Origin of the sequence: Paraglaciecola sp. (assembly GCF_039943935.1) — a bacterium.
Taxonomy (GTDB): Bacteria; Pseudomonadota; Gammaproteobacteria; order Enterobacterales; family Alteromonadaceae; genus Paraglaciecola.
Genome location: NZ_JBDUZQ010000024.1, coordinates 173,015 through 230,685, shown reverse-complemented (window position 1 = coordinate 230,685; position 57,671 = coordinate 173,015). Strand labels below are relative to the sequence as shown.

The 57,671-nt window shown below is 38.8% G+C and carries 52 protein-coding genes and 2 tRNA genes (2 of these 54 running past the window's edge); 27 read left to right on the top strand and 27 right to left on the bottom strand.

The genetic code is table 11. The features are described from left to right. The 6 genes from ABJD71_RS17565 to glpG form a co-directional block, all read left to right on the top strand. Positions 1-1,091, top strand: partial view of a TonB-dependent receptor gene (locus ABJD71_RS17565; RefSeq protein ID WP_348172542.1) — the 3' portion only. It extends 91 nt beyond the left edge of the window; the window shows 1,091 of its 1,182 coding nt (coding positions 92-1,182); its start codon lies beyond the left edge, outside the window; the stop codon is at positions 1,089-1,091. 48 nt (positions 1,092-1,139) lie between these two features. Beyond that, positions 1,140-3,551, top strand: a complete 2,412-nt coding sequence (locus tag ABJD71_RS17560) for a bifunctional diguanylate cyclase/phosphodiesterase (RefSeq protein ID WP_348172539.1) — start codon at positions 1,140-1,142, stop codon at positions 3,549-3,551. 186 nt (positions 3,552-3,737) lie between these two features. Further along, positions 3,738-4,934: a glycine C-acetyltransferase gene (locus ABJD71_RS17555; RefSeq protein WP_348172536.1), complete on the top strand. Its 1,197-nt coding sequence runs from the start codon at positions 3,738-3,740 to the stop codon at positions 4,932-4,934. Then, complete coding sequence (gene tdh, locus ABJD71_RS17550) at positions 4,931-5,959, top strand: L-threonine 3-dehydrogenase (protein WP_348172533.1); 1,029 nt, start codon at positions 4,931-4,933, stop codon at positions 5,957-5,959. The genes ABJD71_RS17555 and tdh overlap by 4 nt, the downstream gene beginning before the upstream one ends. Before the next feature lie 34 nt (positions 5,960-5,993). Continuing rightward, the gene (gene glpE / locus ABJD71_RS17545; RefSeq protein WP_348172530.1) at positions 5,994-6,320 is read left to right on the top strand and encodes a thiosulfate sulfurtransferase GlpE; all 327 of its coding nucleotides are present in this window, start codon (positions 5,994-5,996) and stop codon (positions 6,318-6,320) included. A 6-nt stretch (positions 6,321-6,326) separates the two neighbouring features. Continuing rightward, the gene (gene glpG, locus ABJD71_RS17540; protein WP_348172527.1) at positions 6,327-7,187 is read left to right on the top strand and encodes a rhomboid family intramembrane serine protease GlpG; all 861 of its coding nucleotides are present in this window, start codon (positions 6,327-6,329) and stop codon (positions 7,185-7,187) included. Here glpG and ABJD71_RS17535 read toward each other — a convergent pair. Then, on the bottom strand, positions 7,184-7,564 hold the full coding sequence (locus tag ABJD71_RS17535) for a flagellar basal body-associated protein FliL (protein WP_348172669.1): 381 nt from the start codon (positions 7,562-7,564) through the stop codon (positions 7,184-7,186). The genes glpG and ABJD71_RS17535 overlap by 4 nt on opposite strands. 255 nt (positions 7,565-7,819) lie before the next feature. On the opposite strand from ABJD71_RS17535, the gene ubiA reads away from it, so the two are divergent. Then, positions 7,820-8,671 carry a 4-hydroxybenzoate octaprenyltransferase gene (gene ubiA / locus ABJD71_RS17530; RefSeq protein WP_348172524.1) on the top strand — a complete coding sequence of 284 codons (852 nt, stop codon included), beginning with the start codon at positions 7,820-7,822 and terminating at the stop codon, positions 8,669-8,671. Positions 8,672-8,715: 44 nt separating this feature from the next. Here the strand turns inward: ubiA and ABJD71_RS17525 are convergent, their stop codons facing one another. Next, positions 8,716-8,958: an accessory factor UbiK family protein gene (locus ABJD71_RS17525; protein WP_348113584.1), complete on the bottom strand. Its 243-nt coding sequence runs from the start codon at positions 8,956-8,958 to the stop codon at positions 8,716-8,718. Between the two features lie 168 nt (positions 8,959-9,126). Here ABJD71_RS17525 and rep point away from each other — a divergent pair, with 168 nt between their 5' ends. Beyond that, entirely contained in the window at positions 9,127-11,142 is a 2,016-nt protein-coding gene (gene rep / locus ABJD71_RS17520; RefSeq protein WP_348172521.1) for a DNA helicase Rep, read from the top strand. Between the two features lie 34 nt (positions 11,143-11,176). Here rep and ABJD71_RS17515 read toward each other — a convergent pair whose 3' ends face one another. The 5 genes from ABJD71_RS17515 to mutY all read right to left on the bottom strand — a co-directional run bounded on the left by ABJD71_RS17515 (position 11,177) and on the right by mutY (position 16,217). Next, positions 11,177-13,795 (bottom strand): EAL domain-containing protein, encoded by a 2,619-nt coding sequence (locus ABJD71_RS17515; RefSeq protein WP_348172518.1) that lies wholly within the window; start codon positions 13,793-13,795, stop codon positions 11,177-11,179. 133 nt (positions 13,796-13,928) lie between these two features. Continuing rightward, positions 13,929-14,324 carry a cytochrome c5 family protein gene (locus tag ABJD71_RS17510; protein WP_348172515.1) on the bottom strand — a complete coding sequence of 132 codons (396 nt, stop codon included), beginning with the start codon at positions 14,322-14,324 and terminating at the stop codon, positions 13,929-13,931. 296 nt (positions 14,325-14,620) lie between these two features. Beyond that, positions 14,621-14,696: transfer RNA gene (locus ABJD71_RS17505), tRNA-Phe, on the bottom strand. A 167-nt stretch (positions 14,697-14,863) separates the two neighbouring features. Beyond that, entirely contained in the window at positions 14,864-15,136 is a 273-nt protein-coding gene (locus ABJD71_RS17500) for an oxidative damage protection protein (RefSeq protein WP_348172512.1), read from the bottom strand. Positions 15,137-15,158: 22 nt separating this feature from the next. Further along, entirely contained in the window at positions 15,159-16,217 is a 1,059-nt protein-coding gene (mutY, locus tag ABJD71_RS17495) for an A/G-specific adenine glycosylase (protein WP_348172509.1), read from the bottom strand. Between the two features lie 78 nt (positions 16,218-16,295). On the opposite strand from mutY, the gene ABJD71_RS17490 reads away from it, so the two are divergent. From ABJD71_RS17490 to arcA, 7 genes are all read left to right on the top strand, one after another. After that, positions 16,296-17,021, top strand: coding sequence for an alpha/beta hydrolase (locus ABJD71_RS17490; protein ID WP_348172506.1), 726 nt, complete (start codon positions 16,296-16,298; stop codon positions 17,019-17,021). Between the two features lie 104 nt (positions 17,022-17,125). Further along, positions 17,126-17,845, top strand: coding sequence for a tRNA (guanosine(46)-N7)-methyltransferase TrmB (gene trmB / locus ABJD71_RS17485; RefSeq protein ID WP_348172503.1), 720 nt, complete (start codon positions 17,126-17,128; stop codon positions 17,843-17,845). Next, complete coding sequence (locus ABJD71_RS17480) at positions 17,845-18,870, top strand: class I SAM-dependent methyltransferase (RefSeq protein ID WP_348172666.1); 1,026 nt, start codon at positions 17,845-17,847, stop codon at positions 18,868-18,870. Before trmB ends, ABJD71_RS17480 begins: the two co-directional genes overlap by 1 nt. A 61-nt stretch (positions 18,871-18,931) precedes the next feature. Continuing rightward, positions 18,932-20,356, top strand: coding sequence for a glycogen synthase GlgA (gene glgA / locus ABJD71_RS17475; RefSeq protein ID WP_348172500.1), 1,425 nt, complete (start codon positions 18,932-18,934; stop codon positions 20,354-20,356). Further along, positions 20,356-20,679, top strand: coding sequence for a hypothetical protein (locus tag ABJD71_RS17470; protein ID WP_348172497.1), 324 nt, complete (start codon positions 20,356-20,358; stop codon positions 20,677-20,679). The genes glgA and ABJD71_RS17470 overlap by 1 nt, the downstream gene beginning before the upstream one ends. Positions 20,680-20,783: 104 nt before the next feature. Further along, positions 20,784-22,433: an ATP-binding protein gene (locus ABJD71_RS17465; protein ID WP_348172494.1), complete on the top strand. Its 1,650-nt coding sequence runs from the start codon at positions 20,784-20,786 to the stop codon at positions 22,431-22,433. 124 nt (positions 22,434-22,557) lie between these two features. Beyond that, entirely contained in the window at positions 22,558-23,265 is a 708-nt protein-coding gene (gene arcA, locus ABJD71_RS17460; protein WP_133468176.1) for a two-component system response regulator ArcA, read from the top strand. A gap of 73 nt (positions 23,266-23,338) precedes the next feature. Here the strand turns inward: arcA and ABJD71_RS17455 are convergent, their stop codons facing one another. The 3 genes from ABJD71_RS17455 to ABJD71_RS17445 all read right to left on the bottom strand — a co-directional run bounded on the left by ABJD71_RS17455 (position 23,339) and on the right by ABJD71_RS17445 (position 26,575). Continuing rightward, complete coding sequence (locus ABJD71_RS17455) at positions 23,339-23,614, bottom strand: peptidylprolyl isomerase (protein WP_348172491.1); 276 nt, start codon at positions 23,612-23,614, stop codon at positions 23,339-23,341. A gap of 121 nt (positions 23,615-23,735) precedes the next feature. Further along, a complete protein-coding gene (locus tag ABJD71_RS17450; RefSeq protein WP_348172488.1) occupies positions 23,736-25,910 on the bottom strand; it encodes a glutamine synthetase III in 2,175 nt (724 codons plus the stop codon). A 164-nt stretch (positions 25,911-26,074) separates the two neighbouring features. Then, the gene (locus ABJD71_RS17445) at positions 26,075-26,575 is read right to left on the bottom strand and encodes an FxsA family protein (RefSeq protein ID WP_348172485.1); all 501 of its coding nucleotides are present in this window, start codon (positions 26,573-26,575) and stop codon (positions 26,075-26,077) included. Positions 26,576-26,867: 292 nt separating this feature from the next. Here ABJD71_RS17445 and ABJD71_RS17440 point away from each other — a divergent pair, with 292 nt between their 5' ends. Continuing rightward, positions 26,868-28,685 carry a protein-disulfide reductase DsbD gene (locus ABJD71_RS17440; protein WP_348172482.1) on the top strand — a complete coding sequence of 606 codons (1,818 nt, stop codon included), beginning with the start codon at positions 26,868-26,870 and terminating at the stop codon, positions 28,683-28,685. A 29-nt stretch (positions 28,686-28,714) separates the two neighbouring features. Here ABJD71_RS17440 and upp read toward each other — a convergent pair whose 3' ends face one another. Both upp and ABJD71_RS17430 read right to left on the bottom strand, forming a co-directional pair. Continuing rightward, positions 28,715-29,344, bottom strand: coding sequence for a uracil phosphoribosyltransferase (upp, locus tag ABJD71_RS17435; protein ID WP_348172479.1), 630 nt, complete (start codon positions 29,342-29,344; stop codon positions 28,715-28,717). Positions 29,345-29,355: 11 nt separating this feature from the next. Next, positions 29,356-29,880 carry an ACP phosphodiesterase gene (locus ABJD71_RS17430; RefSeq protein WP_348172476.1) on the bottom strand — a complete coding sequence of 175 codons (525 nt, stop codon included), beginning with the start codon at positions 29,878-29,880 and terminating at the stop codon, positions 29,356-29,358. Between the two features lie 241 nt (positions 29,881-30,121). Between ABJD71_RS17430 and aroQ the strand changes: the two genes are divergently transcribed. Genes aroQ through accC form a run of 3 tightly spaced genes read left to right on the top strand, consistent with a single transcriptional unit; the run spans position 30,122 to position 32,424 of the window. Continuing rightward, positions 30,122-30,556, top strand: a complete 435-nt coding sequence (gene aroQ / locus ABJD71_RS17425; RefSeq protein ID WP_348172473.1) for a type II 3-dehydroquinate dehydratase — start codon at positions 30,122-30,124, stop codon at positions 30,554-30,556. Between the two features lie 46 nt (positions 30,557-30,602). After that, entirely contained in the window at positions 30,603-31,061 is a 459-nt protein-coding gene (accB, locus tag ABJD71_RS17420) for an acetyl-CoA carboxylase biotin carboxyl carrier protein (protein WP_348172470.1), read from the top strand. A 13-nt stretch (positions 31,062-31,074) separates the two neighbouring features. Next, positions 31,075-32,424, top strand: coding sequence for an acetyl-CoA carboxylase biotin carboxylase subunit (gene accC / locus ABJD71_RS17415; protein ID WP_348172467.1), 1,350 nt, complete (start codon positions 31,075-31,077; stop codon positions 32,422-32,424). A gap of 70 nt (positions 32,425-32,494) precedes the next feature. On the opposite strand, the gene ABJD71_RS17410 is transcribed toward accC, so the two are convergent. Further along, complete coding sequence (locus tag ABJD71_RS17410) at positions 32,495-33,805, bottom strand: PAS domain-containing methyl-accepting chemotaxis protein (RefSeq protein ID WP_348172464.1); 1,311 nt, start codon at positions 33,803-33,805, stop codon at positions 32,495-32,497. Between the two features lie 162 nt (positions 33,806-33,967). Here ABJD71_RS17410 and prmA point away from each other — a divergent pair, with 162 nt between their 5' ends. Then, complete coding sequence (gene prmA, locus ABJD71_RS17405; protein ID WP_348172461.1) at positions 33,968-34,849, top strand: 50S ribosomal protein L11 methyltransferase; 882 nt, start codon at positions 33,968-33,970, stop codon at positions 34,847-34,849. 50 nt (positions 34,850-34,899) lie between these two features. Here prmA and ABJD71_RS17400 read toward each other — a convergent pair. From ABJD71_RS17400 to trxA, 5 genes are all read right to left on the bottom strand, one after another. Beyond that, positions 34,900-34,975 (bottom strand) — tRNA-Thr (locus ABJD71_RS17400). A gap of 127 nt (positions 34,976-35,102) precedes the next feature. Further along, positions 35,103-36,251, bottom strand: coding sequence for a 5-(carboxyamino)imidazole ribonucleotide synthase (locus tag ABJD71_RS17395; RefSeq protein WP_348172458.1), 1,149 nt, complete (start codon positions 36,249-36,251; stop codon positions 35,103-35,105). A gap of 18 nt (positions 36,252-36,269) precedes the next feature. Continuing rightward, positions 36,270-36,767, bottom strand: a complete 498-nt coding sequence (gene purE / locus ABJD71_RS17390) for a 5-(carboxyamino)imidazole ribonucleotide mutase (RefSeq protein WP_348172455.1) — start codon at positions 36,765-36,767, stop codon at positions 36,270-36,272. 115 nt (positions 36,768-36,882) lie between these two features. Then, positions 36,883-38,148, bottom strand: a complete 1,266-nt coding sequence (gene rho, locus ABJD71_RS17385) for a transcription termination factor Rho (RefSeq protein ID WP_348172452.1) — start codon at positions 38,146-38,148, stop codon at positions 36,883-36,885. A 307-nt stretch (positions 38,149-38,455) separates the two neighbouring features. Further along, positions 38,456-38,782, bottom strand: a complete 327-nt coding sequence (gene trxA / locus ABJD71_RS17380; RefSeq protein ID WP_348172449.1) for a thioredoxin TrxA — start codon at positions 38,780-38,782, stop codon at positions 38,456-38,458. 105 nt (positions 38,783-38,887) lie between these two features. On the opposite strand from trxA, the gene rhlB reads away from it, so the two are divergent. From rhlB to ABJD71_RS17355, 5 genes are all read left to right on the top strand, one after another. Beyond that, positions 38,888-40,150, top strand: coding sequence for an ATP-dependent RNA helicase RhlB (gene rhlB / locus ABJD71_RS17375; RefSeq protein ID WP_348172446.1), 1,263 nt, complete (start codon positions 38,888-38,890; stop codon positions 40,148-40,150). Beyond that, the gene (locus ABJD71_RS17370; protein WP_348172443.1) at positions 40,147-41,664 is read left to right on the top strand and encodes a guanosine-5'-triphosphate,3'-diphosphate pyrophosphatase; all 1,518 of its coding nucleotides are present in this window, start codon (positions 40,147-40,149) and stop codon (positions 41,662-41,664) included. The genes rhlB and ABJD71_RS17370 overlap by 4 nt, the downstream gene beginning before the upstream one ends. 86 nt (positions 41,665-41,750) lie before the next feature. Next, complete coding sequence (locus ABJD71_RS17365; protein ID WP_348172440.1) at positions 41,751-43,628, top strand: diguanylate cyclase; 1,878 nt, start codon at positions 41,751-41,753, stop codon at positions 43,626-43,628. Between the two features lie 119 nt (positions 43,629-43,747). Beyond that, positions 43,748-44,887 (top strand): FIST C-terminal domain-containing protein, encoded by a 1,140-nt coding sequence (locus ABJD71_RS17360; RefSeq protein WP_348172437.1) that lies wholly within the window; start codon positions 43,748-43,750, stop codon positions 44,885-44,887. A 5-nt stretch (positions 44,888-44,892) separates the two neighbouring features. Further along, positions 44,893-46,719, top strand: a complete 1,827-nt coding sequence (locus ABJD71_RS17355; protein ID WP_348172434.1) for a bifunctional diguanylate cyclase/phosphodiesterase — start codon at positions 44,893-44,895, stop codon at positions 46,717-46,719. Positions 46,720-46,799: 80 nt separating this feature from the next. Here ABJD71_RS17355 and hemB read toward each other — a convergent pair whose 3' ends face one another. The 6 genes from hemB to tatA form a co-directional block, all read right to left on the bottom strand. Then, entirely contained in the window at positions 46,800-47,795 is a 996-nt protein-coding gene (hemB, locus tag ABJD71_RS17350; protein ID WP_348172431.1) for a porphobilinogen synthase, read from the bottom strand. Between the two features lie 21 nt (positions 47,796-47,816). After that, complete coding sequence (locus ABJD71_RS17345; RefSeq protein WP_348172428.1) at positions 47,817-49,700, bottom strand: diguanylate cyclase; 1,884 nt, start codon at positions 49,698-49,700, stop codon at positions 47,817-47,819. Further along, positions 49,690-50,502 carry a TatD family hydrolase gene (locus ABJD71_RS17340; protein ID WP_348172426.1) on the bottom strand — a complete coding sequence of 271 codons (813 nt, stop codon included), beginning with the start codon at positions 50,500-50,502 and terminating at the stop codon, positions 49,690-49,692. The genes ABJD71_RS17345 and ABJD71_RS17340 overlap by 11 nt, the downstream gene beginning before the upstream one ends. 92 nt (positions 50,503-50,594) lie before the next feature. Beyond that, positions 50,595-51,338, bottom strand: a complete 744-nt coding sequence (gene tatC / locus ABJD71_RS17335; protein WP_348172423.1) for a twin-arginine translocase subunit TatC — start codon at positions 51,336-51,338, stop codon at positions 50,595-50,597. A 5-nt stretch (positions 51,339-51,343) separates the two neighbouring features. After that, positions 51,344-51,643 (bottom strand): Sec-independent protein translocase protein TatB, encoded by a 300-nt coding sequence (tatB, locus tag ABJD71_RS17330; protein ID WP_348172420.1) that lies wholly within the window; start codon positions 51,641-51,643, stop codon positions 51,344-51,346. Further along, on the bottom strand, positions 51,643-51,900 hold the full coding sequence (gene tatA, locus ABJD71_RS17325) for a twin-arginine translocase TatA/TatE family subunit (protein WP_348172417.1): 258 nt from the start codon (positions 51,898-51,900) through the stop codon (positions 51,643-51,645). Before tatA ends, tatB begins: the two co-directional genes overlap by 1 nt. Positions 51,901-52,064: 164 nt before the next feature. On the opposite strand from tatA, the gene ABJD71_RS17320 reads away from it, so the two are divergent. Further along, on the top strand, positions 52,065-52,985 hold the full coding sequence (locus ABJD71_RS17320; protein ID WP_348172414.1) for a hypothetical protein: 921 nt from the start codon (positions 52,065-52,067) through the stop codon (positions 52,983-52,985). A gap of 23 nt (positions 52,986-53,008) precedes the next feature. On the opposite strand, the gene ubiB is transcribed toward ABJD71_RS17320, so the two are convergent. The 3 genes from ubiB to ubiE are packed head-to-tail and all read right to left on the bottom strand — an operon-like array spanning position 53,009 to position 56,085. Continuing rightward, positions 53,009-54,634 carry a ubiquinone biosynthesis regulatory protein kinase UbiB gene (ubiB, locus tag ABJD71_RS17315; protein ID WP_348172411.1) on the bottom strand — a complete coding sequence of 542 codons (1,626 nt, stop codon included), beginning with the start codon at positions 54,632-54,634 and terminating at the stop codon, positions 53,009-53,011. Between the two features lie 9 nt (positions 54,635-54,643). Continuing rightward, positions 54,644-55,279: an SCP2 sterol-binding domain-containing protein gene (locus tag ABJD71_RS17310; RefSeq protein WP_348172408.1), complete on the bottom strand. Its 636-nt coding sequence runs from the start codon at positions 55,277-55,279 to the stop codon at positions 54,644-54,646. 2 nt (positions 55,280-55,281) lie between these two features. After that, positions 55,282-56,085, bottom strand: coding sequence for a bifunctional demethylmenaquinone methyltransferase/2-methoxy-6-polyprenyl-1,4-benzoquinol methylase UbiE (ubiE, locus tag ABJD71_RS17305; protein ID WP_348172405.1), 804 nt, complete (start codon positions 56,083-56,085; stop codon positions 55,282-55,284). 144 nt (positions 56,086-56,229) lie between these two features. On the opposite strand from ubiE, the gene ABJD71_RS17300 reads away from it, so the two are divergent. Then, a protein-coding gene (locus tag ABJD71_RS17300) for a TonB-dependent receptor (RefSeq protein ID WP_348172402.1) crosses the window boundary here: on the top strand, positions 56,230-57,671 show its 5' portion. 904 nt of this gene lie beyond the right edge of the window; only the first 1,442 of its 2,346 coding nucleotides appear in the window; the start codon lies at positions 56,230-56,232; the stop codon falls past the right edge of the window.

The following is a 57,671-nucleotide window of genomic DNA, read 5'->3' as shown; positions in this document are numbered from 1 at the left end:
TTATAGCTCAAGGTGTCACCCAAGCTGATGGGTCTAATTTTGTTGAAGATGACGGAGGTATTTCCTTTAAGTTAACAGAGGTTGGGGTTAATTCTACTTATCGTTTAAATTCTACTTTTAGATTTGCAGGTCAGGCTGTTTACTTAGATGGTGGTAATCGTTATCAGCAAGGCGCTAGAGTCGACTACTTGTTTTTAGAATCGCAATTATATGATAGTGAACAGTGGAGCATCAAAGCGCAATTAGGGCGTAACAAAAATTATCATTGGTTGTATTCTGCAACACGTGATGTACCCCACACAAGGCCATCTGTCATTTTACCTCAGTCATTATATTTTGATGCATTTAGGGATGTAGCACTTGGCGTAGATGGCTTAGCTTTAGTTACTCAGGGGAATAATAGCCTTGGGGAGTGGGATATTAATTTCAGCTTAGGTACTTCACCAATTAGTTCGGAACAAAAAAATAATTTGTTAGGAAGGTCGGCTAAAGGCAAGTTAAAACACGATAATGATAAGCAGTTTAGTGTGTATTGGCGTCCATCTTTAAGCAATATACAAATAGGTGTAGCGCTATTGGACGCTGAATTTAGCTATAAGCAGGGTGACAACGATACTCTCGTTAATGGTAACGAAAACTCTCAGAGGTTTATGTTTAATATATTGTATCAACAGCCTAACTATGAAATTGCAATTGAGTTGATGCGGGAAAGAATTATCGTAGATAGTATATTGTTTCCTAATTTTCATAGTGACATTTTTGGTGAAGGTGGATATGTGCAAGGTCAATATTTTTTATCGAGAGACTTAACACTGTTAGCTCGAATTGACATTTATGACAGAGATAGGGAAAACAGAAGTGGCCGCCTCATTAATTCAATGAGTCAGGGCACTATTCCAAACTATTTCGGTTTTATGGACCAAGGAACGTTAGGTCTTACGTGGAGTCTTTCAGAAAAAATGCAATTACAAGCAGAGTATCATAGGGCAAAAGGGGCAGCGAGATTAGCTCCAACCTTTACGCCAGATACTGTCCTTAACGACAACAAGTACTGGACCGTATGGGCAGTACAAGTGATGTATTGGTTTTAGAATATGCGTATATATTTGAGTTTACCCTTTAAAATCATGGGCTTGCTTATGACTCTTTTGTTGGTTGCCAGTATTTCTTTGACATATTTATGGGTCGGTGAAAGCAATCAAAATTATGCGTTTCAGCAGAAAAAATTACATGATAAAGACCGCCAACAAGTTCAACTAATTAGGGACATGTTAAGAACTCGAGTAGAATCTTGGTTTGAATCTTTTTTACATTTTCAGGCTAATTACTCTCAAAATGCCGGTGATATAGCATCGTTTATGGAGCGAGAGTTTGAGTATCTTCAGTTTGAGTGGCACATTAATAATTTATGGTTACTAGGGGGGGAGGGAAAGCTCTATTTTAGTACTTCAAAAAGCACCCCTGATTATATCTATAATGACGCTTTAAAAGCCTTAAAAACTCAGTCTTCCTCGTCTTTTATTCGTTGTCTAGATGAATGCCAGCAGTTGATAACGATGCCGGTATTAACTCATGCTGGGGATATGCTTATTTTATCCATTGGTAGTTCATTAATAGAAACGTTAGCAGCCCTTAATCGTTCGACATTCGCAAAATTGGCAATTTTGAGTGCAGATTCTGTATTTAATAAAAGTGAAAATCTGGTCAACCTTAAAGTTAAAATGCCTATTAGTTTTAGTAATCAAGAGTATATACAAAATATTCTTGCACAACTTCCCGTTGAGCTAAAGATTAGTGAGTTGTTGGATGGTGGATATCGTTTTGAAAATGAACAAGGCGCATATTTGTTAAGTTTAACCGCAGTTGACCCAGAACTTGGTAATCAAACATATTTTTTGTTTGTGCGTGATATTAGTGAGCAGGCGTTGGCGCATCGGCGTTATCAAAATAAAGTGTTTTTTATTTCTATCTCAGTAGTCGTTTTGTGTTCAGTAACGTTAATTTTATTGAGTATGCAGTTTCGAAAGCGTTTATTGTTGTTAGCTGCGCAACTCCCCTTGTTAGCCGGCAAAAAGTACCGTCAATTTCGTACCTTTAAATTTGCAAAGTCTCACCTTTTTATTGATGAAATCGAACTATTACAAGACTCAGCGTGTTTATTGGCTGATGAATTAGAGTCAATGGATAGAAAGATAGAATTGAACACTAGAGAGCTTGAAAATATAGCGATGTACGATAGGTTGACAGGTTTACCTAACCGTAACATGTTAAATCATCAGCTTAAAAAACAATTAGCGTCATTAAGGCGTGACTCGAACAAGATCGTAGTGATGCTTTTAGATTTTGATAAATTTAGAAAAATAAACGACACCCACGGCCATAAAATGGGGGACAGCTTTTTGGCACAGGCTGCGCGGCGAATTCGAGGAAGTTTACGTGACTCTGACATGCTGTTTCGATTTGGTGGTGATGAGTTTGTAATGGTGTTTGTTGAGAAAGCCATGATGGAAGGTGCCCCTATTTTGGCCGCTAAAATTATTGAAAGTTTGAGAGAGCCTATTGCTGTTGAGGAGCTGTTGTTTTATAGCTCTTGCAGTATAGGAATTACCAGCACCAATAATGCAGATATATTAGTCGATGATTTAGTCAGGCAATCAGATATTGCTATGTACGCATCAAAAGATAGTGGTGGCGGTCAGTACAGTACTTTTACCAACAATATGTTGACTGCTGTACTACGTAAAGTTGAGTTAGAGAATGAAGTGCGCAATGCTTTAGACCAAAGTCAGTTTAGTTTTGCATTACAACCTCAAGTGAATATTGATAGCGGCAAGTTAATTGGCTTTGAAGCGTTATTGCGATGGGTTCATCCTCAACGAGGCTTTATTCCTCCTGATGAGTTTATTCCCTTGATTGAAAGCTCTGAGAATATGTTGAAAATTGGTTATTGGGGATTAAAAAAGACCTTTGAAATTCTGCAAAAACTTGATGAGCTAGGCCACCCAGGTTTAAAAATTGCCGTTAATTTATCTGCAAGCCAGTTTTTAGATCCTGATCTGTTACCGTTTTTGCGTGAGCAAGTAAGGGTATTTAGGCGCAGTCCTTCTCAAATAGAGCTAGAGCTAACCGAACGAACAGTTGTGGCGGATATAGAGCATACATTAGATACGATGAGACAACTTAAAGATATGGGGTTTATCTTTTCTATTGATGATTTTGGTACAGGGTACTCCTCTTTATCGTATTTAAAACAGATGCCAGTAGATATTATTAAAATTGACCGAAGCTTTGTGTCTGGTATGAATGATAACAGTGCGGATATGCAGATAGTGTCTTCTACCATTGCCATGGTGCAAAACTTAGGTATGAAAGTGGTAGCCGAGGGGATTGAGACTTCAGCGCAGTTTAAATTGTTATCGCAGCTTAAATGTGAAATCGGACAGGGGTATTTTATATCTAGGCCTATACCTGAAAGGGACTTATTTTTATCCCTGCCTTATAAGTTGAAAAGCGGTGTGTGGGATGACTTAGATAAAATCTCTAAGCCTTAATAATCTTATTTCGCTTTGTCATATCATGAAATTTAAGAGCAGAATGGCTTCTGTTTGAGTTCTATAATTTTTAAAAGTGTATAAGAATCTTTGCTCTATGATGAGTAACAGTTCTGCTCTTAAATTCCATTTTAAACTCCAAATATATATCATCTTCACTTTATCATTTTCTCTCGAGGATTTTTCATGAAGCATAAGTTTTATCAACGTTTAGCTGTGCAATTATCTGAAGTCAAAGAGCAAGGTTTGTACAAAAGTGAAAGAGTTATTACCTCAAGCCAACAGGCTGACATCAGCGTTACTAATAACCAGCAGGTACTTAATTTCTGCGCCAATAACTACCTTGGGTTAGCTAACCATTCTGAGTTAATTGAGGCGGCAAAACAGGGCTTAGATGACCACGGTTTTGGGATGGCATCTGTACGTTTCATTTGTGGTACTCAAGATATTCATAAAAAACTCGAAACGCAAATATCTACCTTTCTAGGCACCGAAGACACCATACTTTATCCCTCTTGTTTTGATGCAAATGGTGGTTTGTTTGAAACCATTTTAGATGCAAATGATGGGATCATTTCTGACTCTCTTAACCACGCGAGTATTATTGATGGGGTGCGTTTATCTAAAGCAAAACGTTATCGATATGCTAACAATGATATGGAGGCGTTAGAATCGCAACTTATTCAAGCTGACAAAGACGGAGTGCGCACCAAAGTTATCGCCACCGATGGTGTGTTTTCGATGGATGGTGTGATTGCTGATTTAGCGACGATCTGTGACCTTGCAGATAAGTATCAAGCCTTAGTTATGGTTGACGATTGCCATGCAACCGGCTTTGTTGGTGAGCAAGGCAGAGGTAGTCATGAATATTGTGACGTGATGGGGCGAGTGGATATCTTAACCGGTACTTTAGGTAAGGCCCTAGGCGGAGCTTCTGGTGGGTATACTTCTGGGAAAAAAGAAGTGGTCGAATGGTTGCGTCAACGTTCGCGACCTTACTTATTTTCTAATTCTGTTGCTCCCCCTATTGTTTCAGCTTCAATTAAGGTATTCGAAATGATGGCTCAAGGAGGGGAATTACGTGAACAATTAAGGTTGAATAGTGAGCATTTTAGAGCGCGAATGTCAGCAGCTGGTTTTACTTTATCTGGGCAAGATCATGCCATTATTCCCGTTATGTTGGGTGATGCTAAGCTGGCAAGTGATATGGCAGAGAAAATGTTGCAAAAAGGCATTTATGTGGTTGGTTTTTCTTTTCCTGTTGTACCAAAGGGCCAAGCAAGGATCCGTACCCAGATGTCTGCAGCTCACACCCTTGAGCAAGTAGATATTGCAGTAGATGCCTTTATTGAGGTGGGCAAAGAGCTAGGAGTAGTCGGGTGAAAGGGTTAGCTAAATTATATCCCAAATCAGGTTTATGGCTAACAGATTCAGATGTCCCAGTATGTGGTCATAACGACCTGTTAATTAAAATAAACAAAACTGCTATTTGCGGTACAGATATGCATATTTATAACTGGGATCAATGGTCCCAAAAGACTATTCCAATACCTATGATTATAGGGCATGAATATGTGGGTGAAGTTGTTGAAATGGGTCAAGAAGTCAAAGGATTTGATATTGGTGACCGCGTTTCTGGCGAGGGGCATATTACCTGTGGCCATTGTCGTAATTGCAGGGCAGGCCGTCGTCATTTATGTCGTAATACGACAGGGGTTGGAGTTAATAGGCAGGGCGCTTTTGCAGAATATTTAGTTATACCGGCTTTTAATGCTTTTAAAATTCCAGATAATATTTCTAGTGACTTAGCTGCAATTTTTGACCCTTTTGGGAATGCAGTGCATACCGCTTTGTCTTTTGATTTGGTAGGAGAGGATGTACTTATCACAGGAGCTGGTCCTATTGGCATTATGGCCGCTGCGGTTGCTAGACATGTTGGAGCGCGTAATGTGGTGATCACCGATATCAATCCTTATCGTTTAAATTTAGCTAAAACTATGGGGGCAACTAGAGCGGTGAATGTGGCTTCTGAGTCTCTTTTAGATGTGACTAAAGAATTAGGGATGAATGAAGGGTTTGATGTAGGCTTAGAGATTTCGGGGGCGCCGACTGCTTTACGTGATATGTTTGCAAACATGAATCATGGTGGCAAAATTGCAATGTTGGGTATTCCGCCCGAAAATGTAGCTATTGACTGGAATCAGGTGATTTTTAAAGGCTTAGTGATTAAAGGAATTTATGGCCGTGAAATGTTTGAAACCTGGTATAAAATGGCCAGCTTGATTCAAAGTGGTTTAGACCTAACACCTATTATTACCCATGAGTTTTCAATAAACGACTTTCAAAAAGGGTTTGATGTTATGGGGTCTGGCCAATCGGGGAAGGTTATTTTAAATTGGCAGATGTAAACTGCCTAGATTGTTATTTATTGGAGTAATTTAAATGGAGCAATTTGCTCATATTTCTGTACAAGAAGCACAACAAAAGTTGGCAAATGGTGGGGTTGAATGTGTCGATATACGTGATGAGGCTTCTTTTGCTGCAGGGCACATAAAGGGCTCTGTACATTTGACCAATGGCACCTTAAATAGTTTTGTATCTGGTGTTGAATTTGAAACCCCAGTCATTGTATGTTGCTATCATGGTAATAGTAGTCAGCAAGCTGCACAATTTCTAATACACCAAGGTTTTGAAGAAGTGTATAGCTTGGATGGTGGTTTTGAAGCATGGCGCCAAATACAACCATTTGAAACTTCAAAGGAACGTTAAGGTATTTTGAATACCCACACTAAGCTCGTCGCTTTTTCTAAAGAGCAGCCTGCACGGTTACTCAGCCTTTACTTGAAAGAACAAGGTATTCGCGTGGAGTATTGCAAGCTTGAGAATGATTATGCCCATGGTGTAATGCTGGTTGACTCCGCTGATTTAGACAACGCTAAAGTCATCGCAGAAGAATTCGTGTTAGACCCTAGTAATGCAAAGTATCAAAGCGCTGCTTGGCGTGCAGGAGAGTCGGTAACTTTGGCTCAAGACCCATCATTTTCAGTTGATAATATTTTATTGGGTCTCATCCGATCGCCATTCACCTCGAGCGTGCTAGTTGTTTGCATTGTTTTTTATTGTTTAGCCATGATAGGTATCAGCACCCCTTATGCTTGGTTACAAATTGAACCCCTTTCTGAATTAGTTGTTAATGGCCAGTGGTGGCGTTTGTTAGGGCCTGCTTTGATTCACTTTTCAGCGATGCATATTGCCTTTAATTTATTATGGTGGTGGATGTTAGGTAAACAATTAGAAGGTACTTTCGGTTCTAGTGGTTTGGTGTTTTTATTTACTTTGTCTGCACTTATATCAAACGTCGCTCAATTAATAGTGAGTGGACCTAGTTTTGGTGGGTTGTCTGGGGTTGTTTATGCGTTGGTTGGTTGTGTTTGGTGGTTAGGGTGGTTAAAGCCGTCTTGGGGGATATCGTTACCCAAGCCTATGATAGGCTTTTTATTGGTTTGGTTACTGGTTGGCTACTTGGATATATTACCGGTTCATATGGCCAACACTGCACATACTGCAGGGCTCATTTGTGGTTGTTTGTTTGCTTGGGGTTTAGTGTTTAGATCCTCCAAACAGACAGACAATTAACCTTGATGATGAATGTATTTAGTAAAAATGACTTCATTTATCATTTCAGAGCCTGTTTCTCTGAGCATTAGTTCTCGCAGTGTTTCTAAGCAAGTACGACGAATGTCTTCACGACCAGTTAGTGAGGTTACTTTTTCTGCGGGTTGACGGCCAAAAATATCGATTATTGCTGCTTTTAATAGAGGTGAGTGATGTTCCGCCGCTTCAAGATATTCAGGATCATTTAACATTAACTCAATGGACAGCCTTACATATCCTAACTTTCTTGAGCTTGTATTCGAGTTCAAAAAGTTAGTCACAATATCTGGCTCTAAGCTGAAATAGGCATAGGTTTTACGTACTTGATCTTGCGCAAATATAGAACCTTGATAACCCATAAGAATTAATAAACTGGCCATTATCAACAGTGATTTTTTCATATTAGGTATATCTTCTTTAGGCAATAAATTTAAACGAAGTTTAACAACTTTTAAGTAAAAGCATAATAGTAAAATATAGATACAGGGCTTAACATCCAATTAATTTTTGAGCTAGATAAACTGTGATTTACTTCAGTCTATGGGATGCCCTTGTTATGATCATTCAATTATAAACCCTCTTTTCTGAGTACAAACAAAGGAACATTGCTATTAATGGCTAAATTGAGTGGATATTGGCGACTAATGCGAGCTGATAAACCGATTGGAATTTATTTATTGTTATGGCCATGTTTGTGGTCATTATGGATTGCAGCTGAGGGAGTGCCAGAGCTACATTTATTGATTGTGTTTGTACTAGGCGCAGTTGTAATGCGATCTGCTGGTTGCGTTATTAACGATTATGCAGATAGAAAAGTCGATGGTGCAGTAGCAAGAACCTCTACTCGGCCTTTAGTAACCGGTGAGGTGAGTACAAAGCAGGCTTTAGGTTTGTTTATTTTGCTATTATTGGTGGCTTTAGTTTTGGTGCTGACACTTAGCTGGCAAACAGTTTTTATGTCGTTTGGTGCCTTGTTGTTAACCACCTTATACCCCTTTATGAAACGTTATACTTATTTTCCTCAGGTGGTATTGGGTGCGGCATTTGGGTGGTCTATACCTATGGTTTTTGTGGCATCGGAGGAACCATTAAATTGGACCGTTTGGGCTTTGTATTTAGCAAACTTGTGTTGGACCGTAGCCTATGACACTGAATATGCCATGGCTGATAAAGAAGACGATATTAAAGTAGGAATAAAATCGACGGCTATATTCTTTGGTAACTATGACAAAGTAATCATAGGCTTATTACAATTATCCTGTTTATTTTTGTTGTTGTTAGTTGGACTAAACTTAGCTTTTAGCTGGCCATTTTTTGTGGCTTGTGGCGTATCATTTGGTCTGTTTGGTTATCAACAATGGCTTATTAAAAGTAGAGATGGAGCCTTGTGTTTTAAAGGATTTTTACATAATAACTATGTAGGAATGGTTATCACTATTGGTATTGTTTGGAATTATTGGTTGTAAGTTTTAGAGGAGTAGGCTAACTCCTCTAAAGCACTATAAAAGCTTTATTCAGTTTTTTCTAATTCTGCGATACGTGCTTCAAGGGCTTCTAGTTTTTCGCGAGTACGTATTAATACCTGACTTTGAATATCAAACTCTTCTCTGCTGACAAAATCAAGACGGCTAAGCTGGGTTTGTAATACTTGTTTTACTTTAGATTCTGCGCCTTCGGCCATAGTTTTAACTCCTGGCGGTACGGCTTCGGTGATTTGTTTTGCAAGTTCTTCTAACTTTTTAGGGTTTAACATAGCGGTTCTCGTAGCTGTTTTGAGTTGGGTGTGTATAAATAAAAAGTGTATTCTAAAAAATTAATTGGGGCGAGAGCATAAAAAACCAATATAATAAGGGTTAATCCCGTTATTTAATATAATCACCATCTTTTAATTCTTTTATCTCCTTTAGGCATTTAATCTAGCATGAAACTTAACCCCGGTCAGAATGAAGCCGTTAATTTTATTTCCGGGCCTTGCTTAGTACTTGCAGGAGCAGGCAGTGGTAAAACCCGTGTAATAACCAATAAAATAGCTTATTTGGTTAGAGAGTGTCAGATGCCCGCAAGGTATATAGCAGCCGTAACGTTTACCAATAAAGCTGCTCGAGAGATGAAAGAGCGGGTTGGGCAAACCCTTGGTAAAAAAGAAGCGCGCGGTTTAAAGGTGTCTACGTTTCACACATTAGGGCTCACTATTATTAAATCTGAAGTGAAATCCTTGGGCATAAAGCCGGGTTTCTCACTGTTTGATGATAAAGATAGTTTGTCTTTGCTAAAGGATTTAACAGAAGTTGAATTAGATGGTGACAAAGAGCAGTTGTCATTATTACAAAGTTGCATCTCTAATTGGAAAAACGATCTCATTCTGCCTGAACATTTAAAGAGTAAAACCTTGTCACCAGGGGAGTTGGAGTATGCTGAATTTTATCAACGTTACCATAATCATTTACGTGCTTATAATGCCCTCGATTTTGATGATTTAATTTTACTTCCCACACTGTTACTAAAAACCAATGAATCAGTAAGAACAAAATGGCAAACAAGAATCCGCTATTTACTGGTGGATGAATATCAAGATACCAATACTAGTCAATATGAATTGGTAAGATTATTAGTAGGTGAGCGAGCTAGATTTACGGTTGTTGGTGACGACGATCAGTCTATTTACTCTTGGCGAGGCGCTCGACCACAAAACTTGGTTTTGTTACAAACTGACTTCCCTAAGTTGAAAGTGATAAAATTAGAGCAAAACTATCGTTCTTCAGAGCGAATTTTGCATTGTGCCAATATTCTTATTCAAAACAATCCTCATGTGTTTGAGAAAAAGTTATTTTCTGAATTAGGTTATGGTGAGCCTCTACAGGTAATCACCGCTAAAAATGAAGACCATGAAGCTGAGCGTGTTGTGGCTGAGTTAATGGCTCATAAATTTATGAAGCGAACAGATTACAAAGATTATGCGATTTTGTACCGTGGCAACTTTCAGTCTAGAGTCTTTGAAAAAGTATTAACCAATAATCGTATTCCTTACAAAATAAGTGGGGGAATGTCATTTTTTGGGCGTACAGAAATTAAAGATATTATGGCGTACTTACGCTTGTTGGTGAATCAAGATGACGATAATGCGCTGCTCAGAGTGATCAATACACCCACCAGAGGAATTGGAAGAGTCAGTTTAGAAAAATTAGGCAACCTCGCAAATCAAAATAAAACGCCTATATTTGAAGCCGCATTTTCACCCTACCTGCAAGATGTGTTGTCTGGAAAAGCGTTAGTTGCTGTGGAGCAATTTAGTCGATGGATTGTGGAGCTGTCAGACCGGGTCATTCGTGGTGATGGAATCGCCACAATTCGTGAAATGATTAAAGCAATGGGTTATGAAGAATGGCTCTATGAATCGAGTACTAGTCCTAAAGCAGCAGAAATGGCTATGGCTAATATAAGTACTCTATTTGGTTGGATGAGTGACATGTTAGAAGGCAATGAGCTCGAGCCACCCATGACGTTGCAAGAAGTGGTTAATCGCTTTATTTTAAGAGATATGATGGAAAGAGGCGAAGATGAGGATGAAGCTGATCAGGTTCAATTGATGACGTTTCATGCGTCAAAGGGATTAGAGTTTCCATATGTCTTTATGGTTGGAATGGAAGAAGGTTTATTACCCCATCAAAGTAGCATAGATGAAGAAAATATCGATGAGGAAAGGCGCTTAGCCTACGTTGGCATTACACGTGCCCAAAAAGAGTTATTTATGACCTTGGTAAAAGAGCGCAGACAATTTGGTGAGGTGATTAATCCTGAACCAAGCCGCTTTCTTTATGAGCTGCCCCAAGACGATTTAGTGTGGCAACAAAAAAAGGTTAAAGTTTCAGCTGAAGAAAGACAAAAAAAATCCCAAGTGGGTATTGCCAATTTGCGAAACTTAATGGGGAACAAATAACGCCTCTCTACGTTAAAAGTATTGCTTCTGAAGCTTATATTGCTTTATCTAAATTTTGAGAAAAATCTATTTGGCTTGAGGCTTCTAGATATTTACCTTGCCCAAATTCACAGTTCGCATTTATCAATGCTTGGTATTGTTGTTCTGTATCAATACCTCCTGCTATGAGTTTGAAGTTTAAATGCGCTGAAATAGCTTTCAAAGATTCTAACAGTTTTAGATTTCGTTCAGATCGAGTCAAACTCTTTACAAAAAGGTGGTCAACTTTAACGTAGTCAAAAGGATAGGTATATAAGTAGCTTAAAGAAGCCAATCCGCTGCCGAAATTATCTAACACTAATGTTATGCCTGCTCTTTTTAATATTTTTATCGCGGGTAAAAAAAACAGAGAGCTACGATTAAGCGCATTTTCATCAAATTCAAATACTAATTTGTTGGGATCAATACCACAGCTATTAATATATTCGATCAAAGATTTAGCCAAGCTAGTTTGGGTTAGATGGTGAGTCGAAAGGTTGATGGCTACCTTTCTTTTCTGAGCACTATCATGATTACTCAGCCCCCAGTAGCGAAGAATATTACATGCTTTGTTTAACATAAATTTATCCATCTCTACAGTTAAGCCACTTTGCTCTGCAAGTTGGAAGTATTGTTCACGTTTAATTCTACCTAAAGTGGGATGTTCCCAACGAATATAGCATTCGGCATAGATAGCTTGCTTACTCTGTAGATTAAATACCGGTTGTGAATAATTTTCAAATGCATCTGCATGGAGTAATTTTCTAAAATCGCCTTCTATTTCAAGCTCTTCAAGTAGTTGTTCTCGCATGGTTTTATCAAAAATAATATAGCGCCCACGCCCAAGTGATTTTGCTTGATACATAGCGGCATCTGCATCCCTCAGCACTTCATCTGCCTTTTGATAACCACTTTCGATTGAAGCTATACCAATACTGGCACCAGAATAAACATCTTTATTTTCGATATTAAATGGCTGTGCAATGGACTTAATTATTCTTGATGCGATTTCTTCAATATCAGTGGCGGTTTCGAAGTTGTCAAATAACACTACGAATTCATCACCACCTAAGCGCGCCAATAAGTCATGTCCGCGAATACAAGAGCTTATTCGGCGGGCTACTTCTTTTAAAAACTCATCGCCAGCATAATGCCCAAGAGAATCATTAATCTGCTTAAATCGATCTAAATCAATAAAGATCACAGCAAAATTATGTGATGAATAACGCTTTTTACTCGCTAATGCTAAATCTAATCGAGTGTTAAACAATGCTCGGTTTGCTAATCCTGTTAAGGAGTCATGGTGAGCATCATGCTCAAGCTGCAGTTGTGCTTGTTTGCGCTCTTCTATTTGTTTTTGAAGAAATACATTGGTGCTGTGTAATTCTTCAGTTCTTTGTTTTACTTCATTAGTTAGACGTTGGTTATAGGCTTGGATATTGTCGGAGTACTTTTTTCGCTCTAAAGCCACAGCTATGTGATGTGATACATAACGTAAGAACTCTAAGTCTCGCAGATTATATCGCTTTTCATTGCCATAACTTTGTACGGCGATCACACCTAAAATAATGCCATCTACTACTAATGGAACACCAATTAATGATGTCATTTTCTTACTAATACTATTAGCAGTAACAACTGCGAGTTCATTATTTTCGACTAATTGTTTAACTCTAGTTGGGTCTATTAATTCAGCACTACCATTACGAATAATATACTCAGTAACGCCTAACCCTATGGGCCTAGATTTTACTTGAGGGTATACTTCGTCTTTATAATAGGGGAAGTGAAGAATTTGATTTTCATTATCTACTAACGCGATATAACAATTTGGAGCACCAATTAATCGAGATAGGATGTCATGTATTGTGCGATAAAAGTCATCCATATTACCTTCAACGGAGGCTGATAACTCTGAAATTTCAAAGAGAGCTTGCTGTAATGCCTCGACTTTTTGCCTTTCGCTTATTTCTTCTTGCAACTCTTCATTTATTTGCCGCATTTGCTTGGTTCGTTGGCGAATCGTTCTTTCGGTCAACTCTCGACTTTTTACGCGATCTAAGCAATTCACTATGTGTTGTGATACAAACAATAACAACTCTAAATCTTCATGAGAGTAACGCTCAGCCTCGTCATAACTCTGAACTACTATGGCTCCAATTACTTGTGAACCTCGCTTCAGAGGTACTCCAACCCAATCTACAGAGTCTGCCCCCATACTTTTAATAGTAGAGTTACTTAATAAGGCTTGACGGTTTTCTCTGGTTAAAAAAAGATGTTCACCAGTACGCAGAAGATGGCCAGTGAGGCTGTGTTTTAGGTCCTCTGCAGATACTTTCTTAATAATTTGTTCGTCAAACTCATCAACAAAATAAACAAAATCAATTAACTCATTTTCTTCTTCATAGAAAGCCACAAAGAAGCTTTTAGCAGGCATGAAATCGCTGATGATTTCGTGTATGGCAGGGTATAAACTAGATAACTCATTAATTGAACTGGCCAACTCAGAAATGTCAAATAACGATTTCTGAACTTGTTCAGAACGTTTATATTTCTTTGTGATTTTTTGTAGCTGAGGAATAAGCTCGCGCAGTTCTTCTAGCGACAATTCATTGGTGACATTTTCAGATATCATTTAGGAAATTTAATAAGATTAGTTTTGTGTTGAATACAATATAAGAACTGTGTCAAAAGTAAACTATTCAGATCAAAAAGGCCACCTTAAGGTGACCTAAATTTATACAATTCTTGATATAAAAAGTATTTATCTAAATACCTTCAATCATATGTTCAATCGCTGATTTTATTTCATCATCAGTGCAGTCGCTGCATGTGCCTCTTGGTGGCATGCCTCCGATACCATTAATTGCATTTTGCCAAACACTATCAAAGCCTTTTTCTAAACGTGGACTCCAATCTGCAGCGTCTTGTAATTTTGGTGCACCTAGTACACCTATGCTATGACAAGCGACACAAGCTTTGGCATATATGTCTGCCCCAGAACGTGGGCCACTTGAAGCTGTTTCGGCTTTTGCACCAGAAATATGCACTTTACCTACAGGTTCGATACGAGCTTTTATTTCATCTTCAGTCATTTCTTGAGCTTGAGCACTAAAAATACTAAATACACTTACACACATGCATAAAAACAATTTAAATTTCACAAAATTCTCCAAGTCAGGCGTATTAACCTTAAAATCTGTAAGAGATTATAACCACTAATGCTTTATGAACAACCATTTAGAAAAAATATTCCTCAGGAAAGATTCAATTTTACATCTTGAATTAAATTAAGTGCGGACGATAATGATAGATATTGCATGAAATCAATTTTTGTATTGATTTAGATATCAAGTGTAGTTAACACAAATCGTGAATTCATAAATAGGGGTAGTTTTAAATTCATGAGTCTTTAGATACGAAAAACCCCAACCAAAAGGTTAGGGTTTATCTGTAATAATGGTGCCCAGACTCGGGATCGAACCAAGGACACGAGGATTTTCAATCCTCTGCTCTACCAACTGAGCTATCTGGGCTTCAACTAACAAACTACTGTAAAAGTATGCCTGTGTCGCTGTGGATGCGTATTAAACGGATTTAAGGCTTTTAAGTCAACCACTTTTTCCGGTATTTTTGTAGAACGCTTATAGATTGAGCAAATTGACTACAAAAAATGCTACCTAGGTTAATATTTTAAGGTAATTTACTTGTTGGGAGCAACGTATCCTTCAATATTTGGTTCTTTGCCTTCAAATAGGTATGCATGCATTTGGGTTTCTAAAAATACTCTGTCTGTGGGTTCCATCATATTAAGCTTGTTTTCATTAATTAACATGGTTTGTTTTTTTTGCCACTCAGCCCAAGCCTCCTTGCCAATATTTTCAAATATTTTTTGTCCTAATTCGCCAGGATAGAGTTGAAAATCAAGGCCATTAGTTTCTTTTTGCATGCGTTGACAAAATACAGTTCTGCTCATAATGCTCTTATTACATATCTAATTAAAATGATGCACCAATTATACTAAATAGTTTCTTGGTTGGCGCGGCTAATCCTAAACTTTGTGGTTGTGCAAGATCAAACCACATTTGGGAGTCTTCCATTACTATGTTTGTTGGATGTTGTTTTAAGTGCAACACAATCGGTTGAATATCTAAATGAAAGTGGCTAAAAGTATGACGAAAAGGATCGAGGGTGTGTTGTTGTACGTCTCCCAACTTTAAACTAGTAACGAGGTTTTCTATCATGTTTATGTTCTCTATTTCATGGAGTCCCCACAATCCTCCCCATATACCACTTTGGGGGCGCTTATAAATTAATACTTGTTGTTGCCACATGGGAATTAGCATGTAAGTTGATTTTATAGGGATCTGTTTTTTTGGCTTTTTGTGGGGGAGCTCTGCTTGTCTTCCTTGAACAAAAGCCAAACATTCTAATTGAACTGGACAGTTATCGCATTTTGGCTTGCTGCGGGTACATAAAGTCGCCCCCATATCCATCATGGCTTGTGTGTAATCGCCAGTTCTGTTTGTCGGAGTCAATTCGTCTGCGTAACGCCATAATTCAGTTTCCACCTTTTTATTGCCAGGCCAGCCGTCAATAGCAAAATAACGAGCGAGTACTCGTTTTACATTACCATCTAAAATACTGTGTTCTTGTTGGCAGGCTAGAGACAAAATTGCACCAGCTGTTGAACGGCCTATACCAGGTAAAGCAATTACTTGTTCTAGTTCTTCAGGAAATTTACCTTGATGTTGGTCTCGTATTACTTGTGCTGCTTTTTGTAAATTTCTAGCTCGAGCATAATATCCTAGCCCAGTCCAAAGATGCAGGACTTTGTCTTGGGGGGCGTTAGCTAGACTTAATACATCAGGGAAACGCTCCATAAAACGCTTATAGTAGGGAATAACTGTTTTGACTTGGGTTTGTTGTAGCATTATTTCTGACACCCAAACTGTATAGGGAGTTTTCGCAGACTGCCACGGCAAATCTTTACGGCCATGTTTATCATACCAGTTAAGTACGTTTTGATTAAATGACTGATTATTAATTTTGGACACGGAATTATCGACTGTTGTTCTTGCAGAATTTACCGGATAATACCTTAATCCAAGACAAATAGATCAATCGAGACTCTCTTGTTAAATCCGAATGCCAGTCCGTTTACAATCGACCACCCTGTTATCTTTTTCCCAGGCACCTTGTGTGATGAGAGGATATTTACTCCATGTTGGCAACATTTAAATATATCTAAGCGTGCCTTTGTTCCCTTGCAGTGGGCTCAAAATTTAGAGCAAATGCGAATGTTAAGTGCCGACCGTTTAAATTATTTTGAAGAGCCAGTTCATCTAGTGGGCTTTTCCATGGGGGCATATATTGCAGCACTAACAGCGGTTGAGTTTAAGTCTTGTGTGGCATCTGTCACTTTGATTGGCAGTAGTTGTAATGCATTATCCACGTCAATTTTAGCTCAGCGTAAACAAACTCTTAAATTAATACAAAATAAGCAATTTAAAGGCTCTGCGGAAAAACACTTGATCAAGTATTTTCATGACGTTAATCAAAAAGGTAAATGCAGAGAAGTTGTAAAAGATATGGAGCGTGATTTAGGTATAGGCGTTTTGGAAGCTCAACTAAAAGCGATTGAGACAAGGCAGAACCTATTCCCCAAATTAGCAGAATGTTGTTTTCCAATTCACTTTATAGTTGGCGAGCAAGATAATTTAGTCAACCTGACTGAACTCGCAATTGCAGTCGCTAGCTTGCAACAAGCACAGATGACGAAGGTAAAAGATGCTGGACATATGCTGCCTTTAGAGCAACCTATTGCGCTAGCTCAGAGATTGGCCAATTTCATAGTGTGATATTTACTGGCGAAACCTTGCAATCCTTAACTGTGAAAGGATAATGCGCCACATAACGTGCTGAATTAGAACAGCAATTCGTTTTTTAATAAGAGAACACAGTAATGAGCCAGTTTAAGTCTGAAGAAGAAGCCGCTAAGTCAGGGGTCTATATTCGTAAAATTCAAAGTTTTGTTAAGCGAGAAGGGCGACTCACGCAAGGGCAAGCGAGGGCTATCGAGCAATATTGGCCTACCATGGGCCTAGAACACAAGAAAGGGGCATTAACGTTTTCTGAAGTATTTGGCCGCACGGCTCCGGTTGTTCTGGAAATTGGCTTTGGTATGGGAAAATCATTAGTTGAAATGGCATCTAAAGAACCAGAAAAAGACTTTATTGGAATTGAAGTACATAGACCCGGTGTTGGGGCTTGTTTAAATGAAGCCGCCGATCAAGGTGTGACTAATTTAAGGTTATTTGAGCATGATGCTGTAGAAATTCTCGCAGATTGTGTTGCAGACAATAGTCTAGCTAGAGTACAGCTGTTTTTTCCTGATCCTTGGCATAAAACTCGTCATCATAAAAGACGTATAGTGCAGAGTGAGTTTGTTCAAAAATTAAGAACAAAATTAGCAATAGGTGGTGTGTTTCATATGGCTACCGATTGGGAAAATTACGCCGAGCATATGTTAGAGGTTATGTCTAAAGCAGAAGGCTATAAAAATCAATCTACCACTAATGATTATGTACCACGTCCAGAGCAGAGACCGCTTACAAAGTTTGAACAGCGCGGTCATAGGTTAGGGCATGGTGTATGGGATTTAATGTTCGAGAGAATGTCATAATGTTATCTGCTCCTAGTCAGTTATTAATGCGTAATGAAGAGGTTTTTCAGACGGGCAAATGGTTGTTAGTGAATCCCACGGATAGTCATATTACTACTCAATTAAATAATGCTGAACTCTATAGTTTTCATCAATACTTTGATGTATACCAACAAAGCTTTGCTCAAGGGCAGCCGAATAAGCACCTTTTTGCTGCTTCTTACCCCACAAAGGATAAGTTTGATGGGGCGGTTATTTATATGCCAAAGTCTAAAGAACAGGCAAAAATGTTGATTGCGAATATCGCTGCTTGTCTCAAAACTGGTGCTGACTTATTGCTAGTTGGCGAAAATAAAGGTGGCGTGAAAAGCGCTTCAAAAATGCTTGATACTGTTAGTTCTCAAGTGAATAAAATTGACTCTGCAAGGCATTGTGCATTGTTTGCTGCAAAAATTGACAAAGAGGTGAAACCTTTTGAACTAGCGCAATGGCAAAAAACGTTTGATATCGCTATTGCAGGTGTTGAGTATAAAATATGTTCATTACCTGGTGTGTTTAATCATGGTTCAATTGATAACGGTACTAATGTGTTGTTGAATAGTGAAATCGATATCCCCAATGGACGAGTACTTGATTTTGGCTGTGGGGCTGGAGTCATAGGATGTTTTCTAGGGCTTAAAAATCCAAAATCTCAAATTGTAATGAGTGACGTTAGTGCCTTAGCAGTTCACTGCTCTAGGGAAAGCGCAAATTTAAATGGGCTGAAAGTCGAGGTTGTTGCATCCAATGGTTTGTCGGAGATCAATGGTAAATTTACAAGTGTATTTACAAATCCTCCCTTTCACACAGGTATTCAAACCGACTATTCAGTAACGGAGAGTTTTATCGTACAGGTTAAACAGTATTTGGTTGCTAATGGCTCCCTAACCTTGGTTGCCAACAAATTTTTGCGATACTCTGAATTACTTGAAAAACGTTTTAAAATGGTTACCTTGCTAAAGCAAACTACACAATTCAGTGTGTATCTTTGTAGTCGAGTGAAATAGCTTTAGGCTAAGCAAAATGGAAGTATAATTTAACCATTCAATTATAGGGTCTGCTGTAGCTATGAAAATTTTATTTGTTGTTTCGGAAGTTGAAGATTTAGTCAAAACGGGTGGTTTGGCTGACGTAGGTAAGTCCCTGCCTATTGCTCTAAAAGCAATGGGCCATGAAGTAACAATAGTGATGCCATATTATCAACAATTAGCGCATAGATTTAACGCACCTGATTACTGTGAGCGGCAGGTGTTGTTTTCTGGTTATAAAGGCTATGAATTTGCGATTAAAGAGTTGAAAATTGAAAATGTGCAGGTGTTAGCTGTTGATTATCCTGAATTTTTTGATCGAAAAGGGTTATATACTGATGATTACCATGCATACAATGACAACGCTGAACGTTTTGCATTTTTTGCAAATGCGGCTCTGCAAACAGCTAAAGCAGTAGGCTTTCAAGCTGACATCATTCATTGTAATGATTGGCATACAGCATTAACCCCTTATTTTGTGACTATTGATAACAATGGTTTTTTCGCTAATGCTAAAACTATTTTTACAATTCATAATGGTGCATACCAAGGTACTCATAAATTTAGTGATATTGAATACCTGCAACCCCATTACCAATTACACAGCCAATTAGATGGTGATGCTCTGAATTTCGTACGTATGGGGATTCGATATGCAAATAAAATCAATGCAGTGAGTCCTAACTACGCACAGGAGCTTTTATCTCCTCTCGGTTCACACCATTTATATGATGAGTTTAACCGAAGACGAAATGATGTGTCAGGTATCCTCAATGGGTGTGACTATACTCAGTGGGATCCAACTACAGATGATAATATTGTAAAACAGTATGACCATTCGAATTTATCCGGTAAAAAACTTTGTAAAAGTGATTTACAGAAAAATGTTGGATTGCCAGAAAATAATAATATTCCGATTATAGGCATGGTATGTAGATTAACTGAGCAAAAAGGCTTTGCCTTTATTATGCCAATTTTGGAGTTATTGTTACGTCATCAATTTCAACTGGTTATTATTGGTACTGGTGATCCTGAAATTAGTGAGACGTTAAGAAATACGGCCACAAGACACCCGTCTAAATTTGCCTTCATAAAGGACTTTAGTGTTCGTAAAGCACATATGATAGAAGCAGGTAGTGACTTCTTTTTAATGCCATCTTTGTTTGAACCCTGTGGCTTGAATCAAATGTATAGCTTAGCCTATGGTACGTTACCTATAGTTAGAGCTGTTGGGGGCCTAAAAGATACAGTGATTGATTTAGCTGATGATCCTGAGTCAGCGACTGGTTTTGTGTTTGTTGAGCCTAGCGGTGAGGCTTTACTTGGTTGCGTACAACGGGCATTACTGTTTTATTACGAAACGCCAGAGTTGTTTGAATCTACTCAAAAGAAAGCGATGTTAAGCCGTTTCACATGGGACGAAGCAGCTAAGAATTATGAAGGGCTTTATTTAGAGGCCTTGTAATGAATTTAGGGCTTTCAACAAGTTTAATTGTGCTAAGTTTGTTGGCGATGGGAAATTCAATAGCGGCTACAAAAGAATGTATTCAGGCTCCAAGTCGCTCGACTAACTGTCCTCACTTATTATTCAAAAAGTCGGCAGTAGCTGTCCCATCGTTAGGGATCACACAACATGAAGTGATTTGTATATGTTTGAGCGATTTAAGCAGAAACTTTAACCCGCAGAGTCAGACCGCAGAGAGTATTAAGCAACAAGTTATCATTCAACGAATAGCGATAAATTATGGCTTGAGTGAAGAGGATGTAGTGAACCTCGTTAAGAATTAGTATGCTATTAGCTGATTTAAGTTTAATGCAATTATTTCGTTGTGAGATAGTAAGTTAATGACTCGGTAGTCATTTTGGTGAATTAAAGGCAATATAAGATTAATATGGTAGCTAAGAAAACATTTTTTTCAATTAAAAGCCTGATTTTATGGGGCGTAATGGCTGTTATCTCATTGTCTTTGGTTTTCTCTTCTTCAATTAATTTGTATAGCCAAATTAATACCTATACAAAAACACTCGAACAAAGTGTCGTCGTCGCTGCTGAGGTAACTGGTCGCCAAGCAATACCATTCATTATTGAAGATGACGACCAAACTTTAGAGCTTATGTTAAGTGCACTTGCGTCTTCGCCTACAATTGAAAATGTTCATGTATATAAGCTAAAAAATGAGTCTGAAATGACTTTTTTTGCTAGTTACAACCAAATAGATATTGCCCCCGTAAGAGCGAAGTTTTCACAAGTTAATGAGTTATTCATTCCTCGAAAATCTCTGGATGTCATGGAAGTTGCACGGCCTATTCATCTAGAGACTGAATTGATAGGTTACGTATATATTAGATCTGCAGTTACCTCTTTAGATTTGCTGATTACACAGTCCTTTATTATCACCCTCGGGGTACTTTTGCTTTGTTTAGCTGTGTGTTTTCTTTTAATTTATAAATTGCAACGCTCAATAACCTCCCCGATTGAAGGAATGGTTAGGTTGGTGCAGCGCATATCAAGAACCAAAGATTACTCAAATAGAGTGGATGCCCATGGTATTAAGGAGTTAGATATCTTAGGGGGGGCGTTTAATGGAATGTTGTTCAATACTAAAGAGTATATAGATAGGCAAACTCAAGCAGAGGCAGAGCAGCTTAAATTGACAGTAAGCTTAGAAGGAAAAGTGCAGCAGCGTACTCTGGCGTTAAAAGAGGCGAACAGTGAACTCATTCATACTCTTGAACAATTACATCAATTTCAAAGACAATTAGTACAAAATGAAAAAATGGCTTCATTGGGGGACATGGTTGCCGGTGTTGCCCATGAAGTTAACACTCCTATTGGCTTGGGAGTGACAGCTTCTACTATGATGTTAGATAGGCTCGCAGACATGCGCGTTGCATTTGAAGATAAAACTCTTAAAGCGAGCACTTTGTCAAAGTTTATTGATGAAGGTGAAGAAAATCTCAATATCATTTACCGCAACTTAAATCGGGCTGCTGAGTTAATTTCTAGTTTTAAACAGGTTGCAGTTGATCAATCTTCTGAAAGTAGTCGCGTATTTTCATTTGCGAACTTAATGAGTGAAATTTTGATTTCAATGGGACCTACCCTTAAAAAAACACCTTATAAGATACATATAGATTGTTCCGACGACCTCATAGTTGAATCAAAAGCAGGACCTATAAACCAAATTATGATTAATTTAATTATGAACTCCATTATTCATGGCTTTGAAGGGATGGAGGACGGTGATATTAATATTAAAATAGAACTAATGGAAAATAGTAAGGTCAGAATTGAGTTCGTAGATAATGGAAAAGGTATTCCTGAACAATTGCGTAAACGAATCTTTGACCCCTTTGTAACTACTAAGCGAGGGCAGGGAGGGAGTGGACTAGGAATGCATTTAGTCTACAACCTAGTGACTCAAGGTTTAAACGGTTCAATTTCCATTGTTAGTGAAGAAAATCACGGTGTAAATTTTTCTATTATATTTCCAGTGAAAATAGCTGATTCCAAGCATGTAAAGGCTAGTACTTTTATTTAAATACTAAAAGAAGGCTATTTTCCTATGTTTAATGCGCTATTTTTTACGTAATATGTAATTATCATACTGATTTTTAGATATTTTCTGATAAACTTTTACTCAAATTTTTAACTAGGCCCGAATCATGCAGACTCCTAACGTATTAATTGTTGAAGACGAAGTCGTTACTCGTACCACTTTAAAAAGCTTGTTTGAAGCAGAAGGGTACAATGTATTCGAAGCTGAGAACGGCGAACAAATGCATGACTTCTTTGAAAACAACACTATCAATTTAGTCATCATGGATATTAACCTTCCGGGCAAAAACGGCTTGATATTGGCCCGTGAAGTGCGTGGTCGTAAAAATATTGGATTGATCTTTCTAACAGGTAGAGACAACGATGTAGATCGTATCTTGGGTTTAGAGATTGGTGCAGATGATTACTTAACCAAACCATTTAATCCACGCGAGCTAACAATTAGAGCTCGTAACTTGTTAACGCGCACAACTAACAGTAGTGAAGACGATGACCTACCGAGTCGAGTTAGCTTTAATGGTTGGACGTTAGATGGAGATAGCCGCAGCTTAATATCTCCAAGTACGAAAGAATTCCGTTTGCCTCGCAGTGAATTTAGAGCATTACATTTGTTCTTAAATAACCCAGGTAAAATATTGACTAGAGAACAACTTATTATGGAAATGACAGGTCGTGAATTACGCCCTAATGACCGTACAGTAGATGTAACTATACGACGTATACGTAAGCACTTTGAATCAGAAGTAAATGCGGATGATTTGATTGTTACTATCCACGGCGAAGGCTATCGTTTTTGTGGCTCTGTAGATTCATAATCATTGTTACAAACCGACTATAAATTGTTTAAAAGCTCCTTTAAGGGGCTTTTTTATTGTCTTAACATTGTGACTAATTTCTATATAAGGTTTTAATTAGGTGGTACCCAAATTTTGTTTTTACGGGTCCGTGAACTTTAAGGATCTCTTTCTTAAAGACCACATTGTCAAATGCTTTTACCATAGTTCCTGGGCTAAACTCACCTAGGTCTCCCCCTTTTTTAGCAGATGGACAGATAGAGTGTTTCTTGGCTAATTGCTGAAAATTCCCTCCTTTTTGAAGTTGTAATTTTAGGCTCTCCGCTAAAGTTTGATCTTTTACTAGAATATGGCAGGCACAGGCTTTCATAGTGTGTATCTACTTAATGGTTAGTGATGGGGGTTGTTGGGCTAGTTTATCAGTCAGTGTTTTAAAAAAAAGAAAAAGAGCCGAGGCTCTTTTTCTGTTTAATTTGAAGTGAACTTTTTAGTTACTTTATAAACAACATTTCTTGATACTTTGGTAAAGGCCATAAGTCATCAGATACAACTAGTTCTAATGCATCTGCATGATTACGTACTTCTAACATTAGCGGACAAAGTGTGTCTGCACAGTAGTTAAGATGAGCTTCTACAGAATCAAATTCCTCAACTTCAATTGCCTCCTGAAGCTTACGCACGGCTGTCATCATGGCGTCTGTTTCAGCGGCAATTTCATCGATGCTGTTGTGGCTAATTGTAATATTTAACTTACTAAGGTTAGTGGCTGTGCTAGATAAACTGTCTAGGTACTCAATAGTTGCTGGGTATATTCGTGTGCTTGCCATACCCACTACTAACTTAGCTTCTACTTCAATAGAAAGGATGTACTGCTCTGCGTATACTTCAAAGCGACTTGCTAGTTCTGCTGGTGATAGAACGCCAGTTGATTCGAAAAGCTTAACCACAGATTCTTCTTTAAAAGCAGGTAACGCATCAGCTGTGGTTGGAATGTTTTTCAAGCCACGTTCTTCAACTGCAGCCTTATGCCATTCACTAGAGTAGCCATCACCACCAAAGATAACATTACCGTGCTCTTTCATGAGCTCTTGAAGAACAGTAATAACTGCAGCCGTTTTGTCTTCACCTTTATCTAACACTGCTTCTAGTTTGTCAGCAATCCAGCTTAGTGAGTCAGCTAACATAGTGTTCATAGCTACTAGAGGACCAGAAACTGATTGAGATGAACCTACAGCTCTGAATTCGAAACGGTTACCAGTAAATGCAAACGGTGAAGTACGGTTACGATCACCTGGGTCTCGTTCAAAAGAAAGAATTTGAGATAGACCCAAATCCATTAAGCCGCCTTTAGCTTTTTCCAGTAGCTTGCCTTCTTTTATGTCGTTGAAAACACTTTCTAATTGAGTGCCTAGGTAAACTGACAATATTGCTGGTGGCGCTTCGTTAGCACCTAAGCGGTGGTCATTTGCTGCTGATGCAATAACTGCTCTTAAAAGTGGTCCGTACTTATGTACTCCTCGAATTACAGCGCCACAGAACAATAAGAAGTTTAAATTGTCATGAGGTGTGCTACCCGGATCTAACAAGTTGCCTTGAGTAGCATTACCTACTGACCAGTTAACATGCTTACCAGAGCCATTTACGCCTGCAAACGGTTTCTCATGTAATAAACATAAGAAGCCATGTTCTTTAGCCGTGCTTTTCATTAAAGTCATAAGTAGTTGCTGATGATCAGCGGCTACGTTAGCAGCTTCAAAATAAGGGGCAATTTCAAATTGACCAGGTGCCACCTCGTTATGGTGAGTTTTTGCTGGAATACCCATACGGTATAGTTTGTCTTCAAAGTCTTGCATAAAGACTTGGACACGCGCCGGTATTGCGCCAAAGTAATGATCATCAAACTGTTGGCCCTTTGCAGGAGCAGCACCAAATAAAGTACGGCCGGCGAGTAAAAGGTCAGGGCGGGCATTAGCAAAATGTTCATCAACTAAAAAGTACTCTTGCTCAGCACCACAGCTAGAGTTTAGGGTGGCGATTTCAGTTTCACCCATCAAACTTAGTACTTTTTGAGCGGCTTTATCCATTGCTTTGTTTGAACGGAGTAAAGGGATTTTCTTATCTAGTGCTTCACCCGTCCAAGACATAAATACACTTGGGATCATGAGGGTTGCGCCATTTGCGGTCTTCATCACATAAGCAGGACTAGTTGGATCCCAAGCTGTGTAACCACGGGCGGCGTTAGTCATACGCAGGCTACCATTAGGGAAAGAAGAACCATCAGGCTCACCTTTTATCAATAAGCTACCTGTGAATTCTGTAATTGCTCCGCCGTCTGAATTGGTAATGATAAAACCGTCATGTTTCTCAGCAGTGATATTGGTCATTGGATAAAAGATATGAGAGAAAAATTTAACACCCTTGGCTATTGCCCAATCTTTCATTGCGGCCGCGACAATATCCGCGGTAGCCGTATCAAGTGGCGCTCCCGTTTGAACGGTTTTCTTGATTGCTTTAAAGGCATTTTTAGACAATGCTTCTTCCATAGCCGCTAAGCCAAAAACATCGCTTGCCCAAATCTTGTTCAATGGCTCAGGTGTTTTGCACGATTTTGGTGCGCGATTGGTAATTTCAGTTATAGCGTTTTTGCGAGATGTTAATCCACTCATATCTTTTCCTCAGTTTGTCTTTAAAGGGGTGTAGGGATTTACCTTATTTTTTTAAAGTAAAACATACTAAATCTGTTGTTACCGGAAGCAGATATCAGGCCACAAGCGTTTATATTTAACTAGGTGTGCTATTTTGGATTTTGTATAAAGCTAACTTCTAAAACTTATTCGGGTTTATTTAAATTGTCATTGAGTTTTGGCTGAGTAGCCGATGATTCGCTGTGCTCAAATTCACCTTCAATAATATCTTCTGAGTCTTGCTTTGAGTGAGGAGATGGTTGAAATCCATTGTGAAAAGACGGGTCTACAGTTTTTACAATTAGTCGCTTCAATAAATTACTAGCAATAATCGGTCTTGTGATCGGTAGAGTTAATACCAGACCCAAAATGTCAGTAATAAAGCCTGGCGTGACTAAAAGTACACCTGCAATTACTAACAACAGCCCTTCAGCCATTTCTTGACCTGGCATGATACCTGTTTGCATTTTTTGTTGTGCCTGAGTGAGGGTGCTCAGTCCTTGCTGCCTAACCAAGCGGGCACCTACAAAAGCGGTAAGTAAGACTACAGCGACGGTATACCAGCCTCCAATTAGTTCGCCCACATTGATTAAAATCGCGATTTCAGCAATAGGTAGTATTGCAAAAAGTAGAAATAATTTAGCCAAAAATGCCTCTATATGATGGTATACCCAAGTATTATTTTAACTGATACCAGAGCTTTTGTATTTGTTATTATAATGGGCTCAGCTTGGAATAAACCAAGAGCCGCTTTGTTACAAAGTATTGCTTTTATTTGTGTTAGAAATTTCAAGGTTTGCTGAAAGACTTTTAGAGTAGTAGGGGTCTTTAACCAAAAGTTTACATTGTTAAATTTATTTTTAAGCTTACTCGCTTAACTTTGGGATATTTACAATATGTATATTGTCCCTATTACTGTTTAATTAAAAAGAGTTGTTCATGAACTTAGTTGCTAGTCGTTTCATTTTATTTTGTGTTTTTAGTTTTTTTTGTCTTGGTAGTGTTGCGCAATCAACTGATCCTTTGGCTGATTTATTTGCTGACGAGCCTGAGTTTTTAAAAGTAGACGAGGCTTTTCAATTTGATTTTGAGCAAAAAAATGGCCAGTTGATACTAAAGTGGGATATTGCAGACAACTATTACTTATATAAAAAGCAATTCAAAACGGTATTAAAGCAAGCAGAGCTAGGTGAGCCAGTATTTCCTGAGCCACAACAAGTAGAAGATGAATTTTTTGGTTTGTCCAATGTGTTTCGTGGCCAATTAGAAGTTCAATATCCATTAATTTTTGCAACTAAAGATGGTGTTGTAAAGATCCGTTATCAAGGCTGTGCGGATGCGGGTCTTTGTTACCCTCCCGTAACCAAAGAAGTATTTTTAGAGCGTATTATTGCTGACGAAGCTAGTAACTCGGAAGCTGATATCAGCGATATTAATCCTGTCACACCTGTTGTTTCAGAGCAGTTTGAGCTTGCAAACCTGCTGTCTAGTGAACAAAGTTTACTATGGACCTTGTTGATATTTTTAGGCTTAGGCATTGGTTTAGCATTTACACCATGCGTGTTTCCTATGTATCCCATTTTATCTGGCATTGTGATTGGCCAGGGTAGCGGCATGAGTACATCAAGAGCCTTCACTCTTTCATTTGTTTATGTGCAAGGTATGGCACTTACGTATTCTTTGTTAGGGCTTATTGTGGCCTCTGCGGGAGTGCAATTTCAGGCTGGTTTGCAACATCCCGCCATTTTAATAACTTTGATTGTCATCTTTATCTTGTTGGCTATCGTGATGTTCGGTGCTTATGAATTGCAGTTACCATCTTCTTGGCAAGAGAAACTTAATGCAATGAGTAACAAACAAACCAGCGGTAGTTATGTAGGTGTGCTAGTTATGGGTGCTATCTCGGGGTTAGTTGCATCTCCGTGTACAACTGCACCGTTAACAGGAATTTTGTTATTTATAGCTCAAAGTGGCGACCTTGTTTTAGGGTTTAGTGCTTTGTATGTGTTAAGCCTAGGCATGGGGATACCATTAATTTTATTCGGGATAACCGGTGGTAAGTTACTGCCTAAAGCGGGGCACTGGATGAACATCGTTAAAGTGGCATTTGGATTTATGATGCTGGCTGTAGCCATTATGTTTGTTGAGCGTTTAGTGACGCACGTAGCTACAGATATAGCTTGGTCGCTGTTGGGTTTAGTCAGTTTTAGTTATTTTTATGTGATGAACCAACCCACGACAGTGTCTTTTTTCAAAGGTGTTAGGGCATTAGTTATTTTTGTTGGTTTGTTTATATCAGCTATCTATGGATATCAAACAGTAAACAGTATTTTTTACCAAAATACTGTGGGTGAAAATAGTATTAGTAGCACTCCACATTTGAAGTTTACGCAAGTCACTAGTATCGAAGTTTTTGAAGAGGCGTTGGTCAGCGCAAATGCTCAAGGTAAGACAGTTATGTTAGACCTATATGCTGATTGGTGTGTGGCGTGTAAAGAGTTCGAGAAATATACATTCTCTGACCAAGGTGTAGTTGATGCTTTAAGTAATACAGTTTGGCTGCAAATTGATTTGACCGACAACTCAGATGATAACTTAGCCTTTCAGGAACAATTTGATGTTTTAGGCTTGCCGACTATTTTATTTTTTGACCAAGATGGCAAAGAATTAAGTTCAGCAAGAGTGACTGGATTTATGCGAGCGGAACCTTTTTCTACTCATGTGAGAAGTATTTTTGCTAATGGCAACGCTCGATAATAAACCTTAAGTATTACATGGAACAGGGCTTACCTTGTTCCGAATATTTTATCTCCTGCATCACCTAATCCTGGCAGAATATAACCTTTCTCGTTAAGCTTTTCGTCTATCGAGGCTGTGTAGATATCGATATCTGGATGCGCAGCTTCTAAAGCGGCAATGCCCTCGGGGGCTGCCACTAAAAATAAGCCCATAATATTAGTGCAGCCTTTTTGTTTTAATAAATCAATTGTGGCAATTAGCGTCCCTCCTGTTGCTAGCATCGGGTCAACAATGAGCGCGGTTCGTTTGGTTATGTCTTTTACTACTTTGTCGAAGTAGGCAACAGGCTGCAGGGTTGCTTCATCTCTGTATAACCCAACCACGCTAATTTTTGCATTGGGGATCAATTGTAATACCCCATCTAACATGCCTAAACCTGCTCTTAAAATAGGTACGACGGTAATCTTTTTGCCTTTTATTTTCTGGGTAGATAATGTTGTTCCGTCCCAAGAAGTGATAGAAGTTTGCTCTGTTTTTAAATCTCTAGTGGCTTCGTAAGTGAGTAAGTTTCCTACTTCACTAGCAAGCTCTCGAAAGTCTTTACTACTTACACCTTGTTTGCGCATTAAGCCTATTTTATGTTGGATTAGCGGGTGTTTTATTTCTTTAATGGCCATGGAATTGTCTCTTAATTATGTTCTGAATATGAATCAACAAAGTTTACTCCATGTTCTAATAGCTCTGGGTAAAACTGTGAAAATTTTTTTTCAAATAGATTGTGATGTTGCCTGATAAAAAAATCGGCGTCTTTTGCAAATTGTATTTTATTTCCAAGTCGTGATTCAATCGAAGAGAAAGCCTGAAAGCAAGTATCACGATTTTCATACTGATTAAGCCATTTATACTTAACAAGCCGTTGTGCTTGTTTATTGAAGTGGGCGTTTATAGGTAAAACGAATTTATCAAGCTCGTCATAGAACTCATCAAATAAACTATTGCTACTTGTGACCGAAAAATCATCCCAATTTGTCATCAATAGGTAATCAAAGTATATGTCAATTATAACACCTGACATTCTGCGAAGTTTTCCACTGAATTGTTGTTTTAAATCTAAAATTAATGGGTGGCTATCTGTAAATGTATCTGCACTGCGGTGTAAACGGATTCCTCTCTCAATGGCTAAAGGTAAATAACTCAACTCTGAACCTCGCACAAAATCTCCTAAGAAATTCCCTACCAAGCTTGTATTGGTATAACTCGCTAGGTGAATGTGGGCGATATAATTGATGGGTCGAGCCTCCCTTAAAAGTGAATAATAAAAATACAATTTTTGTAAACTTTGCAGTAATCTTCGCAGATAAGACCAGTATTTTGCTGCTAATTTCTATTTACACACTATAATGGTTCAATTATTTCAATTCTAGTGCATATATTGTACGTAAAATGGTCAGCTAGTGAACTTATTAGTCATTAATGGGCCCAACTTAAATATGTTGGGTACTAGAGAGCCTGAGACTTATGGCTCTGAAAATCTACAGCAAATTAATAAAAAATTAGATGAATTCGCTGAATCTTTTGATATTAGTTTGACTCATGTGCAATCCAATGCTGAACATGAATTAATTGATGCAGTGCATAAAGCATTTAGTAAAATTGATTTTATTGTAATTAATCCGGGAGCGTTTACGCATACCAGTATTGCCTTAAGGGATGCATTATTAAGTGTGTCTATTCCTTTTATAGAGGTACATTTATCAAATGTGCATGCTAGAGAGGCATTTAGAAAACATTCCTATTTATCCGATATTGCTCAAGGAGTGATTTGTGGGTTGGGCTCACAAGGGTATGAGTTTGCTATTGCAGCTGCGAAAAAGTATTTAACTAAATAATTGCACACCCAATTGATGGGTTGGCTGGTCTATTAGAGAGAGAAAAATGGATATACGCAAAATTAAAAAATTGATTGAACTGGTTGAAGAGTCAGGAATATCTGAGTTAGAAATTACTGAAGGTGAAGAGTCTGTAAGAATCCAGGTTGGTGGTAATGCTGCCATTGCTCCTGTTCAATATGCGGCGGCTCCTCAAGTAGCTGCTGCTCCTGCAGCTGTTGCAGCCTCTCCTGTAGCTGTTGCTTCTCCTGAAGCGGCCCCTGTAGTGAATGGCCATACTGTGTGTTCTCCTATGGTAGGGACTTTCTATCGCTCATCTTCTCCAACAGCAAGTGCATTTGTAGAGGTGGGGCAAAAAGTAAATGTTGGTGATACGCTTTGTATTATTGAAGCAATGAAAATGATGAATCAGATTGAATCTGATAAAGCTGGAGTTGTTAAACAGATTCTAGTAGAAAACCAAGAGCCAGTAGAGTTTGATCAACCTATGTTTGTGATTGAATAAAAGGTTAATGACGATGTTAAATAAAGTCCTTATTGCAAACCGTGGTGAAATCGCTTTGCGAATTCTACGTGCATGTAAAGAGTTGGGCATTAAAACTGTCGCAGTTCATTCAACCGCTGATGAGTCTCTAAAGCACGTACTGTTAGCCGATGAAACCATATGCATTGGTAAAGCATCTGCAACCGAAAGTTATTTAAATATTCCCCGTATAATCGCTGCTGCTGAAGTGACTGATGCAGAAGCCATTCACCCTGGTTATGGATTTCTTGCTGAGAATGCAGACTTTGCTGAAGCGGTTGAAAGAAGCGGCTTTATATTTATTGGTCCTAAAGCCGACACCATTAATTTAATGGGTGACAAAGTGTCTGCAATTAAATCAATGAAGGCAGCAGGTGTGCCATGTGTGCCAGGTTCTGATGGCCCTCTGGGAACCAACGATGTTCGCAATAAAGAGCTTGCTCAAGGCATTGGTTACCCGATTATTGTTAAGGCCGCAGGCGGTGGTGGCGGCCGTGGTATGCGTGTAGTTCGTAATGAAGCAGAACTTATTTCTTCAATCGAGATGACTAAAAGTGAAGCTGGTGCAGCGTTTAATAATGATGTTGTGTACATGGAAAAATTTCTTGAAAACCCACGCCATGTAGAAATTCAAGTCTTAGCTGATGGTCAGGGTAGCGCTATTCATTTAGGTGAGCGAGATTGCTCAATGCAACGCCGCCATCAAAAAGTTGTAGAAGAAGCGCCTGCTCCAGGTATTACTCCTGAAATGCGTGCAGCTATAGGTGAAAGGTGTTGCCAAGCTTGTATCGATATTAATTATCGTGGCGCAGGTACGTTCGAGTTCCTTTTTGAGAATGGTGAGTTCTATTTTATTGAAATGAATACTAGAATTCAGGTAGAGCACCCGGTATCTGAAATGATCACAGGTGTAGATTTGATCAAAGAACAATTGCGCGTTGCTTCTGGTCAAAAATTAACTATCACCCAAGATCAAATCGACGTAAAAGGACATGCAATTGAATGCAGGATAAATGCAGAAGACTCTGAAACTTTTATTCCTAGTCCAGGTAAAATTACTAAGTTTCACCCACCGGGTGGACTAGGTATACGTTGGGATTCTCATATTTATGCTGGTTACAGCGTGCCGCCATATTATGATTCTATGATAGGCAAGTTAATCACGTATGGTGAAACTCGTGAAGTGGCTATTGCTAGAATGCGTTTAGCATTAGATGAGTTAGTTATCGGTGGAATAAAAACTAATATCGAGTTGCAAAAGAGCATTATGGCCGATGAACATTTTGCCGCTGGTGGTGCTAACATCCATTATCTTGAGAAAAAATTAGGTATGGGTGGTCACTAATTTAGCTGACATGCTCTAACAAAAAATGGAGCCGAAAGGCTCCATTTTTTGTTACTAAACCCTATTAATACTACTTACTCAATTGCGGCTCTATTATTTTGAGCATTTCTTTGGTGCCACTACTTATTTCCTCAATTGCTTGCCCGGTCTGTTCAACTAAATCAATACCCGCCTTAGAGTTCTGTAATACGCTCTCCATTGACTTTACAGCATCTGATGCGAGAGCGTTGTTTTCTTTAACCACACCATCTATTTCAGCCGTGGATTTACTAGTACGCGCTGCTAATTGACGAACTTCATCGGCTACAACAGCAAAGCCTCTACCCTGCTCTCCTGCTCTCGCAGCTTCGATGGCAGCGTTAAGTGCTAAAAGATTTGTTTGGTCAGCAATTGCCGTAATAGTATTTACAATATCGCTTATTTGGTCAGATTGGTTGCTTAGTGATTGTATTCTCTGCGCTGCAGACCCAAGGCCATTAGAAACTTCAGACATTGCTTTTATTGCATCATTGACAACCCCCAAGCCTTGTTGAGATACGTCATCGGTATTCCTCAAAGACTCATAGGCCGTTTTGGTAGCGCTTGAAGAAGAGAGCACTGTTTCAGTGATGTTTGTTGCGAACTTAACGACTTTAATAACCTTGTTATCTGAATCAAACATAGGGTTATATGTTGCTTCTAGCCATAGAGGCTGGTTGTGTTTGTCTACTCGTTCAAACTTACCAGATAAGAATTGACCTTGTCTTAGGTTATCCCACATCTCTTTATATTCATTAGATTTAACGTAATCTGAGTTACAAAACATTCTATGATGTTTGCCTATAAGCTCTTCTTCAGTGTAGCCCGTACTTACTAAAAAGTTGTTGTTGCACTTCAGAATATTGCCATTTAAGTCAAATTCGATAACTGCCATTGAACGAGATACAGAATCAACCATGCTTTTTAAATCTCTTAGAGATGTAACTGTATCGGTAACATCAGAAGCAATTTTTATTACTTTTTCTACTTGTTGTAACTCGTTAAATACAGGGCAGTAACTAGCAGCTAACCATATGACTTTTCCAGAATGGGTTATGCGCTCAAACTCTCCATTCTTGGCTTGACCGTTCCCTAATTCTCGCCAGAATTCCTTATATTCATTGCTATTAGAAAGGCTGGGCTTGCAGAACATTTTGTGGTGTTTACCAATGATTTGTTCGAGAGGGTACCCCACAGTATTTGTAAAATTTTCATTTGCTTTAAGTATATGGCCATCAGGTGTGAATTCAATCATAGCCATAGATGTAGAAAATGCCTCTAACACTGAGTTCTGAATGCTTAACTTATCTTCACTTTGTAATAGCTTGTTTTCTAGATCTTTACATCTTTTATTAAATAGCATGAGCTTACCCTCTCAATAGGAATTACATTAACTTAACAAATAGTACGAACTTTCTATATTAAACAATAGTAGTATAAAATAACAACAGCTCATTATTATTTAATCTGGCCTACGCCTAACTGGTGATATACTTAGTATTAAATAATTTTAAAAGCTTTTGACATGCCTTGGATTCAATTAAAAATAAACCATCAAGCTGAATATGCCGAACAAATTGGCGATATGCTGTCTGCCAATGGTGCACAAGCAGTCACTTTTGTAGATGCTAAAGATACCCCTATGTACGAACCAAAGCCTGGAGAAGTACTCCTTTGGCCTGACACTCAGGTTGTAGGCTTGTATGATGCAGAACATGATATGCAGAGAGTTATTGAGCAGCTTGAAAAGTCAAAACTATTAGGGAAAGCATTTAGTCACAGACTTGATCAATTAGAAGATAAAGACTGGGAAAGAGAATGGATGGAAAACTTTCACCCAATGCGGTTTGGTGAGCGATTGTGGATTTGCCCAAGCTGGCGCGATGTCCCAGACCCCTCTGCAGTTAATGTCATGCTAGACCCTGGTCTAGCGTTTGGTACGGGTACCCACCCAACCACTAGCCTATGTTTGAAATGGTTAGATGGATTAGAGCTATCCCAATCAAGCGTTGTAGATTTTGGTTGTGGTTCAGGAATATTAGGGATTGCCGCTTTAAAGTTAGGTGCACAAAGAGTAGTCGGTATCGATATTGACCCACAAGCTTTGATTGCGAGTCAAGATAACGCAAGTCGCAACCAAGTAGGTGAGAAAATAGAGCTGTATCTACCTGAAAACCAACCAAAGCTTTTAGCTGACGTGGTATTGGCAAACATTTTAGCTGGGCCTCTTAGAGAGCTTAGAGAAGTTATTACCGCTTACTGTAAACCTGGTGGAAAACTAGTGCTGTCAGGTATTTTAGATAGCCAGGCTCAAGAGATTAACGATTTGTACAGAGAAGACTTTGATATGGAGCCTATTGCTATAGATGGCGAGTGGGCAAGAGTATCTGGAAAACGAAAATTATAAATGTTCGTAACTTACTACAAGCCAGTTTGAGGATGATATAGAAGAGAAAGTGGTGCCGACTACCGGAGTCGAACTGGTGACCTACTGATTACAAGTCAGTTGCTCTACCAACTGAGCTAAGTCGGCACTGTTTTCTTTACTAAGTGACGCTACTTTAAGGTTGTTGGTATAGCTGTTTTAAGCAGCTAAGCCTCAAAGCGAGCGCCATTCTATTCATAATTGAGTTGATGTCAAACAATTAAAACGAATAGTTTTATATTGAGCCTATTTTTAACAATCTTTTCGCTTCATCTTTTAACATTGGGAAGTTTTCAACGGGCACATATTCACTTAGAGCTAACATAGATTTACCAAGTTGCTGGTAATTGTCAGCACATAAATTGAAGTGACCCATTTTACGTTTTTCTCTAGGGGTTTTGCCGTACCAGTGTATATGGCACCCAGCAATGCTTAGCATATCTTTAGTAAAGCTATTACAACCAATGATATTTATCATTGCGGTGGTTGAAGTCACTTTGGTTGACCCTAGTGGTAAGCCCCTCACTGCTCGAACGTGATTCTCAAATTGACAAGTATCTGCGCCATGCATACTCCAATGCCCTGAGTTATGCACTCTTGGCGCTATTTCATTTACTAATAACTGATCGCCAAGTTGAAAGAACTCAACGGCTAATACACCTACATAGTTAAGGGATTCTGCTAGTTTATTGAATATAGTTTGAGCTTGGAGGGTTAGTTTTTGGCTTACATTAGGTGCAGGCGCAACAGATACATGCAACTGTCCTTGGTAATGGAGATTTTCTGCTAATGGGTAATAGCTAATATCTCCGTTAGCATTTCTAACTGCTACAAGTGAAAGCTCACGATCAAAATCCAGCATTTTTTCAACAACTAAAGGCACTTGATGAAGATCTAATTTAGCGAGTTGTTCTGTTAGTTTTGGTAGGTCTGATTTGTGTTGTAAGCGCCATTGGCCATATCCATCGTAACCATCTCGGCTGGCTTTAATGATCAACTTATCACCTAAGGTCTCTACTGCTACTTCAAGTTGTTCTACTTCGGTGACTATGCTGAACGGGCAGTTCGCAATATCGAGTTTTTCTAATAGGCTTTTCTCTCGAACTCTATCTGCACCAGTAAGAATTGCCTCAATACTGGGTTTGAGTTTACCACTGCTATGTACAATTTCGAGTAAATCTTCCGGTATATGTTCGAACTCGACAGTTATCGCATCTACCTCTTCAATAAGCTTTTCAAGAGTATTGTTGATGACCTGTTTGGTGATTGGATCGATGATTTTATTATCTGCCACATCTACGGCTTGCACACTTATTCCAAGTGGGTAAGCAGATAGCGCCATCATTCTAGCAAGCTGGCCAGAGCCAAGAACCAATATACTCATGCTGTGTTCTCTCTAGGTTTATTTTTCTACAGGTAAAGTAAGCTCTTCTTGAGCTAATACAGTCGAAGTTTGTTCCGACCTAAACGCTTTTATTGCTTCAGCTACTTTTTTGTTTTGTAGAGCTATGACTTGCGCCGCTAACAAACCTGCATTTGCGGCACCAGCCTCACCAATTGCTAAAGTACCAACAGCTACTCCTTTTGGCATTTGTACAATGGATAAAAGCGAGTCAATACCATTAAGTTGGCTAGAGCGTACAGGTACCCCAAACACAGGTAAATGGGTGTGTGCTGCTATCATTCCTGGTAAATGTGCAGCGCCACCTGCTCCACCAATGATGACTGAAAAGCCCTGTTCTGATGCTTGTTCAGCAAAATCTGTAAGTAGGTTTGGAGTGCGGTGTGCGGAGACAACCTTAGCTGTGTAATCCACACCTAGCTTTTCCAGCATTAATGCTGCTTGTTGCATAGTAGGCCAATCTGATTTAGAACCCATAACAATAGCTACTTTTGACATTTTCATCTCACTTAAATTTGTATCTGTGGTTTAGGAGTGACTGATAGCACTATTTAAAAATCCGCGAACAGTCTCCTGCGCGGATTTTAGATAACTTATTATTTATAAAGTTGGTTTAGCTTTTTTGCCTGCGCATTGCCGTGAAAAATTCATCGTTTGTCTTAGTCATAGACAACTTACCAATTAAAAATTCCATTGCGTCTATTTCAGACATTTCATGTACGATTTTACGCAATATCCACATTTTTTGTAATTCGTCTTGTGTAGTTAACAATTCTTCACGACGAGTACCTGAACGGTTGTAATCAATTGCTGGGAATACGCGTTTCTCCGCAATTTTACGGTTCAGGTGTAACTCCATGTTACCGGTACCTTTGAATTCTTCGTAGATTACTTCATCCATTTTTGAACCAGTATCGATTAATGCTGTAGCAATAATGGTTAAACTACCGCCTTCTTCAATATTACGAGCTGCTCCGAAAAAACGTTTGGGTTTATGCAGTGCGTTGGCATCTACACCACCGGTTAATACCTTTCCTGAAGATGGTATTACTGTGTTATAAGCACGAGCTAGGCGAGTAATGGAATCTAATAAAATAACCACGTCTTTTTTGTGTTCTACCAAGCGTTTAGCTTTTTCAATTACCATCTCTGCAACTTGGACATGACGACTAGCAGGCTCATCAAACGTAGAAGCGACAACTTCACCTCTGACTAACCGTTGCATTTCAGTTACTTCTTCAGGACGCTCGTCAATAAGTAATACCATTAATAAACATTCTGGGTGATTGGCTGCAATAGATTGCGCTATATTTTGCAGTAACAGTGTTTTGCCCGCTTTGGGCGGCGCAACGATTAAGCCACGTTGCCCACGGCCTATAGGTGAGGCTAAATCAAGTACCCTGGCGGTAATATCTTCACTACTGCCATTGCCTCGTTCCATTGTTAAACGCTCATTGGCATGTAACGGAGTAAGGTTTTCAAATAAAATCTTGTTACGAGAACTTTCTGGACGGTCAAAGTTAACTTCGTTAATTTTTAGTAAGGCAAAATAACGTTCACTATCTTTAGGCGGTCGAATTTTACCAGAGATAGTATCACCGGTACGTAAATTAAATCGTCTTATCTGACTTGGTGATACATATATATCATCGGGTCCTGCCAAATATGAAGAATCATTTGAACGTAAGAATCCAAAGCCGTCTTGAAGTATCTCTAATACTCCGTTACCGAAAATATCTTCGCCACTTTTTGCGTGAGATTTAAGTATAGAGAAGATAATGTCTTGTTTACGAGCACGAGCCATGTTTTCTAGCTTCATTTCTTCTGCTAGTTTTACAAGCTCACTGATCGTTTTGTTCTTAAGTTCAGTTAAATTCATATTGGTGGGTCTTTATGATAACAGCTTGTTTAAAGCTAATTGTGTTGAGTGAGTCAAAGGTTTTTACTTTTTTATGTCTCTGATTTGAGCGAAGTAATTGGTCTGTTCAGCTGTGAACACTTCAAAAGTTAGCACCAAATTTTCACTTAGTCTAGCAAATTGTATGAATAATAACGCTTTAAATTGTATTCTGTCGCTTATTCACTCGGTAATTTAGTTGTTTGGTATCAATATCAGGTAATGGTTAGAAAAAAGCTCAATAAACATTGAGCTTTAAAATCTATCTAATTACTTATCTTTGCAAACATTAGATGTTGTCGTTTAAAAACTCTAAAAGTTGAGTTTTAGACAGCGCACCTACTTTAGTTGCGGCAACACTGCCACCTTTGAAAAGCAATAATGTTGGGATGCCTCTGATACCATATTTAGGTGGAGTTTCGTTATTTTCATCGACATTCAGCTTGCCAACTGTTACTTTGCCGTCAAATTCGTCAGCAATTTCATGCAGAATTGGCGCAATCATTTTACATGGGCCACACCATTCTGCCCAAAAATCAACTAAAACAGGACCCGCAGCATTGATAACATCGGCCTCGAAACTATCGTCAGATAATTGGATAATTTTGTCGCTCATTTTTTTCTCCGTAATTTTTTCTCTGTCGCTGATTTATAAAGCAGCGTGGTTATGATTGTTATATAGAAACTAGTTTTTAATGCAAGCAATGATAAGCTATAAGCTATGCAAACAACACATTTAACCGATACACATTTTTCAGACTTGCCGATTAATCCGCAGGTTATAAAAGCACTTTCAGCTGCTAACTTTAACCAATGCACACCAATTCAGGCTTTGAGTTTACCTCCACTGCTTGAAGGCAATGATATTGCTGGTCAGGCACAAACTGGAACAGGTAAAACCATTGCTTTTTTGGTTGCTACTTTTCATTATCTGCTGTCTAACCCCCAAGATTCAAAACGTCAGCCTAGGGCTATTATTATGGCTCCGACTCGTGAGCTGGCGGTGCAAATATTTAATGACGCAGAATTGCTTAGCCAGCACACAGGCTTAAGCCTTGGTCTTATTTATGGGGGTGAAGGTTACCAAAGTCAACGGGAAAAGCTTCAAGAAGGTGTAGATATTATTATCGGCACCACCGGCCGTATTATTGATTACTACAAGCAGAATATTTTTTCTTTGGAAGGAATTCAGGTGGCCGTGTTGGATGAGGCCGACAGAATGTTCGACTTAGGCTTTATTAAAGATATCCGCTATCTTTTCAACAGAATGCCAAAACCAACAAAACGTTTAAGCATGCTATTTTCAGCGACTTTATCATATCGAGTACAAGAATTAGCCTACGAGCATATGGATAATCCTACTCATGTTCAGATTGAGCCAGAAAGAAAAACCGCCGAGCGCGTGAAAGAGGAATTGTTTTATCCTTCAGATGAAGACAAACCCTATCTATTATTAACTTTAATGGAAGAAGAGTGGCCAGAAAAAGCCATTGTTTTTGCAAATACTAAGCATAGTTGTGAAAGAGTGTCTGATTGGTTGCAAGCCGATGACCATAGGGTTGGTTTGTTGAGTGGTGATGTTCCTCAAAATAAACGTCTTAAAATATTGGAAAACTTTACATCAGGCAATATAGATATTTTAGTAGCAACAGATGTTGCTGCTAGAGGGTTACATATTTCATCTGTTAGTCATGTTTTTAATTATGATCTGCCAGACGACGCTGAAGATTATGTGCATCGTATTGGTCGTACTGGTCGAGCAGGGCAAAGTGGTACTTCAATTAGCTTTGCCTGTGAAAAGTATTCTCTTAACCTTCCGGCTATTGAAGAATATGTGCAACATTCAATCCCAGTCACAGAATACAACCCCAATGATTTGATTAGAGATGTTGCACCCCCCAAACCTCGTTTCAAAAAACGGATGCAAAGCGGTCGAAACTCCCCCAAAAGACATTCAGGTCCAAAAAATAAGAAGCCTAGATGAGTAACAACACCGAAGCCATTGCGCCTTTTACACAACCAGAACAGTTATATGCAGCCGTAGATTTAGGCTCAAACAGTTTTCATATGGTGATTGTGCGCGTATCGGCTGGAAGTGTGCAGATCATTGGTAAAGTAAAACAAAAAGTAAGGCTGGCTGCGGGTTTAGATGACAACATGCAGCTTGACCAGGATAGTTTGAAACGAGGGTGGAAGTGCTTAGAAATGTTTGCTGAGCGCCTGCAAGATATCCCTCTGGCTAATATAAAAATTGTCGGCACAGCAACCTTACGGCTAGCAACTAATGCTGATGTGTTTATAAAAAAAGCGCAAGAAATTCTGCATCACAGGCTAGACGTTATAGATGGTAAAGAAGAGGCAAGGCAGATTTATTTAGGTGTTGCTTATACCTCAGCCAACCAAGGAAATACTTTAGTTATTGATATTGGCGGTGCGAGTACAGAAGTTATAGTTGGGAATGATATGACTCCTATTCACCTTGAGAGTCTCAATATTGGTTGCGTTACGTTTAAAGAGCGTTATTTTTCTGACGGTGGGATTACAACTGCAAATTTTGAGCAAGCTATCGGTGCCGCCAAATTAGAGCTCAAGCCTGTTGTTAATGACTTTATTCATTTTGATTGGCTACAGTGTCTAGGGGCGTCGGGTACTCCACAAGCGATTACTGAAATTTTAGTGACACAAGGGATCAGTGATTCCATTCGTTTAGACTATCTATACAACCTTAAACAACAGTGTATCGATTGTATTTCTATTGATTTGTTGAGTATAGAAGGGTTAACCGAATCTAGAAGAGCTATTTTCCCCAGTGGTTTGGCAATTTTGATTGCTCTGTTTGAAGAGCTAGATATTCAAGAGATGCAAATTTCTGGTGGAGCTCTTCGAGAAGGTCTTATTTATGGCATGCTTGATAACATGCAGCAAAATGATCGAAGACTACAAACGCTACAGCAAAATATTTCTCGTTTTCATATTGAAGCTAGTCATGCAAACAGAGTGAAAAACTTATCTTTAAATCTTTTTAGGCAAGTACAACGCCAAGTAGACTTTGGAAATTTAGACTCCGAAGCCATTTTGATTGCAGCGGCAATGTTGCATGAAACCGGGCTGCACATTGAATACAAGCAACACCATCTACATGGCGCTTACATTCTCAGCTACTTACCTATGGTTGGTTACACAAAACAACAGCAATTAGGTATTAAAACTTTAGTTCAAAATCATAGGCAAGATATTAATCTGAGCTTGTTTGATGCCTATCACCCTGACGTACGTCATGCCTTATTGATTTTACTACGGGTTTTGAGGTTGGCTTGTATATTATCAATTCGTAGAAGAGACAAAATTCTTGCTAAATATGATCTTCAGGTTTCAGATGAAAAGTGGGTGTTAACATTTCCTTTAGGCTGGCTGAAGTCTCACCCTTTGATTGATGCTGAGTTAGCCAATGAAAAATGGCAGCAGCATAAAGTCGGTTGGGTATTAGAATGCCGGTGATAGTATATATAGAAGGCTTAACTTTCTTTATGTAATTTTATAGATTTGGCATTATTTGCCCCGCTACATAGGGATTTTTAGCGTTTATGACTGCTCAGAGGTTAGAAGTAAAGACACTACCATCCAAAGTGTTATCGGTTATTTTATTTTTAATGACTATCGTTCTTTTTTCCACACTTATTTTTCACTTCGGCGTAGCACTTAAGCCTAGCCATGTTTCAGCTAAGGGGGGGGAAGTAACATTCCAGGGTGATTATTTTACAACTAATAAAATGGCTTCTTTATCGGGTGAGTGGACTTTTTTTGAACGTCATTTTATAGAGCCCCAAAATCTTCAAAATCACCTTAGTGATGCTACGTTTATTCAAGGGGAAGGCGGTTGGTCATTAGGTGACTCGTCCAGAGACTCTGTGCTTGGGTACGGTACTTATCACCTTAGAGTTAACTTGCCAGATACAGATTTAAATTTAGCTCTGCAAATTCCTAAAATCGAAACTGCTTATAAGTTATTTTTAGATGATAAGTTAGTTGCTAGTGCCGGTGTGGTTGCAACAACTATGGGCAGTGGGGTTCCAGAGTTTAAGCCAACGACAATTATCATTCCTAAAAGCACAGAGAGCTTCTCTCTGACGATTCAAGTCTCTAACTATCACTCTGCTTGGGGAGGGTTATGGTCACCAATAGTACTTGGAAATACTGACAGCATTTACTCAATTCAGCGAGATTTAGTGGCGTTAAGTCTGTTTATAATTGGTGCGTTAGTAGTGACTACTGCGTTTTACCTGATTCAGTATTATTTTAGGCCAGATGAAAAAGTTCCCTTAGCATTTGTTTGTTTATGCTTAATCTTCTTATTGAGAGAGTTTACTGCTGAACACATGCATTTTGTTTTAGCATTCTTTTCCGTTAGCTATTCTGTAGCTCTAAAGCTCAATTATCTTACGTTTTATCTTGGTGTTCTTAATGTGTTGTATTTTATGCACTTGTGCTTTCCTACAGTTTTCAAAATTAATATCTCTAGGTTTTTTTATTTTATCGGAATTAGCTTCTCGTTATTTATATTATTTAGCCCCGCAAGGTTTATTGGCTATTCATTAATGAGTTATCAGATAATTACTTTATTTGTGATGTTATACATATTTGCAAACATACTGCTCGCAAACGCTTCAAAGCAACCTACGGCTAAAATGATGGCTTTTAGTGCTGCTATATTAGGTCTATTTGCTATTAACGACATTTTGTACGCTAATAATGTTCTAGATACAGGACCATTTTTTAACATAGGTATTGTTGGGTTCATTATTTGCCAGAGTTACGTAATAAATCAGCGCTTTAACAAAGTCATTAGCAACAATGAAGCTTTGTCTGAGCAACTTCAGCAAAGCAATAAGGAGTTACAGCTTCTGGGGGCTGAATTAGAAAACAAAGTTGAAATACGTACTAAACAACTGGAACAGGTTAATTTTGAATTGGATAAGCTCGCTCGCTCAGATAAGTTGACAGGTTTGTTAAATAGACATGGCTTACACCCTTATTTGCAAGGCGCTTTTGATAATTTGAAGCAAAAATTTGAACCTTTTTGCATAGTTTTATACGACTTTGATAATTTTAAGTATATTAACGATACTTATGGTCATGATCTAGGTGACTCCGTATTGATTAATGGAGCGACAATACTAAAAGGAAATATTAGAATACAAGATAAATTAGCTAGATGGGGAGGGGAGGAGTTTTTGGTATATTTACCCGACACTAACTTATCGGAAGCTATGGTTATGGCCGAGAAGTTAAGAGTAGCAATTGAAAACATGCAAATAAATCAAGGCGAGCTTAATATACCTGTCACTATTACTGGTGGTTTAGCTGAACTTCAATTACATGATACATTCGAGGTTTTGTTTAAAAGAGCTGATAACGCGCTATACAAAGGTAAAAAATTAGGGCGGAATTGTGTTCAAAATTAAAGACGCTGCATTTTCTTCATTTTTTGTACTAAGTTTAGTATCTTGTTCTTTTTCGTAACAATATGATTTTTATACATTTGTATTTTGGTAGCAGTCTTGTTTAATAAAGTGGAAAATATATGGGTTGTCTATTTGGCCAATATCAATATTCAGCAATAGTCTCAGGCGAATCGCTACAGTCATTACTTAGTGCCGCTCTATCTAATAGTCCACATGCTCTATTGATATTTTGCTGTGATGAAAGCCTAAAAAATCATACTTTTCTAGATCCTATTTTAACGTCTTTGCAGGTTCCTGTTTTTGGTGGAGTATTTCCGGCTATCATATTAGAAGGTAAGGTGTTCGAAAAAGGAATCATAGTTTTACCTATTATGACCCCCGTTGAAGTAAAAGTGTTTGAGAATTTAAAAAATGCCCCTACAAGCACATTCGACTTAACTAACGAGTTGCCTAATAGCGAATCAGCTATAGTTTTGATAGATGGGCTATCTAGAAATATAGATTTTGCGTTAAATTTAATATTTGAGCATTATGGAAAAAAATTAAAAGTATTTGGTGGTGGTGCAGGATCGTTAAGTTTTGAGCAAAACCCCTGCTTATTTTCTAACCAAGGGCTCTTAACTGATGCGATGCTTGTTGCCTTTATGCAAATTCCTTGGGATTTAGCTGTTGGTCATGGTTGGGAGGTGTTACAAGGGCCTTTTCTGGCTAATGAAGTTGATGATAATAAAATCATTCAGTTGAATTTTCAGCCTGCTTTAGAGGTATATGAAAATGTGATAAAAGACTTTGAAAATAAGCTCTTTGCTGAGCATGACTTTTTCGAGTTGGCTAAAATTTATCCCTTCGGTATTCAACGTTTAGATGATGATATCCTAGTGCGAGATCCTGTCAGTGTGGAGCAAACTAGTCTGCTTTGTGTAGGAAAAGTACCAGAAAATACTATGCTATATATTTTGAAAGGACAAAATAGCAATTTGGTTAAGGCTGCCGTAGATTCAGTGGAAAGTTCAATTACAACAAATTTCAATGGCCAAGGCTTATTGTTTAACTGTGTTAGCCGGCAATTGTTTCTCGAGAATGAATTCGAAAGTGAACTACAAGGCATTGCATCTGCTATGGGTAACTCTGAATTGATAGGGGCCTTAGTATTAGGAGAGGTAGCATCAGGAGAATCAGGAGCTATTCATTTTCACAATAAAACAGCTATCACGGCCACAACTAAAACATTTCCTATTTTAACTAAAGAGTTAGATTAATATTTATGTATTCTGCTGACCGAGCATTACAAATTATATCCATCCAGTACGAGTTGGTGATGAATATCGGCTTAGATCAGCGATTGGAAAACATGCTGAGTAGCTTTATGCAGCGAACGCTACAACGCTTAAGTTTAAGTATGGTTATGTTGGTGGATTTCAATCAGTGTGAATTGACTGACGATCCACAAGGTCATACAGAAGGCACTTCTTATTGCTTCCCTCAAGTGGATGCTGCACATGGTAAGTGGTTAATAAGTGAAGCTAAATCATTTTATTACCGATTAGCAGGTGATCATTACTACATTGGAAAGCAATCACGACATAGTTACTTTCTCACTGTTCCACAATTTGGAGTGCTTATTTTAGAAAGGGAATCTACGCCACTTGATGAAATGATTCTTGCTGCGTTAAAACCCTTACTCGTTAAACTTTCTGCTAGTTGTCAGGCATGTCAGGAGCATCAAAATTTAATTAAGGAAGTTGAGGCTCGAAAACTAGCTGAAACTCAGCTGATTGAACAGTCTATGATTGACCCTCAGTCTGGCCTTGCTAATCGCAAAAAATTTAACTTGAGTCTTCTAAGTGCTTTATCTAGCAGTATTAATAGCAAAGAAATTGGTGCGATTTTTATTTTTGATTTAGACAGGTTTAAAGTCATTAATAATACATTAGGGCACGAGGTGGGTGATGAAGTCATAAATATACTTGGTCAACGTTTACAAGAGTGCATGCGCCCAGGCGATACCTTAGCAAGAATAGGGGGAGATGAATTTGCACTTTTAGTCGTGGACCTTTCTCTAGATGAATCCATTGCATTTGAGAAATCTCAAAAAATAGCAAAGAAGTTAGGCAAGCTCATATCTGCCCCGATTAAAGTGGGTGATAACGTATTTAGTATTTCCAATAGTACAGGTGTTAATTTATTTCCTTTAGATGTTGATAGTTCACTAAGCATGCGCCAACAAGCTGATGTCATTGTGAAAAATGCAGATTTAGCAATGAATTCTGTTAAACAGGCCAATCGCAATGGCTATAACTTTTACAATAAAGAGCTTCAATCTTACTCTCAGAGAAAGGCTCAAATTGAGAATTGCTTACAAACTGCCATTTTTAATAATGAGTTTGAAGTTTACTATCAGCCACTAGTGGCCGTAGATGGAAAAGTACTTGGCGCAGAGGCCTTGTTACGGTGGTCTAATCAAAGTTTAGGGCGGGTAGGCCCTGATGAGTTTATTCCTATTGCTGAAGAATCTGGTTTAATATTAGACATCGGAGCTTGGGTTTTGGAGCAAGTTTGTCAAATATTGAGCTCTATAGCGTCAAATGAAGCCCTCAAATATATTAGCGTTAATGTTAGTCCTCGCCAGTTTATTCATCATAATTTTGCCAATGATTTACTGGGTACACTCAATAAATACGGTATAAATAGTCGTCAAATTAGAGTTGAAGTTACTGAAGGCGTAGTTATCGACAATATCGATTTAACTATTCAAAAAATGAGATACTTGAAAGACAACGGTGTGGTTACTATGCTTGATGACTTTGGTAGTGGCTACTCTTCCTTATCTTATTTACATCAATTGCCATTGCAAACTATCAAGATAGATAAGAGCTTTATTACAGATATTGAGAAAACCAATAGAAACCACGTAATCGTCGATTCAATTATTGATATTTGCGAACATTTTTCTTTGGAGTGTATTGTTGAAGGTGTGGAAAATTGTAATGAGTTCGAGTACTTGGCAACCAAGAATATTACAGCATATCAAGGGTATTATTTTCATCGTCCAATGCCTAAATATGATTTTATTGCTCTTTTGGAGCAATAAAAACTGATAACACTAAGGAGCTTTCGTAAACTTTAGACTGACAAATCCTGTGGCATTGAATTGCTCTCTCGCTTCAATAACTAGCTTTTTAGAATTTGTGCGGCTTGCTTGGCAAAATAAGTCAAAATCCCATCAGCGCCCGCTCGTTTAAATGCCAATAAAGATTCAAGAATTACTTGTTCTTCATTGAGCCAACCATTAGCAAATGCAGCTTTGTGCATCGCATATTCACCGCTAACTTGATATGCAAAGGTCGGCACATTTAGCTCATGTTTACAGCGTCTAACTATGTCTAAATAAGGCATGCCTGGTTTTACCATGACCATGTCGGCTCCTTCATGGATATCTAAGGCTATTTCTCTTAATGCCTCATCGGAATTCGCAGGATCCATTTGGTAGCTTTTTTTATCTCCCCCTTTTATGTTGCTTGCCGAGCCAACTGCATCTCTAAATGGCCCATAATAGCTAGATGCATACTTAGCCGAGTAAGCCATAATACAGGTATGAATAAACCCATGCTTTTCGAGTGCTTTACGAATTTCGCCAATACGTCCATCCATCATATCTGACGGGGCGACTATATCGGCACCAGCTTCAGCGTGTGATAAGGCTTGTTTAACTAGTACTTCAATTGTTTCATCATTAAGAACATAGCCAGTATCGTCAATTAGGCCATCTTGTCCATGAGAAGTGAAAGGATCTAATGCGACATCAGTGATAACAGCAATACCTGGTACACTTTCTTTCAATGCTCGGACCGCTCTTTGAGCTAAGCCTTCTGAGTTGAATGCTTCACTGGCACAAAGGGATTTAGCTTCAGGAGGCGTCACTGGAAATAAAGCAATTCCTTGAATGCCAAGGTCAAGGAGCTCGTGAGCTTCTTTTACCAAAAGGTCAATAGACATCCGCTCTACACCTGGCATAGAAGGCACGGTTTGCTTTTGATTTTTGCCCTCCAATACAAACATCGGATAAATTAAGTCATTAGTTGAAAGTTGATTTTCTGCTACTAAACTGCGAATAGATGCTTGCTTACGTACTCGACGTAAACGGTTTTGAGGAAATTGTTCAAACATGTGTATACCTATATATATTGGCTAAGATAAATAGCAGCCAAGAGTTTGATTGCGGCCAGCATTTTTTGCCTTGTATAACTGTTGATCAGCCACTGCTAGAATGCTTTTTTCATTCACAGTAAAATCTGCTGTCGCACTACCGACACCGGCACTAACTGTTACCTTTACGACGTCATTATTTAATATAATATCGGTATTAAATATCTCTTTACGTATTTTTTCAACTAGAGCTAACGCCCCTTCTAAATCTGTACTGGGTAATATCATTGCAAATTCTTCACCACCATATCGACACACTGTATCACTAGGTCTTTTGAGGGATTGTTTCAAAATATTGGCTACTACTTTAATGCATTCGTCACCCATTAAGTGTCCATGAATATCATTAACACTTTTAAAGTGGTCTATATCTAACATGACTATCGATAGTTTAGTTTGTTCTCGTTTACTTCTTCGTAGCTCTGCTTGGTATTTTTTATCAAAATAACTACGATTCCGTATTCCAGTCAATGCGTCTAGCGTGTTCTTTTTCTCTAGCTCTTGATTTTTTTCCGACAGCTCTCGTAAAGTGATTTCTAACTCTAAAGTGCGCTCTTGTACTTTGTATTCTAACTCTTCTGTAGCCGTTTTTTGCTGTTCGATTACTGCCTGTTCGGTGCTCCTATTTTGCCGTTCTATATCTAACAGGCGGGCTTGTTCACTAAGCTCTGTCTGTTTTTGCTTGTAATAACTGAAAATTAAAATAAGCGCTAAAAATATAGTTTCTAAGGTCGCACCTAGCATTAAATAATGCTCTGGTGACACGCTGAACTTAAATATGTTTAAGCTATCTAGACTAATTGATACCCCTAAAACATATAGCATTGTCCATGCAAGGGTATAATAGTGAGCAATAGCAGAGCCTTTTCTCCACAACAAAATCCCTGTCAAAAATGTAATCAGGCCATTTAACAAGGTCATAAATAGAAGAGCGCTGATATAAATCGGTTGAGGCATTAGAAAGCTAAGGCCTGCCCCAAGTAAAAATATCGAAGCTAAAATTTTTAGTAGTTTACTTAAGTGTAAATTATAGGATTTTACATCAAGTAGTTGGTCACAAAAAATTGTAGAGAAGCATAACAAACATGAAGCGAAAAACACGGCTGCATGTTGTTGAAAGAAAACTGCGTTTGGCCAAATATACCGAAAGGCAAAGCCATGTAAGGTGGTAATGGTGAGTACTAAGCTCACTACATAGCCACTGTAAACTAAAAACGAAACAGCTCTTGTGGCGATAAAAGAAAATAGACTACAGAGCCCCATAGTCACCATCAAACCAATAAAAATACCCATGGTAATTGAGTGAGTGGTTTCATTACTTAAATAGAGCTCTTGAGGCCATAGGTATATTGGCAGCCTCATTGACACAGTTGAAGATGCCCTAATGTAAATGTCTATTGGTTGGTTATGGAGTGGGACTGTAAATACAAAGTTCTCTTGGAGTATAGGTCGTGTATAAAAAGGTTTAGCGTCACCGGCGCTATATTGGCTAATGACAATATTATTTTGCACAAACCATACATTAACTTCATTTAATAAAGGATTATCTATTTCTAACAACCAATTTTTTAATGGGCTTAGTTTAGGCGCTGTAAATTTTAACCAATGCACATCTGTGGAGGCACTTGGCGAGTATATATCTGAGGTATTTGATCGCCAGTCTTGGCTTTCTAAATTGAGTAAGTGAGTGATGCTTTTCTTCTGTGTAGGATCTACCAAATATGAATAGTTATTAACTTGCGCAGAGGCCTTTGTATGATCACTAATAAAGTGATTTGTGATAATGAATATTAATAAACAACAAGCAAGTGTTAGTGCTAGAGCTGCATTTCTAGAAATAGAAAATGCGAATGGGTTAATGCTCATTTTTACACCCTAACTTTATTTTAGTGAACAAATTATGAGTATTGTTGTAGCTGGTCTGCTGTAGCTTTACTTTATCAATATTCATTAGACTAGCTAACTCTGCAGCAATGAAAGGTAAATAGGCAGGTTCGTTATTACCCTTATCTAGTTTACGATTATTCGGTAAGCCTTTAGGGCGTAAATAAGGTGCGTCTGTTTCCAACAATAGATTTTCTAAAGGTAGAAAAGGTACAGCTTCTCTCAGAGTCTGACCTCGCTTAGTGTCACATACCCAACCAGTAACGCCAATGTATAGACCTAAATCTAGATATTGATTCATTTGAGCAAGGTTGCCAGTGAAACAATGAGCAACACCGCCTACTAACATGTGGCGGTATTGCTTCAAAAGTTTTATTTGTGCCTCAAAAGCGTCTCTTTCATGCAAAAAAACAGGTAATCCTAATTCACTAGCTAGCTGCAATTGTTGTTCAAATGCATGGAGCTGCTGTGTGGGGGATGAAAAGTTACGATTAAAATCTAAACCGCATTCCCCTATTGCCACAACGTGCTTTTCCTTGGCTAACTTTTTTAAGATGGTACGCGCTTTATGGGTAAAGTCTTTGGCATGGTGAGGGTGAACACCTGCTGTTGTATACAACGTATTTGGTTGTTTGCTCGCAAGTAATAACGCGTCAGAACTAGCCTGAACACTCGTCCCTGTGATAATTAACTTTTCAATTCCCGCATTAATTGCCCGTTGTATCACTGGCTCTGCATCTAATCTTGAATCGGCTAAGTTGACTCCAATATCAATCCAGCTCATAGGTCATTTAACTCGTTTTACTCTAATACGCCTATTTTTGTTTGGCTTACCCAAGAAAAAGGAATTAAGTGCGCCAGTTGATATTAGCACTTTCATATTTGTTCCTCAGGCGAGTCTTCTTTCTTTTTACGCGTATAAATACTGCCTACAATCACGCCGCATTCAAATAATATCCACATTGGAATAGCGAGGAGTGTTTGTGAGATTATATCTGGTGGCGTGAGTAGCATACCAAGCACAAACACACCAACAATCACATAAGGGCGTTTTTCTCTAAGGGAGTCGGGTGTTGTCATTCCTGTCCAGCACATTAAAACAATGGCTATGGGGATCTCAAAAGATAGTCCAAATGCAAAAAATATCTTCAAAACAAAATTTAAATAGCTGCTTATGTCAGTGTTATTGACTATACCTTCAGGAATTACACTAGTAAAAAAAGCAAACGCTAGAGGAAAAACAACGTAGTAGGCAAAGGCCATCCCTAAATAAAATAATAAAGTGCTCGAAAATAGCAAAGGCGCAATTAACCGTTTTTCATTTTTATATAACCCGGGCGCGATAAACCCCCAAATTTGATATAGCACCATAGGTATGGCAATAAAAAAGGACAACACCATAGTGAGCTTAAATGGTGCGAAAAACGAAGAAGCAACATCTGTTGCAATCATTTGTGCATTGTCGGGCAAAGCTTCTTGTAAAGGGGTGGCAATCCATAAATATAAGTCTTGTGCGAAATATACTAAGCATAGAAAAACAAAGAACACACTTAAAAAAGCCTTTAAAACGCGGCTTCTAAGCTCAATTAGGTGAGTAACCAAGCTATTCTGGTCGGCCATTCTTATTACTCTTTAGAATAGGGTTTTTGTACGGATTTTGCGGCGTCACGTAGTTCGTCTACAGACTTTTGTAACTCCGGAGATAGGTTTTCTAGGCTTTGCTCTTCAGCTTTTTTTAAGTTTTCGTGAAGTTCATGAATTTTAAACTGTTGTTCAACTTCTTGACGAAACCCATTAGCCATACCTTTGATGCTACGCACTGTTTTTAGAGTAGAGCGAATGGCACCGGGAAGCCTTTCGGGGCCCAATACCAATAAGGCAATAACTGCTATGAAGAGTATTTCAAAAAAGCCAATATCAAACATTAATTGTGCTCTTTTTGTTCACTTTTTGTTTGTTGTACAGTGTTGTCAGCTGATTCGTTGGCTTTGTTTTCTACTTTTTCGTTAGCAGCAAAGTCAGCGTCTTTTTCTTTATCTTTGTCGTCATCGCTCATAGCTTTTTTAAAGCCTTTAAGCGCGCCACCTAAATCACCACCCATTCCGCGTAATTTTTTTGTACCAAACAATAACACCACAATTACTAATATAATCACTAACTGTATTGGGCTAATACCAAACATAAATTGACTCCTTAAGACTTATCTCTCTCTATTATACGTAGCTAAATGAAAAGGTCACTGGATTTGATAGCACAAAATGCTTGTTTGGTCATTTAGGCAATATATGAGTACACTGATTATTAACCTTTCAGTCACATAGTGTAAATTTTGTATTGAGAGAAGGTGTGATTAAAAATACTGTCATTGTTTTCATTTTTGCCTTAGTTGGCCATGGTGTTTGCGCTGAGGAGCAGGTTGAACCTTACCCTTGGTTAGATACTATGCATCAAAGCATAACGTCTTCGGTTAACGAAAGCGTTTTATGGTTTGATGACTTTTTCGCTTTAGAAGGTTTTGATACTAAAGAGAAAGCTAATGGAGAGACGCGAATTAGACTTGGCTGGGAACCCAGAAGCCGAGATTTTAGTGAGGTGAAAGCAAGGTTTAAATTAAGAGTTAAATTACCCAATCTCAAAAATCGTGTAGATGTTGTTCTGTCTGACTATGACGATGAGTCCCCAGACGATAACCTGTTAAGTGACGTAAACAATAACATTCGAGAACGACATCGAGTTAGCTTAGCTTTGCGTTGGCAGCGAACCCCAGGTAGTGGTTTAGCCTACCGAATTGGTATAGGTCGCAGGCTACAGGTTTTTGCAAAAAGCACGTTTCGAAACTCAGTGCCAATCTCTGATAAAGCAAGTTTGCGGTGGGAAACATCAGCATATTTATATAGCCGTGATGGTCTAGGCGCTGATTTTGCTTGGCAGTATGCTTATAAAGCAACCGAAAAGTCTATGTTCAGATTTAACAATCATTATTACTACAGAGATAGTAGCAATGATTGGCGTTGGTTGCATAGCTTGCAAAAACTAACTCAGTTTAGTGAACATAATGCTCTTATTACGGGAGTTTATGTTGAAGGTTTGAGTCGCCCTAACTATCGAGTTGAAGAATACTTAGTGAGTACCCGCTGGCGTAAAAATGCCTTAAGAAGCTGGCTATTCTATGAGGTGGAGCCCTTTATAGTATGGCGTCGAGACGAACACTTTTCTGCTTCTTATGGGCTAGCTTTAAGAGTCGAAGGCTTTTTTGGTAAGCCTTAAATGCTATAGCATTCGGTCGTGCGTTATTTAATTCGCCAAGCTATTACCCAACTAATCAACCCTGCTACAACACAACATAAGCTTGGCAACCAGTACTCTACATAAATTGGCAATAATACTGCACTTAAAATTAAGGTCGAACCTACTGTCATAAGTTGTGAGCTAGCGTGTTGCCGTTTTAATGTGGTTTGTTGACGTTCGAATTGTTGCCTTTGCTGTTCGGGTAGCGTTTTTACTTGTTTTAGAGAATCATAAACTAGGTCTGGCATTTCTGGCATTTTTTCTGACCAGAAAGGTAAGTTAGTAGATATCTTTTGATACATGGCTTTAACGCCAATTTGCTCTTTCATCCAGTTTTCTAAAAATGGCTTTGCCGTTTGCCAGAGATCGAGTTGTGGGTATAGCTGACGTCCTAAGCCCTCTATGTATAACAAGGTTTTTTGCAATAACACCAGTTGCGGCTGAATGATCATATTAAAGCGACGGGCGGTATTAAATAGTTGCAGCAATACATTGCTAAACTCGATTTCGGCTAAAGGTTTTTGAAAAATAGGCTCACATACTTTTCGTATCGACGCTTCAAAATCATCAATGTCTGTGTCAGACGGAACCCATCCAGAGTCTACGTGTAACTGGGCAACTTTACGGTAATTACGATTAAAAAAGGCAATGAAGTTTTCGGCCAAGTAACGTTTATCTTCACTATTTAAAGTGCCCACTATGCCAAAATCTATGGTGATGTATTGTGGGTCGTCTGGGTTAACCGTAGATACAAATATATTACCTGGGTGCATGTCTGCATGGAAAAAACTATCGCGAAATACCTGAGTAAAAAATACTTCAACCCCTCGTTCTGCCAAGCGTTTCATATTGGTATTACGGTCTCTAAGCTGCTCAATATCAGATATAGGTGTGCCGTAAATACGTTCCATAACCATCACACTTTTGCGGCTGTAGTCGCCATAAATGGTAGGCACATATAAAGCGGGTGAATTTTCAAAATTCACCTTAAACTGAATGCCATTAGCGGCCTCATGCATCAAGTCTAACTCATCAATTATGGTACGTTCGTATTCTGCAATCACTTCAACTGGGCGCAAACGTTTACCATCAGGTAACAGTTTTTGAACCACTGATGCTGCGGTTTGCATCAGCTCAATATCAGATAGGATAAGTGATTTGATATTAGGCCGAATAACCTTTACTACCACATCTTTATCGCCTTCTTTTAATCTAGCGGCATGGACTTGAGCAATAGATGCAGATGCCAAAGGTTTGCTCTCGAAAGAGCTGAATATTTCGCTGACATCTATAATGCCTAGTGACTGGCAGATAATGTTTTGGGCTATATCGCTATCAAATGGTTGTACTTGGTCTTGTAAAATGGTTAGTTCGTTGGCTATGTCATCGGCCAATAAGTCTTTGCGAGTCGATAACATTTGTCCAAACTTGATGAATACTGGCCCTAAGGTTTGTAAGGCAAGTCGAACTCTAACCCCTTGTGATTTCTCCGGGTGTTTGTTTCGCAGCCAAAACAAACTAGCTCGGCATAACTTGGCGTACCAAGGTAGCCATTTTCGGGGTATCAACTCATCTAAGCCATGCTCTAACATAACTTTATTGATTTTATAAAAACGTAAAATTCTCACCTTGGTGATTTATCCTTTGGAGTCAGCTTGAGCCTGTTCGAGTCTTTGTAGTCTTGCTAGTAAGCGCTCCGTATCACTACGTAAATCGCCCACTTGGTCACTGAATAAGGCCATTTCTATAGGTTTTACGGCTATCGCATCTGCTTGGGTCATACGGTCGCCAATATTTGTAGCGGCTTTTTCAAGTTCTTGTTTAGCTTGTGATAATAGTGACTTAGCACTGCTAAAAGTTTGATGGGCTACTACATCGCCCGTGTACTTTGATAGCTGCTCTTCCCAATCAATGTCTAACTCTTTAATTAAGTCACCAAAAGTTTGTGCAATATAGATATCACCAATAAGCGACAACTTCTTTTGCTGAATAAGCTGGGTTAACTGGCTGCTATCTTGTAGTTTGGGAAGGGTGTTAAGGTCTAGTTCTATCAAGCAGTCTGGGGCTTGATTATGTTCGTTGCTTTCAACTACCGCGCCCACCTCAACTTGTTCAGAAAAGCTAAATAATAATGGAAAGGGTAACTCTTTTACTGAGACCTGAAGTGACTTTCCATTTAACTTGGCTAATCGGGCTTGGCTATCAGTGTCGAGGTTTAGCAACTGATTAAACCCTAGTTCAATCCCTGATGTAAGTAGCTGTGCAATAGGCATAATTAAAACTTAAAACCACGGTGTAGAGCGACGATCCCACCTGTTAAATTAGTATAAGTGGTTTGTTCAAACCCTACATTTTCCATCATTTCTTTTAATACGTCTTGCTCTGGGTGCATACGAATCGACTCTGCCAAATATTGGTAACTATCTGCATCATTTGCTACAAGTTGCCCAATTTTAGGCAGCAAATGAAAAGAATACATATCGTAGGCTTTGTTGAGCATGTCGTGGGTAGGTTTAGAAAACTCTAACACTAATAATCTGCCGCCGGGTTTCAGTACGCGGTACATAGACGCTAATGCTTTATCTTTATCGGTTACGTTTCTTAGGCCAAACGCTATGGTGATGATGTCAAAGCTATTGTCAGGAAAAGGCAACTCTTCGGCATTGGCTTGCACATATTCAACGTTACCCACTATGCCTTTGTCTCTGAGCTTTTCGCGGCCAACTTTGAGCATGGCATCGTTAATATCAGCTAAAACCACTTGCCCTGATTCGCCAACTATTCGTGAAAATTTAGCAGTTAAATCACCGGTGCCACCTGCTAAGTCCAACACCTTGTGACCCGTTCTAACACCACTGCAATCAATGGTGTAACGTTTCCATAATCTATGAATACCCAAAGACATCACATCATTCATAATGTCATATTTTGCGGCCACCGATTGAAACACGTCTTTCACCATATTCACTTTTTGGTCGGTATCAACCTGTTTAAAACCAAAGTGAGTCGTATCGGATAACGCCTCGATGGGAGCGGTCTCGTCATTAATTTGTGTGGCTTCGGGGCTTTGGGGACTCATAGCGTTTCCTTTAAAATAATCACTGGTTATTCTACCTAATAAATCACCAAGCCAACAGAAAAAATGGCAGTCAGAAAAGATAGATTGTAATAAAACTTAGGCTCGTGGGGTCTTTAAACTCGAATCAATATCGTGAGGATCAACATGTCTACTAGACTACGCAGCATGAGCATAATAATCAGCCTAACAACGGCCTTTGCTGTCTCAGCCCAAAACTCAAATAATGAGTTAGAACATATAACCGTAAATGGACAGCCGACATCATCGTTAATTCTGTCTCCCAAAGACTCGATAATAGATGGGCCATTTGGAAAAAATAAGCAAATAACAGAAATTTCAAGAACCCTCACCTCTATATCTGAAGACATGCTTGAGCAATTATCGATTGATGATTTACAAGATGTGCTTGTACTTGTACCTAATACCTATGCAGCTAGTGGGTTTGGTGCGCCTAGTTTGCCAACTATTCGTGGGCAGTTAGGTGAAGTATTTCAAGAAGGGCTGAGGCGACAAGGCGGCAACAATGGTTTTGGTATTCCTTTGTCGTTTAACAGCGTAGGGCAAATAGACATAGTGAAAGGTGCTCCTTCAGTGTTGCTTGGTACAACCCAGCGTAACGGTGGGTTTGTGAACTTAAACAACAAAACGGCCACTCTAACGGGAAGCGATGTTAGCTTACTAGTAAGTGCTGGCAGTTGGGATCACTACCGTGGTCAGTTAGATATAGATAAAGCAATTGAGGAAGGTAAAAGTGGATTTCGTGCCAGCATTGAGCTAATCGACAACGGCAGTTTTTACGATTTTAGCGCTTACCAAAGTGAAGATGTATATGTTGCATATCGTTTGTTACCAGACGCTAAGTCTAGCTGGGATGTAAGCTTCGAATACTACAATGTGGACTTTACCGACAACGCCGGTATTAACCGCCCCACCCAAAATTTAATAGACCATGGTTTGTATATAACAGGGCAGGGCGTGCAACCTAATGGTTCAGAAGTACCCGGTGCCTTTGCCGTGGTATCGCCAACAGGTGAAGTACCGATTTCGCGAAGTACAGTGTTGACCGATCCTGACAATATAAATAATGTACAAACATACTTGTTTCATAGCACCTACGAACGCCAACTTAATAGCATACACAGCTTAACGAATCGTAGTTATTTTCAATATTTAGACCGAGAAGAAATTGCCCAAAATAGCTTTGTGGAAATTATAGATGGCGCAAAAACTGCACAAAACAGAATCGAAATAAATTCTATCTGGAATCCGCAACAGCAAACTACTTGGGGATTTGATATTCGTTATAACGATGTGGTGGGCTACAGTCAGTTCACAACAGAAGCCGATTTACCCATTGATCTATTAGGCACCCTAGCGCAGCGCCGTATTCCATTAACCGAAGCCCAAGAAGCCCGCTTAGTTGAATTGCGCCCAGGGGTGTTTGTTTCGCCTGGGGCCAATTATGATGTAGATGGTGATGGTATTAACGACTTTTCAACCTCTGATACCACCGATTCCACTACTTGGCAAAGTGGTATTTTTGTTGAGCAGCAAAGTGATTGGACCGAGCGCTTTAGCACTAATGC

What these genes read in the sequence shown, in the direction of transcription:
- ABJD71_RS17555 (WP_348172536.1), top strand. Translation starts at nt 3,738, where the DNA reads ATGAAGCATAAGTTTTATCAACGTTTAGCTGTGCAATTATCTGAAGTC.
- ABJD71_RS17525 (WP_348113584.1), bottom strand. Translation starts at nt 8,958, where the DNA reads ATGTTAAACCCTAAAAAGTTAGAAGAACTTGCAAAACAAATCACCGAA.
- ABJD71_RS17500 (WP_348172512.1), bottom strand. Translation starts at nt 15,136, where the DNA reads ATGAGCAGAACTGTATTTTGTCAACGCATGCAAAAAGAAACTAATGGC.
- trmB (WP_348172503.1), top strand. Translation starts at nt 17,126, where the DNA reads ATGAGCCAGTTTAAGTCTGAAGAAGAAGCCGCTAAGTCAGGGGTCTAT.
- trxA (WP_348172449.1), bottom strand. Translation starts at nt 38,782, where the DNA reads ATGAGCGACAAAATTATCCAATTATCTGACGATAGTTTCGAGGCCGAT.
- glpE (WP_348172530.1), top strand. Translation starts at nt 5,994, where the DNA reads ATGGAGCAATTTGCTCATATTTCTGTACAAGAAGCACAACAAAAGTTG.
- ABJD71_RS17355 (WP_348172434.1), top strand. Translation starts at nt 44,893, where the DNA reads ATGTATTCTGCTGACCGAGCATTACAAATTATATCCATCCAGTACGAG.
- ABJD71_RS17535 (WP_348172669.1), bottom strand. Translation starts at nt 7,564, where the DNA reads ATGGGTTATCAAGGTTCTATATTTGCGCAAGATCAAGTACGTAAAACC.
- ABJD71_RS17365 (WP_348172440.1), top strand. Translation starts at nt 41,751, where the DNA reads ATGACTGCTCAGAGGTTAGAAGTAAAGACACTACCATCCAAAGTGTTA.
- ubiE (WP_348172405.1), bottom strand. Translation starts at nt 56,085, where the DNA reads ATGAGTCCCCAAAGCCCCGAAGCCACACAAATTAATGACGAGACCGCT.
- hemB (WP_348172431.1), bottom strand. Translation starts at nt 47,795, where the DNA reads ATGTTTGAACAATTTCCTCAAAACCGTTTACGTCGAGTACGTAAGCAA.
- purE (WP_348172455.1), bottom strand. Translation starts at nt 36,767, where the DNA reads ATGTCAAAAGTAGCTATTGTTATGGGTTCTAAATCAGATTGGCCTACT.
- ABJD71_RS17340 (WP_348172426.1), bottom strand. Translation starts at nt 50,502, where the DNA reads ATGAGCTGGATTGATATTGGAGTCAACTTAGCCGATTCAAGATTAGAT.
- ABJD71_RS17370 (WP_348172443.1), top strand. Translation starts at nt 40,147, where the DNA reads ATGAGTAACAACACCGAAGCCATTGCGCCTTTTACACAACCAGAACAG.
- rho (WP_348172452.1), bottom strand. Translation starts at nt 38,148, where the DNA reads ATGAATTTAACTGAACTTAAGAACAAAACGATCAGTGAGCTTGTAAAA.
- tatA (WP_348172417.1), bottom strand. Translation starts at nt 51,900, where the DNA reads ATGTTTGGTATTAGCCCAATACAGTTAGTGATTATATTAGTAATTGTG.
- ubiA (WP_348172524.1), top strand. Translation starts at nt 7,820, where the DNA reads ATGGCTAAATTGAGTGGATATTGGCGACTAATGCGAGCTGATAAACCG.
- rep (WP_348172521.1), top strand. Translation starts at nt 9,127, where the DNA reads ATGAAACTTAACCCCGGTCAGAATGAAGCCGTTAATTTTATTTCCGGG.
- ABJD71_RS17395 (WP_348172458.1), bottom strand. Translation starts at nt 36,251, where the DNA reads ATGAGTATATTGGTTCTTGGCTCTGGCCAGCTTGCTAGAATGATGGCG.
- tatC (WP_348172423.1), bottom strand. Translation starts at nt 51,338, where the DNA reads ATGGCCGACCAGAATAGCTTGGTTACTCACCTAATTGAGCTTAGAAGC.
- ABJD71_RS17450 (WP_348172488.1), bottom strand. Translation starts at nt 25,910, where the DNA reads ATGAGTGGATTAACATCTCGCAAAAACGCTATAACTGAAATTACCAAT.
- accC (WP_348172467.1), top strand. Translation starts at nt 31,075, where the DNA reads ATGTTAAATAAAGTCCTTATTGCAAACCGTGGTGAAATCGCTTTGCGA.
- ABJD71_RS17465 (WP_348172494.1), top strand. Translation starts at nt 20,784, where the DNA reads ATGGTAGCTAAGAAAACATTTTTTTCAATTAAAAGCCTGATTTTATGG.
- ABJD71_RS17440 (WP_348172482.1), top strand. Translation starts at nt 26,868, where the DNA reads ATGAACTTAGTTGCTAGTCGTTTCATTTTATTTTGTGTTTTTAGTTTT.
- prmA (WP_348172461.1), top strand. Translation starts at nt 33,968, where the DNA reads ATGCCTTGGATTCAATTAAAAATAAACCATCAAGCTGAATATGCCGAA.
- ABJD71_RS17310 (WP_348172408.1), bottom strand. Translation starts at nt 55,279, where the DNA reads ATGCCTATTGCACAGCTACTTACATCAGGGATTGAACTAGGGTTTAAT.
- ABJD71_RS17515 (WP_348172518.1), bottom strand. Translation starts at nt 13,795, where the DNA reads ATGATATCTGAAAATGTCACCAATGAATTGTCGCTAGAAGAACTGCGC.
- ABJD71_RS17560 (WP_348172539.1), top strand. Translation starts at nt 1,140, where the DNA reads ATGACTCTTTTGTTGGTTGCCAGTATTTCTTTGACATATTTATGGGTC.
- ABJD71_RS17455 (WP_348172491.1), bottom strand. Translation starts at nt 23,614, where the DNA reads ATGAAAGCCTGTGCCTGCCATATTCTAGTAAAAGATCAAACTTTAGCG.
- ABJD71_RS17480 (WP_348172666.1), top strand. Translation starts at nt 17,845, where the DNA reads ATGTTATCTGCTCCTAGTCAGTTATTAATGCGTAATGAAGAGGTTTTT.
- tatB (WP_348172420.1), bottom strand. Translation starts at nt 51,643, where the DNA reads ATGTTTGATATTGGCTTTTTTGAAATACTCTTCATAGCAGTTATTGCC.
- glgA (WP_348172500.1), top strand. Translation starts at nt 18,932, where the DNA reads ATGAAAATTTTATTTGTTGTTTCGGAAGTTGAAGATTTAGTCAAAACG.
- arcA (WP_133468176.1), top strand. Translation starts at nt 22,558, where the DNA reads ATGCAGACTCCTAACGTATTAATTGTTGAAGACGAAGTCGTTACTCGT.
- ABJD71_RS17410 (WP_348172464.1), bottom strand. Translation starts at nt 33,805, where the DNA reads ATGCTATTTAATAAAAGATGTAAAGATCTAGAAAACAAGCTATTACAA.
- upp (WP_348172479.1), bottom strand. Translation starts at nt 29,344, where the DNA reads ATGGCCATTAAAGAAATAAAACACCCGCTAATCCAACATAAAATAGGC.
- ABJD71_RS17470 (WP_348172497.1), top strand. Translation starts at nt 20,356, where the DNA reads ATGAATTTAGGGCTTTCAACAAGTTTAATTGTGCTAAGTTTGTTGGCG.
- accB (WP_348172470.1), top strand. Translation starts at nt 30,603, where the DNA reads ATGGATATACGCAAAATTAAAAAATTGATTGAACTGGTTGAAGAGTCA.
- ABJD71_RS17360 (WP_348172437.1), top strand. Translation starts at nt 43,748, where the DNA reads ATGGGTTGTCTATTTGGCCAATATCAATATTCAGCAATAGTCTCAGGC.
- ABJD71_RS17345 (WP_348172428.1), bottom strand. Translation starts at nt 49,700, where the DNA reads ATGAGCATTAACCCATTCGCATTTTCTATTTCTAGAAATGCAGCTCTA.
- rhlB (WP_348172446.1), top strand. Translation starts at nt 38,888, where the DNA reads ATGCAAACAACACATTTAACCGATACACATTTTTCAGACTTGCCGATT.